This window comes from Acetoanaerobium pronyense (assembly GCF_017874355.1).
Taxonomy (GTDB): Bacteria; Bacillota; Clostridia; order Peptostreptococcales; family Filifactoraceae; genus Acetoanaerobium; species Acetoanaerobium pronyense.
In genome coordinates this window covers 1-57,671 of sequence record NZ_JAGGLI010000015.1, presented here as the reverse complement: position 1 = coordinate 57,671, position 57,671 = coordinate 1, and the positions used below count along the sequence as shown (strand labels likewise).

General features: G+C 33.9%; 55 protein-coding genes and 1 riboswitch (1 of these 56 running past the window's edge). Of the genes, 51 read left to right on the top strand and 4 right to left on the bottom strand.

The annotated features are described in order from the left end of the window. From fliW to J2Z35_RS07755, 24 genes are all read left to right on the top strand, one after another. Nucleotides 1–37, top strand: partial view of a flagellar assembly protein FliW gene (fliW, locus tag J2Z35_RS07870; protein WP_209660847.1) — the 3' portion only. The gene continues 386 nt to the left of window position 1, outside the view; 37 of the gene's 423 nt are visible here — the last part of the coding sequence; the start codon falls outside the window, past its left edge; it ends in the stop codon at nucleotides 35–37. Continuing rightward, nucleotides 38–262 (top strand): carbon storage regulator CsrA, encoded by a 225-nt coding sequence (csrA, locus tag J2Z35_RS07865; RefSeq protein WP_209660846.1) that lies wholly within the window; start codon nucleotides 38–40, stop codon nucleotides 260–262. A gap of 222 nt (nucleotides 263–484) precedes the next feature. Continuing rightward, the gene (locus J2Z35_RS07860; RefSeq protein ID WP_209660845.1) at nucleotides 485–1,297 is read left to right on the top strand and encodes a flagellin N-terminal helical domain-containing protein; all 813 of its coding nucleotides are present in this window, start codon (nucleotides 485–487) and stop codon (nucleotides 1,295–1,297) included. Nucleotides 1,298–1,375: 78 nt separating this feature from the next. Next, nucleotides 1,376–3,295: a tetratricopeptide repeat-containing glycosyltransferase family 2 protein gene (locus J2Z35_RS07855; RefSeq protein ID WP_209660844.1), complete on the top strand. Its 1,920-nt coding sequence runs from the start codon at nucleotides 1,376–1,378 to the stop codon at nucleotides 3,293–3,295. A gap of 62 nt (nucleotides 3,296–3,357) precedes the next feature. Then, nucleotides 3,358–4,698 (top strand): glycosyltransferase, encoded by a 1,341-nt coding sequence (locus tag J2Z35_RS07850; RefSeq protein WP_245330804.1) that lies wholly within the window; start codon nucleotides 3,358–3,360, stop codon nucleotides 4,696–4,698. A 23-nt stretch (nucleotides 4,699–4,721) separates the two neighbouring features. Further along, nucleotides 4,722–5,690 (top strand): NAD-dependent epimerase/dehydratase family protein, encoded by a 969-nt coding sequence (locus J2Z35_RS07845; protein WP_209660843.1) that lies wholly within the window; start codon nucleotides 4,722–4,724, stop codon nucleotides 5,688–5,690. Next, on the top strand, nucleotides 5,683–6,783 hold the full coding sequence (locus tag J2Z35_RS07840) for a DegT/DnrJ/EryC1/StrS family aminotransferase (RefSeq protein WP_209660842.1): 1,101 nt from the start codon (nucleotides 5,683–5,685) through the stop codon (nucleotides 6,781–6,783). The genes J2Z35_RS07845 and J2Z35_RS07840 overlap by 8 nt, the downstream gene beginning before the upstream one ends. Nucleotides 6,784–6,814: 31 nt before the next feature. Then, the gene (locus tag J2Z35_RS07835; RefSeq protein WP_209660841.1) at nucleotides 6,815–7,363 is read left to right on the top strand and encodes an acyltransferase; all 549 of its coding nucleotides are present in this window, start codon (nucleotides 6,815–6,817) and stop codon (nucleotides 7,361–7,363) included. A 187-nt stretch (nucleotides 7,364–7,550) separates the two neighbouring features. Further along, nucleotides 7,551–8,864, top strand: a complete 1,314-nt coding sequence (locus tag J2Z35_RS07830; protein WP_209660840.1) for a nucleotide sugar dehydrogenase — start codon at nucleotides 7,551–7,553, stop codon at nucleotides 8,862–8,864. 13 nt (nucleotides 8,865–8,877) lie between these two features. Further along, nucleotides 8,878–9,954, top strand: a complete 1,077-nt coding sequence (locus J2Z35_RS07825; RefSeq protein ID WP_209660839.1) for a Gfo/Idh/MocA family protein — start codon at nucleotides 8,878–8,880, stop codon at nucleotides 9,952–9,954. Beyond that, nucleotides 9,951–10,511 carry an N-acetyltransferase gene (locus J2Z35_RS07820; RefSeq protein WP_209660838.1) on the top strand — a complete coding sequence of 187 codons (561 nt, stop codon included), beginning with the start codon at nucleotides 9,951–9,953 and terminating at the stop codon, nucleotides 10,509–10,511. Before J2Z35_RS07825 ends, J2Z35_RS07820 begins: the two co-directional genes overlap by 4 nt. A 16-nt stretch (nucleotides 10,512–10,527) precedes the next feature. Beyond that, entirely contained in the window at nucleotides 10,528–11,661 is a 1,134-nt protein-coding gene (locus J2Z35_RS07815) for a DegT/DnrJ/EryC1/StrS family aminotransferase (RefSeq protein ID WP_209660837.1), read from the top strand. Between the two features lie 262 nt (nucleotides 11,662–11,923). Further along, complete coding sequence (locus J2Z35_RS07810; protein ID WP_209660836.1) at nucleotides 11,924–12,283, top strand: flagellar protein FlaG; 360 nt, start codon at nucleotides 11,924–11,926, stop codon at nucleotides 12,281–12,283. Between the two features lie 19 nt (nucleotides 12,284–12,302). Further along, nucleotides 12,303–14,201 (top strand): flagellar filament capping protein FliD, encoded by a 1,899-nt coding sequence (gene fliD / locus J2Z35_RS07805; protein WP_209660835.1) that lies wholly within the window; start codon nucleotides 12,303–12,305, stop codon nucleotides 14,199–14,201. 26 nt (nucleotides 14,202–14,227) lie between these two features. Further along, nucleotides 14,228–14,608 carry a flagellar export chaperone FliS gene (fliS, locus tag J2Z35_RS07800; protein WP_209660834.1) on the top strand — a complete coding sequence of 127 codons (381 nt, stop codon included), beginning with the start codon at nucleotides 14,228–14,230 and terminating at the stop codon, nucleotides 14,606–14,608. Between the two features lie 6 nt (nucleotides 14,609–14,614). Beyond that, nucleotides 14,615–15,112, top strand: coding sequence for a flagellar export chaperone FlgN (gene flgN / locus J2Z35_RS07795; RefSeq protein ID WP_209660833.1), 498 nt, complete (start codon nucleotides 14,615–14,617; stop codon nucleotides 15,110–15,112). 21 nt (nucleotides 15,113–15,133) lie between these two features. Continuing rightward, nucleotides 15,134–15,487 (top strand): hypothetical protein, encoded by a 354-nt coding sequence (locus J2Z35_RS07790; protein WP_209660832.1) that lies wholly within the window; start codon nucleotides 15,134–15,136, stop codon nucleotides 15,485–15,487. 19 nt (nucleotides 15,488–15,506) lie between these two features. Further along, nucleotides 15,507–15,707 carry a hypothetical protein gene (locus J2Z35_RS07785; protein ID WP_209660831.1) on the top strand — a complete coding sequence of 67 codons (201 nt, stop codon included), beginning with the start codon at nucleotides 15,507–15,509 and terminating at the stop codon, nucleotides 15,705–15,707. A 17-nt stretch (nucleotides 15,708–15,724) separates the two neighbouring features. Beyond that, nucleotides 15,725–16,105 (top strand): hypothetical protein, encoded by a 381-nt coding sequence (locus J2Z35_RS07780; protein ID WP_209660830.1) that lies wholly within the window; start codon nucleotides 15,725–15,727, stop codon nucleotides 16,103–16,105. 221 nt (nucleotides 16,106–16,326) lie between these two features. Continuing rightward, nucleotides 16,327–16,986, top strand: coding sequence for a response regulator (locus J2Z35_RS07775; RefSeq protein ID WP_209660829.1), 660 nt, complete (start codon nucleotides 16,327–16,329; stop codon nucleotides 16,984–16,986). A 264-nt stretch (nucleotides 16,987–17,250) separates the two neighbouring features. Continuing rightward, nucleotides 17,251–17,664: a hypothetical protein gene (locus tag J2Z35_RS07770; protein ID WP_209660828.1), complete on the top strand. Its 414-nt coding sequence runs from the start codon at nucleotides 17,251–17,253 to the stop codon at nucleotides 17,662–17,664. An 11-nt stretch (nucleotides 17,665–17,675) separates the two neighbouring features. Then, nucleotides 17,676–19,607, top strand: a complete 1,932-nt coding sequence (locus J2Z35_RS07765) for a GGDEF domain-containing protein (protein WP_209660827.1) — start codon at nucleotides 17,676–17,678, stop codon at nucleotides 19,605–19,607. A gap of 180 nt (nucleotides 19,608–19,787) precedes the next feature. Continuing rightward, entirely contained in the window at nucleotides 19,788–21,197 is a 1,410-nt protein-coding gene (locus tag J2Z35_RS07760; protein WP_209660826.1) for an aldehyde dehydrogenase family protein, read from the top strand. Between the two features lie 441 nt (nucleotides 21,198–21,638). After that, nucleotides 21,639–22,847, top strand: coding sequence for a M20 family metallopeptidase (locus J2Z35_RS07755; RefSeq protein WP_209660825.1), 1,209 nt, complete (start codon nucleotides 21,639–21,641; stop codon nucleotides 22,845–22,847). Nucleotides 22,848–22,986: 139 nt separating this feature from the next. On the opposite strand, the gene J2Z35_RS07750 is transcribed toward J2Z35_RS07755, so the two are convergent. Continuing rightward, entirely contained in the window at nucleotides 22,987–23,763 is a 777-nt protein-coding gene (locus J2Z35_RS07750) for a rhomboid family intramembrane serine protease (RefSeq protein WP_245330803.1), read from the bottom strand. A 418-nt stretch (nucleotides 23,764–24,181) separates the two neighbouring features. Here J2Z35_RS07750 and J2Z35_RS07745 point away from each other — a divergent pair, with 418 nt between their 5' ends. The 13 genes from J2Z35_RS07745 (at nucleotide 24,182) to J2Z35_RS07685 (ending at nucleotide 37,994) form a co-directional block, all read left to right on the top strand. Beyond that, the gene (locus J2Z35_RS07745; RefSeq protein WP_209660824.1) at nucleotides 24,182–24,511 is read left to right on the top strand and encodes a hypothetical protein; all 330 of its coding nucleotides are present in this window, start codon (nucleotides 24,182–24,184) and stop codon (nucleotides 24,509–24,511) included. After that, nucleotides 24,501–25,538, top strand: a complete 1,038-nt coding sequence (locus tag J2Z35_RS07740; protein ID WP_209660823.1) for a V-type ATPase subunit — start codon at nucleotides 24,501–24,503, stop codon at nucleotides 25,536–25,538. Before J2Z35_RS07745 ends, J2Z35_RS07740 begins: the two co-directional genes overlap by 11 nt. 14 nt (nucleotides 25,539–25,552) lie before the next feature. Continuing rightward, nucleotides 25,553–27,514 (top strand): V-type ATP synthase subunit I, encoded by a 1,962-nt coding sequence (locus tag J2Z35_RS07735; RefSeq protein WP_209660822.1) that lies wholly within the window; start codon nucleotides 25,553–25,555, stop codon nucleotides 27,512–27,514. Nucleotides 27,515–27,577: 63 nt separating this feature from the next. After that, a complete protein-coding gene (locus tag J2Z35_RS07730) occupies nucleotides 27,578–28,003 on the top strand; it encodes an ATP synthase subunit C (protein ID WP_209660821.1) in 426 nt (141 codons plus the stop codon). Nucleotides 28,004–28,031: 28 nt separating this feature from the next. Further along, nucleotides 28,032–28,337, top strand: coding sequence for a V-type ATP synthase subunit F (locus tag J2Z35_RS07725; RefSeq protein ID WP_209660820.1), 306 nt, complete (start codon nucleotides 28,032–28,034; stop codon nucleotides 28,335–28,337). Between the two features lie 9 nt (nucleotides 28,338–28,346). Further along, nucleotides 28,347–28,970, top strand: a complete 624-nt coding sequence (locus tag J2Z35_RS07720) for a V-type ATP synthase subunit E (RefSeq protein WP_209660819.1) — start codon at nucleotides 28,347–28,349, stop codon at nucleotides 28,968–28,970. Further along, on the top strand, nucleotides 28,970–30,760 hold the full coding sequence (locus J2Z35_RS07715) for a V-type ATP synthase subunit A (RefSeq protein ID WP_209660818.1): 1,791 nt from the start codon (nucleotides 28,970–28,972) through the stop codon (nucleotides 30,758–30,760). Before J2Z35_RS07720 ends, J2Z35_RS07715 begins: the two co-directional genes overlap by 1 nt. Continuing rightward, nucleotides 30,757–32,130 carry a V-type ATP synthase subunit B gene (locus J2Z35_RS07710; protein WP_209660817.1) on the top strand — a complete coding sequence of 458 codons (1,374 nt, stop codon included), beginning with the start codon at nucleotides 30,757–30,759 and terminating at the stop codon, nucleotides 32,128–32,130. Before J2Z35_RS07715 ends, J2Z35_RS07710 begins: the two co-directional genes overlap by 4 nt. Before the next feature lie 6 nt (nucleotides 32,131–32,136). Then, nucleotides 32,137–32,745, top strand: a complete 609-nt coding sequence (locus J2Z35_RS07705) for a V-type ATP synthase subunit D (protein WP_209660816.1) — start codon at nucleotides 32,137–32,139, stop codon at nucleotides 32,743–32,745. A gap of 103 nt (nucleotides 32,746–32,848) precedes the next feature. Beyond that, on the top strand, nucleotides 32,849–33,385 hold the full coding sequence (gene hpf, locus J2Z35_RS07700) for a ribosome hibernation-promoting factor, HPF/YfiA family (RefSeq protein WP_209660815.1): 537 nt from the start codon (nucleotides 32,849–32,851) through the stop codon (nucleotides 33,383–33,385). Between the two features lie 274 nt (nucleotides 33,386–33,659). After that, complete coding sequence (gene secA / locus J2Z35_RS07695; RefSeq protein ID WP_209660814.1) at nucleotides 33,660–36,353, top strand: preprotein translocase subunit SecA; 2,694 nt, start codon at nucleotides 33,660–33,662, stop codon at nucleotides 36,351–36,353. Continuing rightward, nucleotides 36,353–37,457 (top strand): peptide chain release factor 2 gene (gene prfB, locus J2Z35_RS07690; RefSeq protein ID WP_408627179.1). Its coding sequence is split into 2 segments (ribosomal slippage): nucleotides 36,353–36,415 and nucleotides 36,417–37,457, totalling 1,104 coding nucleotides; the frame shifts between segments, so codons are not numbered across the junction. The genes secA and prfB overlap by 1 nt, the downstream gene beginning before the upstream one ends. A gap of 78 nt (nucleotides 37,458–37,535) precedes the next feature. Next, complete coding sequence (locus tag J2Z35_RS07685; protein WP_209660812.1) at nucleotides 37,536–37,994, top strand: YaaR family protein; 459 nt, start codon at nucleotides 37,536–37,538, stop codon at nucleotides 37,992–37,994. An 87-nt stretch (nucleotides 37,995–38,081) separates the two neighbouring features. Here the strand turns inward: J2Z35_RS07685 and J2Z35_RS07680 are convergent, their stop codons facing one another. Then, nucleotides 38,082–38,945 carry a DegV family protein gene (locus tag J2Z35_RS07680; protein WP_209660811.1) on the bottom strand — a complete coding sequence of 288 codons (864 nt, stop codon included), beginning with the start codon at nucleotides 38,943–38,945 and terminating at the stop codon, nucleotides 38,082–38,084. Between the two features lie 172 nt (nucleotides 38,946–39,117). Here J2Z35_RS07680 and bcp point away from each other — a divergent pair, with 172 nt between their 5' ends. The 5 genes from bcp to J2Z35_RS07655 all read left to right on the top strand — a co-directional run bounded on the left by bcp (nucleotide 39,118) and on the right by J2Z35_RS07655 (nucleotide 43,963). Continuing rightward, complete coding sequence (gene bcp, locus J2Z35_RS07675) at nucleotides 39,118–39,579, top strand: thioredoxin-dependent thiol peroxidase (RefSeq protein ID WP_209660810.1); 462 nt, start codon at nucleotides 39,118–39,120, stop codon at nucleotides 39,577–39,579. Between the two features lie 144 nt (nucleotides 39,580–39,723). Then, nucleotides 39,724–42,237 (top strand): DUF6240 domain-containing protein, encoded by a 2,514-nt coding sequence (locus J2Z35_RS07670; RefSeq protein ID WP_209660809.1) that lies wholly within the window; start codon nucleotides 39,724–39,726, stop codon nucleotides 42,235–42,237. Next, entirely contained in the window at nucleotides 42,238–42,522 is a 285-nt protein-coding gene (locus J2Z35_RS07665; protein WP_209660808.1) for an EscU/YscU/HrcU family type III secretion system export apparatus switch protein, read from the top strand. It begins immediately after the preceding gene. 86 nt (nucleotides 42,523–42,608) lie between these two features. Next, nucleotides 42,609–43,445 (top strand): flagellin N-terminal helical domain-containing protein, encoded by an 837-nt coding sequence (locus J2Z35_RS07660; protein ID WP_209660807.1) that lies wholly within the window; start codon nucleotides 42,609–42,611, stop codon nucleotides 43,443–43,445. 35 nt (nucleotides 43,446–43,480) lie between these two features. After that, a complete protein-coding gene (locus J2Z35_RS07655) occupies nucleotides 43,481–43,963 on the top strand; it encodes a flagellar protein FliS (protein WP_209660806.1) in 483 nt (160 codons plus the stop codon). Nucleotides 43,964–44,092: 129 nt separating this feature from the next. Here J2Z35_RS07655 and J2Z35_RS07650 read toward each other — a convergent pair whose 3' ends face one another. After that, the gene (locus tag J2Z35_RS07650) at nucleotides 44,093–46,153 is read right to left on the bottom strand and encodes a methyl-accepting chemotaxis protein (protein ID WP_209660805.1); all 2,061 of its coding nucleotides are present in this window, start codon (nucleotides 46,151–46,153) and stop codon (nucleotides 44,093–44,095) included. Nucleotides 46,154–46,533: 380 nt separating this feature from the next. On the opposite strand from J2Z35_RS07650, the gene J2Z35_RS07645 reads away from it, so the two are divergent. The 8 genes from J2Z35_RS07645 to tsaD all read left to right on the top strand — a co-directional run bounded on the left by J2Z35_RS07645 (nucleotide 46,534) and on the right by tsaD (nucleotide 54,527). Further along, the gene (locus J2Z35_RS07645) at nucleotides 46,534–48,690 is read left to right on the top strand and encodes a Tex family protein (protein WP_209660804.1); all 2,157 of its coding nucleotides are present in this window, start codon (nucleotides 46,534–46,536) and stop codon (nucleotides 48,688–48,690) included. Between the two features lie 4 nt (nucleotides 48,691–48,694). Then, nucleotides 48,695–49,054, top strand: a complete 360-nt coding sequence (locus J2Z35_RS07640; protein WP_209660803.1) for a hypothetical protein — start codon at nucleotides 48,695–48,697, stop codon at nucleotides 49,052–49,054. Between the two features lie 95 nt (nucleotides 49,055–49,149). Then, nucleotides 49,150–49,266: riboswitch (FMN riboswitch) on the top strand. 113 nt (nucleotides 49,267–49,379) lie between these two features. Further along, nucleotides 49,380–49,982 (top strand): ECF transporter S component, encoded by a 603-nt coding sequence (locus J2Z35_RS07635; protein WP_209660802.1) that lies wholly within the window; start codon nucleotides 49,380–49,382, stop codon nucleotides 49,980–49,982. 385 nt (nucleotides 49,983–50,367) lie between these two features. Then, a complete protein-coding gene (gene tsaE / locus J2Z35_RS07630; RefSeq protein ID WP_209660801.1) occupies nucleotides 50,368–50,838 on the top strand; it encodes a tRNA (adenosine(37)-N6)-threonylcarbamoyltransferase complex ATPase subunit type 1 TsaE in 471 nt (156 codons plus the stop codon). Beyond that, the gene (gene tsaB, locus J2Z35_RS07625; protein ID WP_209660800.1) at nucleotides 50,819–51,505 is read left to right on the top strand and encodes a tRNA (adenosine(37)-N6)-threonylcarbamoyltransferase complex dimerization subunit type 1 TsaB; all 687 of its coding nucleotides are present in this window, start codon (nucleotides 50,819–50,821) and stop codon (nucleotides 51,503–51,505) included. Before tsaE ends, tsaB begins: the two co-directional genes overlap by 20 nt. Next, nucleotides 51,495–51,974, top strand: a complete 480-nt coding sequence (rimI, locus tag J2Z35_RS07620) for a ribosomal protein S18-alanine N-acetyltransferase (RefSeq protein ID WP_330623412.1) — start codon at nucleotides 51,495–51,497, stop codon at nucleotides 51,972–51,974. Before tsaB ends, rimI begins: the two co-directional genes overlap by 11 nt. A gap of 206 nt (nucleotides 51,975–52,180) precedes the next feature. Then, complete coding sequence (iscB, locus tag J2Z35_RS07615; RefSeq protein ID WP_209660799.1) at nucleotides 52,181–53,497, top strand: RNA-guided endonuclease IscB; 1,317 nt, start codon at nucleotides 52,181–52,183, stop codon at nucleotides 53,495–53,497. 13 nt (nucleotides 53,498–53,510) lie between these two features. Further along, on the top strand, nucleotides 53,511–54,527 hold the full coding sequence (gene tsaD, locus J2Z35_RS07610; RefSeq protein WP_209660798.1) for a tRNA (adenosine(37)-N6)-threonylcarbamoyltransferase complex transferase subunit TsaD: 1,017 nt from the start codon (nucleotides 53,511–53,513) through the stop codon (nucleotides 54,525–54,527). 85 nt (nucleotides 54,528–54,612) lie between these two features. Here the strand turns inward: tsaD and J2Z35_RS07605 are convergent, their stop codons facing one another. Further along, nucleotides 54,613–56,544: an ABC-F family ATP-binding cassette domain-containing protein gene (locus tag J2Z35_RS07605; protein WP_209660797.1), complete on the bottom strand. Its 1,932-nt coding sequence runs from the start codon at nucleotides 56,542–56,544 to the stop codon at nucleotides 54,613–54,615. A 297-nt stretch (nucleotides 56,545–56,841) separates the two neighbouring features. On the opposite strand from J2Z35_RS07605, the gene J2Z35_RS07600 reads away from it, so the two are divergent. Further along, nucleotides 56,842–57,477, top strand: a complete 636-nt coding sequence (locus J2Z35_RS07600) for a redox-sensing transcriptional repressor Rex (RefSeq protein WP_209660796.1) — start codon at nucleotides 56,842–56,844, stop codon at nucleotides 57,475–57,477. Nucleotides 57,478–57,671 lie beyond the last annotated feature (194 nt).

Genomic DNA, 57,671 nt, shown 5'->3' with positions numbered 1-57,671 from the left:
CCCTATGAAGCATTACTTCTATAAGGGGGATGAGTAGATGCTAGTCCTAAAGCGAAAATCTGGTGAAAGCATAATGATAGGAGAAGATGTTGAAATAAAAATTGTAGATATAGGGGACGGAACAGTAAAGATAGGAATAGAAGCACCTAAAAGCATAGAGATAATGAGAAAAGAAGTAATAGAGCAGGTAAGTGAAGAAAATAAAGCGGCAAAATCTTCTAAAAAAATCAACAAAGAAACTCTGAAAAACTTATTTAAGTAGGTTGTCAAAGATTATAAACACTGATATTTAAATGTATTTGTAAATAATAATATAAAAATATAGAAAAAAAATAAAAAAACTTTAATTTTAGGTATAAAGTAATTGAAAACACCTTCGATATATATTATGTAAGTTAAGATATCTTGTTCGGCCGAGAGATGTCTTAACTAAAAAACTTAGATGGCAAGGATGCCAATCACAAAATTCAAGGAGGAAAATGATATGATTATAAACAATAATATGATGGCTATGAACTCTCACAGAGCGATGGGAATCAACTCTGGAGGAATGGGAAGATCGATAGAGAAACTTTCTTCAGGACAAAGAATAAATAGAGCTGGAGATGACGCAGCTGGACTATCTATCTCTGAAAAAATGAGAGGACAAATTAGAGGACTAAACATGGCTTCTAAAAATGCTCAAGATGGTATATCTCTAATTCAAACAGCAGAGGGTGCATTAGACGAAGTACATGCTATGCTACAAAGAATGAGAGAACTTTCTGTTCAGGCGGCTAATGATACTAATGTTGGAATTGATAGAACTTCTATAAAAGATGAATTAACTCAGCTTTCTGCAGAAATAGATGAAATTTCAAAAAGAACAGAATTTAATACACAAAAACTAATAAGTGGTTCATTTACAAATAAAACATTCCATATAGGAGCTAATATATCACAAGCTATAACTGTTTCAATAGGAAATATGTCTGCAGCATCTTTAGGAGTAAATGCTTTAGCTGTTTCAACAGCTACTTTAGCAGGAACTGCAATATCTACAGTAAATCAAGCTATTACAGATGTTTCTGCTCAAAGATCTAAATTAGGTGCCATTCAAAATAGACTTGAGCATACTATTAAAAATCTAGGTAATTCAGCTGAAAATCTACAAGCTGCAGAATCAAGACTAAGAGATACTGACATGGCTAAAGAAATGAGTTCATTTACAAAGAGCAACATACTTGCACAAGCTTCACAAGCTATGCTTGCTCAAGCAAATCAGCTACCTCAGCAAGTTCTTCAATTACTAAGATAGTCATTATATACTATAAAGAAAATCGGCATTTATGCCGATTTTTTTTATAGTATATAATTTTAAAAAGCAGGTGAAGCTATGGAATATATGTTAAGTATTTGTATGATGGTAAAAAATGAAGAACTTCATTTAGAAAGATGTCTTGAATCATTAAAGCCAATACTTGAAAGAAATGATGTAGAACTTATTATTGTAGATACTGGTTCTGAAGATAAAACTGTAGAAATAGCTAAAAAATATACGGGAAAAGTATATTTCAAGAAGTGGTTTAACGATTTTTCAGGAATGAGAAATGTTACGATATCATATGCAAAGGGAGAGTGGATTTTCATTCTAGATGCAGATGAAGCTCTAGAAAACATAATGAAATTAATAGAATTTTTAGAGAACACAAATAAATACCAAGCTAATACCTTATTTATAAAAGCTAAGAATTACTCCAATATAAAAAACTTAGACTCATATTCTATCATGACAACTCCTAGAATATTTAGAAATGATGGAGAATTTAGGTATGAAGGAATAGTTCATAATCAACCAATATTTAAAAAACCAGTAGAATATTTAGATGTTATTATTGGACATTATGGATATATAATAATGGACAAAGAAATAATGGATAGAAAATTTGAGAGAACTAAAGCTTTATTAATTAAGGAACTAGATAAAAATCCTGAAAATATCTATTATCTTTTTCAGTTATCAACTTCATATAATATGTATGGCGACATTGAAGAAGCCTATATAGTTTCAAAAAAAGCCTATAATTTATTAATGAAATCTAAAAAAGAAATTCAATTTCGAGATTTTTCTATATTTAGCGTACATTTATTAAATTGTTTATCTTTAAAAAAATATGATGAAGTTATTGCTGCAGCTTTAAAAGCTATAAGCATTAGAAAGGATTATATAGATGCATATTTTTACATGATATATGCGAATCAAGGATTAGGAGATTTGGAAAGTGTGAAAAAATATTCTGAAAAATATTTGTCTCTGGTTAAAAGATTTGACGAACTTCCAATTTCAAGAGATGATTCTATTGCAATTTATAGTAATGATAAAGCAACAATAAAAAAAATAAGGTTTTTTTTGGCAAAATACTATATTAATAAAAATAGCTATGAAATTGCCTTAAAACACCTAGAAGAAATTGGATTGGATAACACGAATAAAAGATTATATATTATAATCTTTTTAAAACTAGAAAAGATTCAAGAGTTAAGAAAATTATATGATGATATAGAAGAAGATAGCTTGAAAATCAATTTAATTGAATTAATTGAAGAGGAAATAAAAAAGCTAGATAAGGATAAAAAAAATAAAATAAGAGAACTATTTTCGGATGTTGAAGAAGATTATTCGATTTACTGTAAGTATGAGTTACTTGGTGAAAATCAATTTGAGGAGAAAATGAAATTAGCAAATCAAATGTATAGAGGGATGGATTATTTGAAGCCAAACATATACTATGGGGAAATATTCTCTTTTATATGTGAAAACAAAAAATTAGAGCTTAATTTATTTAATAAATATAATAAAACAAGTATATTTTATTATATAAATCATTTCTATAATGTAAAATATAATGAGCTATATTTAAAAGTATTTGAATGGGTTAAAAATATAGAGTTTGAAAAATTATCATTAAAAAATGAGTTTACTTTAAAAAATATTTTAGAAACTTTGGTTCTTAGGTTAAGTTCTGAATTTAAGAACACGGGAATAGATAAAAAGATAGAAGAAAATATAGATATATTCCACAAATATCTAGAAGTTGGATTAAAATTAGTTCCGAAAATGTATTTTACTGAAGGTATAAGCATAAAATATGATTATATAGCAGATCAAGAGTCTAAGTTCATGGTTCTTATGTATCTATATAACGAAAACTTAAATAAAGAAAATTTTAAGTCAGCATTTAAATACTATAAGTTAGCAGCAGAAGCTTATCCTGAAATGGCAGATTTTTTATCGCGATATTTAGAGATAGAATAGTTATTTAATCGAGAGGATGGATTTTTATAGTGGAAGAGTCAATAAAATTACGAATAAAAAAATTGATTGAAGAAAATAAGACGTTTGAGGCTAGATTATTAATTAATGAACATTTTAAAATCGAAGAGATTGATATAGAAATTTTTTCAATGCTAGGTATAATTGAAATTTTGGAAGGGAATTTTTCAAGCGCTAAAAGAATCTTTAAAGAGGGATTAGACAAAGAACCTCAGAATTATGACCTTCTCTATAACATTCATTATTTGTTTAACAATTTTTTGGCACATACATCTGAAAAAAATAGATATTATATTTGGAGTAAACTGTTCGATGTTAATTTAGAAGTAGAAAATCCATTTATAATTCAAGAGAGACAAGCATTTGATATTAAAAAGAGTAATGTCTTACATGGGACTATAGAAATTGCAAATCAAATGAATACTGTGACTAGAGGATTATCAAATATGGGAATTAACGCTAAATCTCTGAATTATTATCCTTCATATTTAAAATATAAAACTGACTATGAAATTGATTTATATAAAGGAAATGATCCTAAAGTAGCAAATGTTATAAGTAAGAAATTAGCTTCGAGATTTATTAATGAAAATGATATATTCCATTTTCATTTTGGAACAAGCTTGACTTTGGATTATTCAGATTTACCTTTACTAAAAGAGTTGCAAAAAAAAGTTGTAATGCAGTATTGGGGTTCAGATATAAGATTATATTCTAAGGCCGTAAAGATGAATCCATATATAAAAGTAAAAGATATGAATGAAGATAGGATTAAAAGAAAGCTAGAATTAGTTTCAAAATATATTCCCGATTGTATAGTAGATTATGAACTAGCAGAATATGCAAAGGAATTTCATGAAAATATTCATTATACAAAGGTAGCAATAAATTTAGATGAATATAATTATAGCTATTGTAATGAATCTTCTGAACGCAAAATTACGATAGTCCATGCTCCAACATCACCTGAACATAAAGGGACAGACTTTATTTTGAGAGCTATAAGTGAACTAAGTATTAATTTTGACATAGACTTTGAATTGGTTGAAGGAAAGTCTAATGAAGAAGCTAAGAAAATATATATGAAAGCAGATTTAGTTATAGATCAAATATTGGCAGGATCATACGGTGTTTTTGCAGTTGAAGCTATGGCTATGGGAAAACCAGTGATTTGCTGGATTAGTGATTTCATGAAAGAACAATATCCCGAGGATTTGCCTATCATATCGGCAAATCCTGATACTATAAAGAATACATTAGAAAAGCTTTTGAAAAATAGAGATTCATTAAAAGAAATTGGGAATGATGGAAGAAAATATGTGGAAAAATATCACGATGTGAATTGTATATCAAAAAATATGATAGAAATATATAATAAAATATAATTTTAGAAGGGGTTTGAAATATTATGATATCAAATAAAAAGATTTTATTAACAGGCGGAGCTGGGTTTATCGGGAGTAAATTATGTGGGGTGCTATGTAATAATAATGAAATTTTACTTTATGACAATTTAAATAGAAACTCAATAAAAAGTACGAATTTATTAAATCATAAGAACGTAAAATTGATTCAAGGGGACATATTAGATTATGAAAGTGTGAAAAGTGCGATTAAAGAATTTCAGCCAAATATTGTCATTCATTTAGCGGCTGTAGCTGGGATAGACACAGTTATAAAAAGTCCAGTTAATACTATGAAAGTCAATATGATAGGAACATACAATCTTTTAGAAGCATTAAAAGATAATATGAATAGTCTGGAGAGAGTTATAGATTTTTCAACATCTGAAGTATTCGGTTCGTATGCATATAAGGTTAATGAAATGAACACAACCAATTTAGCTCCTGTGGGAGAGGCCAGATGGACGTATTCAGTATCAAAACTTGCAGCTGAACATTTATCCCATAGTTATTATAAAGAATATGGAATGCCCGTAATTACTGTTCGTCCTTTTAATATTTATGGACCAGGGCAGGTTGGAGAAGGTGCGATACATCAATTTGTTGTAAGGGCAATATCAGATGAGCAAATACAAATTCATGGAGAGGGTGACCAAATTCGCTCTTGGTGTTATGTTGATGATTTCATGCAGGGAATTATGCTTTGTTTAGAAAAAGAAGAAGCGATTGGACAATCATTTAATATTGGGAATCCGAGAGCGACTGTAACTATAGCTATGCTCGCAGAAACTATAAAGAGAATTTCCAATTCTAATTCAGAAATAAAATACGTAAGTAAAAATTATGTTGATGTTGAGTTAAGAATACCTAGCATAGAAAAAGCGAAAGAGTTATTAGGTTTTAAACCTAGCTATGATTTGATAGAAGGATTGACAAAAACTATTGAATGGTATAGAGGTGTGAACAATGATTAAGCTTTCTATGCCAGATATGGGGCAAGAAGAGTTGGAACAGATTAAAGAGGTTTTAGATTCTGGGTACTTGATTCAGGGAGATAAAGTTGATGAATTTGAAAACTTAGTTAAAGATTATTTAAGTGCTAAACATGTTATTGCAGTCAGTAGTGGAACAGCAGCACTTCACTTAGCCCTACTTGCGTTGGATATAAAAGCAGGAGATGAGGTTATTGTACCTGATTTTACTTTTCCGGCCACGGCTAATGTGATTGAAATATTAGGAGCTACTCCAATATTTGTAGATATAGATTTAGAGAGTTTTTGTATAGACCCCAAAAAAATTGAAGAAAAAATTTCATCTAGAACAAAAGCTGTTATGCCAGTTCAGGAATTTGGACAGTCATCGGATATGAATAAGATATTAGAGTTAGCAAAGCATTATAATTTAAAAGTTATAGAGGATGCAGCATGTGCATTTGGATCAGAATATAAAAATTATAAAGTAGGAACAATAGGAGAAATAGGTTGCTTTAGTCTACACCCTAGAAAAGCTATAACAACAGGCGAGGGTGGTTTATTATCCACTAATAATAATGAGTATGCAGAAAAAATAAAAATACTTAGAAATCATGGGATAAAATATATAAATGGAAAAGCAAATTTTGTTATGCCAGGATTGAACTACAGACTTACTAATATTCAAGGAGCTATTGGAATAGCACAAATGGATAAGTTAGAAACTATAAATAATAGAAGGAAAGATATTGCCGAATCATATTATAATCTATTGAAATCTAATTCTAAAATAACATTACCTAAAGAAATGAATTATGGCAAACATATATGGCAAACTTATCATATATTAATTGATAAGAAGTACAATAGAGATGAAGTAATAATAAAATTAAAGAAAAAAGGTATTGAAACTAATTTTGGAGCAAATTCTGTTCATATGCAACCCTATTATAAAGATAAATATAATTTGGATAGCAATATATTAAATAACTCGGTTTATTCATTCAATCAAGGATTAGCACTTCCATTACACCCGAATTTAAATAAAGATGAAGTTAAGTATATTGCAAATTCTTTATGTGAAATCCTAGCTTAGAACTAGTATTAATTGAATAGGAGCTATTATAATGAATAAAGAGTTGTTTGAATATATAAATAAATCGCGAATATATATGAAAGATCAATACAATAGAGTTCTACCTACAAATGAATTACTATATGATCGATGGGATAAAGCTAAGTTGTTGGGTAGCGGTGAAAATACGAGCATATACGATTCTAGTGTTATAATGGGTGATGTTGAGATTGGGAAGAATGTTTGGATAGGTCCATTTACTTTAATCGATGGTGCTCATGCAAAACTAATAATAGGGGATTTCTGTCATATTTCTTCGGGGGTTCAGATTGTTACCCATGACACGGTGAAGTATGTTTTATCGTCTGGAAAAGTGCCCATAGAATCTGGCAATGTAAGTATTGGAAAAAATACTTACATTGGGGGAATGGCAATAATAACAAAAAATGTAAGGATTGGAAACCATTGTATTATAGGAGCGAATAGCTTGGTAAACAAAGATATTCCGGATTTCTCAATCGCATATGGAACACCAGCTAAAATAGTGGGAAAAGTTAGTTTTAATCGAGAAGGAAAGATTGAATTAATTTATTCAACCTAGAAATAAGAGATATAGAGGCTTATTACCCAATAAATATATTTAAAGTGGACATAAAAGTGGAATAAAAAGAGCTATAATATAAACTTAGTTTCATATTATTTAATTTTCATGAATTGCATAAACTCGGTGGAATAGAAAGATTAATTGCAATTATAGATAACTTTAATAGTTAGAATGGAGGGACAGAGTGAAGCAAAAATTATTATCAAAGATTCATCAGAAGGATATAAAAGTAGGTGTAGTTGGCTTAGGTTACGTAGGTCTTCCACTGGCAGTTGAAAAGGCTAAAGCAGGCTTTAGAACAATTGGATTTGATATACAAAAGGAAAAAGTAGACATGGTTAATGCTGGGGAAAATTATATCGGTGATGTTGTTAATGAAGATTTAAAGGATATAGTTAAATCAAAATTTTTATCTGCTACATCGGATTTTTCTTTTATAAAAGACGTAGATTTTATCGCGATATGTGTTCCAACACCTCTCGATGCTCATCAGCAACCAGATATAAGTTATGTAGAATCTTCAGCTAAAGAAATATCAAAATATTTAAAAAAAGGAAGTATAGTAGTATTAGAATCAACTACATACCCAGGAACTACAGAGGACGTTCTTAAACCTATACTAGAAGAAGGTTCTGGACTTGAGTGTGGAATAGATTTTTATCTGGGTTTTTCTCCTGAGCGTGTAGATCCAGGCAATTTAATATATAAAACTAAAAATACACCAAAAGTTGTTGGAGCCATTGGTGAAGATGCTACAGAAGTTATTGGGGAAATGTATAGGGCAGTTTTGGAGAGTGAAGTACATTTGGTTTCTTCACCAGCGGTAGCTGAGATGGAAAAAATTCTAGAAAACACATACAGAAATGTTAATATTGGACTTATTAATGAGCTTGCAATTTTATGCAATAAGATGGGGATTAATATTTGGGAAGTAGTAGATGCTGCGAAATCAAAGCCTTATGGATTTCAGGCTTTTTATCCAGGTCCAGGTCTTGGTGGACACTGCATACCTCTTGATCCATACTATTTATCATGGAAGGCCAGAGAGTTTGGGTTTCATACTTCAATGATAGAATCTTCAATGATGATAAATGACAAAATGCCTGAGTACTGTGCAGAAAGAGCTAGTAAGATTTTAAATAGATTTAAAAAGGCAATGAATGGGTCGAGAATATTGATTTTAGGAGTAGCGTACAAGCAAGACATTGATGATTTTAGAGAAAGTCCAGCTATAAGAGTAATTGAAGAGCTTGAAAAAGAAGGTGCTGAAGTTATTTACTACGACCCATTTGTATCTGAATATAATGAACATGGGGCTATAAAAAAGGGCGAAGATGAGCTTACTGAAGATCTTATTAAAAATGCAGATCTTGTTATTGTAACTACTGCTCATACAAACGTTGACTATAGCTTTGTTCAAAAGCATGCGAAAGCAATATTCGATACAAAAAACGCAATGAAACACGTTCAAGAGCGTGAAAATATAGAACTGTTATAAGGGGGATTTTGTTATGAAATATGCGATTATTGGATGCGGAAGGATTTCTCCTAATCATATAGCAGCTGCTCTTGACAATGATCTTGATATTGTCGCTCTTTGTGATACTAAGGAGCCAAAGATGGATAAGGCTATTGAAAGACATGAACTGCCAACATCTACTGAGAAATATTTAGATTATAAGGAAATGCTTAAAAATGAAAAGCCTGAGCTTGTAGCCATATGCACTGAAAGCGGGAAACATGGTCAAATTGCATTAGACTGCATTGATGCAGGTTCTAATTTAATAATAGAAAAACCTATAGCCCTATCTCTTGAAGAAGCGGATATGATTATAGAAAAAGCTAAAGAGAAAAATATAAAGGTTAGTGCTTGTCATCAAAATAGATTTAACAAATCGGTTCAAAAAATCAGAGAAGCTGTTGAAGCTAATCGCTTTGGAAGACTTATGCATGGAGCAGCACATATAAGGTGGAGCAGAGGACAGGATTACTATATACAGGCACCATGGAGAGGCACATGGGAGCAAGATGGCGGAGCCCTTATGAACCAGTGTATCCATAACATAGACCTACTTAGATGGATGATGGGTGATGAGATAACTGAAGTTGTAGGTATGACAGATAATCTGATTCACGGATATATAGATGCTGAGGATTTGGGGCTTGCACTTGTAAAGTTCAAAAATGGAAGTTATGGAATTATTGAAGGAACTACTAATATATATCCTAAAAACCTAGAAGAAACTTTATATATATTTGGAGAACAAGGGACAGTAAAAGCTGGAGGAAAATCTGTAAATCTAATAGAAGAGTGGCAGTTTGCTGACAATATAGATAATCCAGAGGAAGTTAAAGAAAAATACCATGAAAATCCCCCCAATGTTTATGGATTTGGCCATACTCCGCTTTATGCAGATGTGATTGATGCAATCAAAAACGATAGAGAGCCTTATGTAAATGCTGTTGATGGGAGAAATGCACTTGAACTTGTACTTGCAATTTATAAGTCGGCAGCTGAAGGAAAAAGTATAAAGCTTCCACTTGATAAATGCAGTACATTAGATTTTAAAGGCAGGTTTAACAGATGAGCTACTTCGTCCATGAAAGCAGTTATATAGATGATAATGTCTCAATAGGTGATGGGACAAAGATATGGCATTTTTGTCATGTCCACAAAGGTGCCCAGATTGGTGAAAAGTGTTCTTTGGGTCAAAACGTAAATGTTTCAAATAATGTAAAGATTGGTAATGGGGTTAAGATTCAAAACAATGTATCTATTTATGAAGGTGTAGAACTTGAAGATTATGTATTTTGTGGGCCATCTATGGTATTTACAAATGATTTAACTCCAAGAAGTAAATATCCGAAGGGAACTGAAGGATATAAGAGGACTTTAGTTAAGTACGGAGCATCTATTGGTGCAAATGCAACTATTGTATGTGGTAATACTATCGGAGAATGGTCCATGATTGCTTCGGGAGCTGTAATAACTAAAGATGTTCTAGCCTACGCATTAATGGCGGGTGTTCCTGCTAAACAAATTGGGTGGGTGTGTGAGTGTGGGGTGCCATTAAAAGAGAATTATAATTGCACAGAATGTGATAGAGAGTATAAACTAGAAAATGGCAACTTGAAAGAGAAGTAAATGGGGAGTGATGACTATGGAGTTTAGGGATTTAAAGTCACAATATAATAAATATAAAACTGAAATTGATTCGGCAATTCATAAAGTTTTAGCTGATGCTAATTTTATTGGTGGAGAAGAAGTAGCTATTTTAGAAAAAAGGTTGTCAGAATATGTTGGTGTAAAACATTGTATAAGTTGTGCCAATGGAACGGAGGCAATGACGCTACTTATGATGGCTTGGGGAATAAAAGAAGGAGACGCTGTATTTGTTCCTGATTTTACATTTTTTTCAACAGGAGAAGTTGTATCGTTTGTAGGCGCTACACCAATTTTTGTAGATGTAGATAAAGATACATTTAATATTGATACTATTAAGCTTGAAAGAGCTATAGTTAAAGTTTTAAATGAAAGGAAGCTAACTCCAAAGATTATCATTCCTGTAGACTTATTCGGACTTCCTGCTGATTATATAGAAATTGAGAAAATAGCTAAGAAATATAACCTAAAAGTTCTTGAGGATGCGGCTCAAGGTTTTGGGGGAAGCATTAATGGTAAGAAAGCATGTAGCTTTGGAGATGCTGCAACCACATCATTTTTTCCAGCTAAGCCGTTAGGCTGTTATGGTGATGGCGGAGCTATTTTCACAAATGATGATAAGCTTGCAGAGCTTCTAAACTCCCTAAAAGTGCACGGTAAGGGAGATAATAAATACGATAATGTAAGAATAGGAGTTAACTCTAGACTTGATTCTATTCAAGCAGCGATTCTTAATGTAAAGCTTACAGCTTTTATTAATCATGAACTTGATGATGTAAATAGAGTATATAAGGAGTATACCGAAAAGCTTAAAGATGTTGTAGAAACTCCTGTAATACCTGAGGGCTATATATCGAGCTTTGCTCAGTATACAATTAAGCTAAATAACAAGCAAGAAAGAGATACACTCCAATCTAAGTTAAAAGGAGAAGGTATTCCAAGCATGGTTTATTATGTAAAGCCTATGCATAAGCAAGGTGCATTTTCTGAGAATAAATACGAGGACAAAGATTTTGAAGTCACTAATAAGCTATGCGATACAGTTCTTTCTTTGCCGATGCATCCTTATCTTAATGCAGAAGAAATTTCACTTATAATAGAAATGATAAAACACGTTTTCAAAACTATCTGAAATAGTGATTGATAGAAAGGATATACTAAAATATGTTTTAAAATCTAGACAATACTATATTGACTTCAAAATAGTAAAAACTTGAGATTAATACCTTAGTCTTTATTATTTTCAAGTCAATAAGAACTAGAGAGACTTATTATAAATGTTAATTATTTACTATATAAACCAAAATCTTAACTAAAAAAAAACTCCTATACAGAAAATCCAGTATATTGCCGATAAATATTTTAGAAATAATGTTGATTTGGAGGGAACAAGGATGTTAAAGGTAGATAATGTATCATTGGCAGGAGGCCAAAGCAGTATACCAAGCTCTAATCAGAACGCACGAAGCGAAAGAAAAGAAAATGTAAGCAAAGAAGCAGTTAAAAGGCAGGACAATGTTTCTGCACCTACAGAAAAGCAACTAATAGAGGCTGTAGAAAGCGGGAATAAAGAGCTTAAACATCTAGAAACAAACTTAAGATTTAGCATACATGAAAAAACAAAGCAAATTACTGTGAAAATAATTGATACTGCAACAGATGAAGTGATAAAGGAAATACCGTCTGAAAAAATACTTGATATGGTAGCTGCAATGATGGAAAAAGCAGGGCTATTAGTAGATAAAAGAGGGTAATTCAAAAGGAGTGTAGGAAATGATAAATCCAATTAGATTTGGCGGAATGGCATCAGGTATGGACACTGAAGGCATAGTAAAGCAACTTATGGCTTCTGAAAGACTAAAAGTGGATAGATTCTCTCAACAAAAGATTTGGAAAACTTGGCAACAAGAGCAGTACAGTGGGCTTAATAAAATGATGGCAAACTTTATTTTGGATAGTAGAAAAAGTCTAGAGCTATCAAGAACGACGGCTACAGGTTCTATAGTTGGAGGCAGTATTAATAGTGCATCTTGGGTTAATAAGGCTAGCTCATCTAATGAAAGTAGATTTTCTGCATCGGCTACTGCATCTGCAGCCCAAGGAAATTACTCTTTAGAAATAAATAAGCTTGCGGATGGTATAAAAGCTTCAACTAATGGAACTATAGAAAATAATCAGATTGGACAAGATTTAAATATAAGTGTTAATGGAACTAATGTTGAATTAATTTCTACGGATACAATAGCAGATATAGCTAGAAAAATAAATAATGTTTCTGGAGTTACGGCAAGATATGACGTTGGATCTCAGAAATTTTTCTTAGCATCTACGCAAACTGGGAGTGAATCAAAACTTGAAATAGCTGGACCGGATGCTAATCAGTTATTAGGTATCTTAGATTTAAAAATTACTTCCGGAAATACTAACTTTGTTGGAACTGGCATAGAAAATAACACTCTTTCGGCAATTCCTGGGTTAACTTTTGATGGTGATGGAAAATTTGGTTTAACGGTAAATGGTAATGAGATAATCTTAAATGATACAGATACAATAGCAGATTTAGCTACTAAAATGAATAATATCTCAGGTGTTACAGCGACATATGATGAAGCATCAAAGAAGTTTTTCATAGAATCTAGCAATGGAAATCTTAATATAGAAGGTGCAAATGCAGGAGTCTTATTAGGATTAGATGGATTAAATTTAAAGGAATCTCCCCTTGTTGCGGGTACAGAATATAAAGGAACAAATGCAGAAATTGTTTTTGATGGGGCGACTATAGAGTATCAAACTAACAACATAAGTATCATAGGCATTAATATAAGCTTGAAAAGTGCGGCTCCTGGAGTAGTTGAAAACATAAATGTGTCTACTGACGTAGATGGTGCATTCGATAAGATAAAAAACTTTGTAGATGAATATAATAAAATAATTGACGTGTTTAATGCAAAAACTGGAGAAAAAGTATACAGAGATTTCCCTCCACTTACAGATGAGCAAAGAAGTGCTATGTCTGAAACAGATATTAAGCTTTGGGAAGATAAAGCAAAATCTGGACTTTTAAGAGATGATCAAATACTTAGAGGTACAATGCAAGATATAAGAAGAGACTTATATGAGCCTGTTACAAATGCAGGAGCAATATATGAACTTGGAATCACTACTGGAAGCTGGAGAGATAATGGGAAGCTTGTAATAGATGAACAAAAGCTTAAAGATGCATTAAGAAATGATCCTGAAAAAGTTATGAATACATTGTTTAAGACATCTAATATTTCGGAAGTTACTATTAATTCTGATGACTCAGATGAAGTTAAAGAGCAAAAAAGAGCTCAAATGGCTGCTAGAAAAGCCGATACTGGGGCGTTTGTTAGAGTATTCGACAATATGATAACTGGCATGAAATCTATAATAGATAGATCTGGTCCTGGAAGTGAGGGAACACTTTTAAGATCTGTAAGATCTAATATTATGGTAGACTATGTAACTAAAGGGTCAAAAAGCCTTCTGGATAGAGATATGTCTGAAATAGAAAAAAGAATTTCTAGAGAAAATGATAGGCTGAGAAGTATAGAGCAAGGACATTGGAAAAGATTTACTGCTATGGAAAAAGCCATGTCTCAGATGAACAACCAAAGTTCATGGTTAACTCAACAATTTGCGGGAAATTAGATTGAATAATTTAGGAGGTAATTGGATTGGCAGTTAACAATCCCTATACAAAATATAAGGAACAATCAGTAAGCACAGCTACACCTGAAGAACTTACCTTAATGCTATACAACGGGTGCATTAAGTTTATGAACTTAGCAAAGATATTTATGGATGAAAAGAACTTAGAAAAAGTAAATATCAATATTCAAAAAGCTCAAGATATAATAAATGAACTTAATTTAACTTTAAATATGGATATTGAAATATCTACAAATCTAAGACAACTATATGATTATGTTAATAGTAGATTAGTAGATGCAAATATAAATAAGGATAAAGTAGCCTTAGATGATGCGAAAACTATAGTTTCAGAGATGAGAGATACTTGGAAAGAGGCTATAGTTCTTGCAAGGAAAGGAAAATAGCATGATATGGAGGATAGTAAGAAGTTAATTCAATTTCTTGTTGATACAAGTAGAAAAAAATATTCCCTTTTAAATCAACTCCTCGAGATTACTAAATTACAAGGAGTTGATATAAATTCAAACAGCTTAAATTCTCTGTTAGATCATATCAAGCAGAAACAAGAGATAATGAATGAAATAGATAAGATGGATAGGCAGTTTTACAATTCTTTTGTAGAGTTAAAAAAAATCCTTAATATCAAATCTTTAGAAGATATTAATTCTATAGAATTTAGTGAAGTTTACGAACTCAAGTCCATGGTTTCAACAGTAATGAATAAACTAAGCGAGATTGAACAACTTGACCAGAAGAACATAAAAGGACTTAGTTCAGAGATTGAAACCTTAAAAGAAGAAATGAAACAATTTAAGGTTCAAACAAAGGTAGCTAAAAGTTATGGTGGTCCAAATTCAAATCCATATGGGAAGAATAATCAGGGTTTTTATATAGACGGAAAAAAATAAATGAAGCTTAGGTGATTATATATGAACAATGAAGAATTGGAAGTTTTACAAACTGCAAATGAGTATATTAATAATGTCCAAAGAGCTATCCCTGAGATAATAGAAAATTATAGAAATGGACAAGAAGTACAAGCAAGTGAAAAGATGATTTTACTTATTGAAGGTCTTCAGTGGCTAGATGAGGTTATAAGACTAACACAAGATCATACATCTATTGATAGAGAAGATAGTATATCATTATACCAAGAGATACTAGAAGCTATGGAGAATGGAGATATAATATTGCTATCGGATTTAATGGAATATGAACTCATTCCTATATTGAGTTTATGGAAAGAACAGTTTGAAGAGACTGTAAAAAACAATTTAAATTAAATGTTTAGGAGGGGAAATTGTGTTAGTAAAAGAAGTATTATCAAGAAGAGATGAGTTAAAAAACTACCTATATGCCCTGAAAAGATCTATAAAGCACTGTGAACTATATATGGATGATGAAGATATGGAAAATGATTTGAAAAACCTTTCAAAAGAAATACAAACCGAGTTTGATGAAGTAGATAAGGCTCTAAAAGCCTTTGAAGAGCTTGAAATGTAAGTGGATAGGAGAATTGCATGAAACTTTATCTTAAGGGACAAAGAGAAAAACAAATTGAAGAAGATGAAAGTACTCCAAGACTTGTAGTAGCAGGTTCAGAAGAGGACAATGAGCAATACAAGATGGTTAGAGACTATGTATATGACCACCAAGGGGCAAGTGCAGCCGAAGTATCTCTAGCTACTGGAGTGGCTACTTCTGTAATACTTAGATATCTTAAGGAAGGAAAAATACACCTAGCAGAAAATCAAAAGACACTTTTAAGTACTTGCAAAATGTGTAGTGTAGTAATAGATAGAGGGACTGTTTGTAAAGCATGTAGGGAAAAAAGGGATCAAAAAACCAAATCAGGTTTTGCTAAAGTCTCTTCAGATCATAGACGTAGAAGCCGCAGATAAAATCTATAAATCAAAAAGCTATAGTAAATGGATTCTATTTTATCCTTATACTATAGCTTTTTTAGTATTTTGAGATATTGCTTTTATGGAACTTGTATTTATTTCAAATTACTCAGTATTTTATAGAAACAAAAAAGATTATATAGTAAAATATAAACAATGGGCTTTGCAAGACTAAATTAATTCCAAAATTTAATAGCGATTAATTTGGGGGGATTTTAATGGATAAAATATCTATATTAGTAATAGATGACGAAGCTATAATAAGAAGTATTTTGACAAAGGGCTTAGGGGAATATGAGGATTTGGAAATAGTTAAATCATTTAACTGCGGAAGAAAAGCTATTGATTTTCTGGAAAAAAATAATTCAATTAATATAGACGTTATTTTACTTGATTTGATTATGCCTGAAGAGAATGGAATAGAAATACTAAAAAAAATAAAAAGCATATATCCCAATATAAAGATAATAATGCTAACTAGTACTATAAAATCAAAATACATAATGGACTCTTTAGATAACAATGTAGATGGATATATATATAAAGATATTGATTTTGATAGCTTAGCTTCTAAAATACGACTTGTAAAGAGCGGTATTTTTTACTCTGATGACATTATAAATGAAGATATTGAAAAATATAAAGTATATAGCTTAAAAAAGAAAAAGCTACTTGAGTCTTTTCGAACGTTAACTAATAGAGAACTAGAAATAATAGACCTTATAACAAAAGGGAAGAGCAATATGGATATTGCAAATGAGCTTTTTTTAAGCGAGCGTACAGTAAAAAACCATGTATATAATATCTTGAAAAAATTAGAACTTCAGGATAGAACTCAAGTGGCTATAACTAATCTTAGATATAATATTACTAATTGATAAGTTGAATAGAAGCAGATAGCTTTTTCTGAGGTTAGATTATTGAGGACTTAAGTTATTGGTAGAATTTTTATAACTTAAGATATTATAACTTAAGATGTATAAATTTCAAAATTCAAACTATAAATAGTCTTGTATATATAAAGCCTCCGTATTGATATAAAATATAATCAATCTGGGGGCTTTTTAGTTTTGAACAAAATGTAGATAATTTTATAATTTATGGGTATAATATACTAAATTTGTGTGACGGATGTGAACCCTATGAAAAGAAGATACATATATATCGCAATGTTAGTTTTACTAAGTCTAGGAATTATTTTTATAAATATTAAAAGCAGTAGTGAGAAGGCAAATAGTCAAATCTCTAAAGCTATTAGCGATATAATCAATATGGAAAATCAGAAACAAAGCATTATATCCTCAGATGACGAAGCCAAGCTTATAGAGTTTATAGAAAAGCTAAAGGAAAAAGGGTATACAGACATAAAGATATCTGAATATATGCCAGAGGAAGAAAATATAGTATATCTTCTTGCCCAAGCTAAAAACAGTGCTGATGAAGAGATTGAAAAAGGAATATTTTATATTACGGTTACGCTAACAGAGCAAAAGGAAGTCCAAGACCTCATAGTATCAAGCGTTGTTAATATCAGAAAAAATAAAGATAATTTCTAGTGAGGAGAACTATGAAAAATATCATAGAAACCATCAAAAACAATATTTTATTTGGAATGATCATATCTATCATAATTGTTATTGTAGTAACTGTTCAGGTCTTTGATTTTATGCTCACAAATCAACAAGATGATGAGATAGATAAGCTCTCATCATTCATCACATATTCTATCAACAACTCTGTTGGAGCTGAGGATTTGATTCAAAGTTATTTGATTCAAATTTTAGAATCGACAACATACCAAATAGAAGCTGAAATTGGAAATCGTGATTTATCGAATTTTACCCTAGAGGATTTAGAGGACATAAAGGAAAGGTATAAGCTTTCTGGAGTGGCTCTTTTTAAAAAAGAAGATGAAGATATTATAATTGAAAAATCAACCTCAGAGCATGAAGTGGGACTATCCACAAAAACCTGGGGTTTTTGGCATGAAGCATTTTCCCAGCTTTTGGATGACGAGGAAGTAAGTATAGGAAGAGGAATATCTATTGGAAAATTTTGGGCCGGTCCAAGATCTCTTGCATATGGACAAGACGGATATTACATATTCACTTATTATAAGATTGAAAATCAGCCATATCTTTTAAATATATATGTTGATGATATGAATGCTTTTGGGCTTGTGAAGAAAAATGACCCAAACAAACTAGTAAAGCAGATGATACAAGAGACAGACTTTATAGATGAGATTGCAGTAATCAATGTAGATGCTTGGAATAATAGATTTCTCCAAGAAAATAGGTCAAAGCTCCAAGACTTTACTGTTGAGTATGGCAGATACACTTCTTTTACAGCGGAAGATACTTATTATCTCAATAAGGTAAATCAACTGATAGATGAGTCGAAAATAAAAAAAGAAGTGGTTTATGAAGGACAGAAATATACAAAAATCTATAAAAAGTTAAAGGATGACCAAGTAGCTATTTTTTTAGTAAACAATATAAATAAAGCCCTTGTAAAAAGGCAGATAATTTGGATAATCCTTTCTGGGCTAATCTTGATTTGCGTATTGGGGTTCAGTATGGTTTTTATATACACCAAAAAATATACAGATTTATTAAAAATAGAGAGAAATAGGCTGAAAATAGCTGAAGAATATAGGCATACGGTGCAAATACTTCCAAGCATAGTTTTAAGGATTAAGAAAAATAAGAATGAGTTTATTGTGAAGCATTGTGAAGGTAAGGGGTTATCAGAGCTAGGGATAAATAGGTACAAGGCTCAAAATAGTTTGCTTGAAGATGTTTTACCAAAATCTTATTATGAGATAGTGACTCAAGGAATAAATCATGCATTAGAAGGTCAAGAACACAGCTTTGAGTATGCATACAAAGGAAAGGTATATGAAAATAAAGTACAGCCTATAATTGATAAAGATGAAATAGATGAAATAATTATATTTGCAAATGATATTACAAGGCTTAGAAAATCTGAAAATAGAGCGAAATATTTAGCATATCATGACAGTCTAACGGGTCTACCAAATAGATTATATCTTAAAGAAAAGGTAGAGAGTCTCATTGAGGACAAATCAAATAAGTTTATTGTTTGCTTTATAGATTTGGATGGGTTCAAATATATTAATGATACATCAGGGCATGATATAGGGGATGAGCTCCTTATACAAGTGTCTAGGAGAATCAGTCAATTAGCAAATGAAAATGATTTTCTGGCAAGGATAGGTGGAGATGAGTTTGCTTTTATTTTTATGGATATAGAAAATGAATCTGAAATAAAAGAAAAAGTAAAAAAATTGACTAATCTTATTGGAATGCCCTATACCATAGTAGGCAGAGAGTACAAAGTAACTTCGAGCATAGGGATTAGTAGATTCCCAGAAGATGCAGATTCTTATATAGAGTTAATCAAAAAAGCAGACTTAGCGATGTATAAAGTGAAAGATAACGGAAAAGACGGTTTTAATATATTTAGTGAAAAGTAGTTAGAAGACTTTATTTAAAGGAATGCCTCATCTTTGCAGAGCCCTTTGTGTAGACATATATTTTTACAATTTTAATAGAAAATCGTTATATTTTTAAGATAATGAGTATATATCATATAGTGGTTAATTTAAGAATCTAAAAATATATTTGAAGATATCTAGATATAAGGAGGTTTTTTAGTGAATAATAATCAACTATATATAAACGGTCAGTGGGTAAATAGTATTTCTAAGGATAAAATAGAGGTAGAAAACCCTGCAACAGAAAAAATATTTGAGCATGTTCCAGCGGCAAACGAGGAAGATGTAAATAGTGCTGTAAAAGCTGCTAAATCAGCATTTGATAGCTGGTCAAAGCTTTCTTTAGATGAAAGACTTAGTTACCTAAATAAGGCTTTTGAAATTTTTGAGGGCTATCAAGATGATTTAGTTGAAATCGAAATAAAGGAACTAGGTTCACCAAGATCTTGGGCAAAAAACGCTCATGTAAAGGGACCTATCAAAAGATTTGAAAACTATCTAAAAATAGCAAAGGATTTTTCATTTAAGGATGACCTTCCAAAGGCAACTGTTGTAAAAGAACCAATAGGAGTTATTGGATGCCTCACTCCTTGGAATTATCCTCTTAATCAAGTGATTCAAAAGGTGATTCCTGCACTTATATGCGGAAATACAGTAGTGCTCAAGCCATCTCAAATCACTCCACTATCCGCATATTTTTTAGCAGAAGCTTTTCATAAAGCAGAGCTTCCATCTGGAGTATTTAACTTAGTGACTGGAAGAGGAGCAGAAGTAGGAAACGTACTTGCATCTCATAAAGATGTGGATATGATTTCCTTTACAGGGTCTACATCTGGCGGGATAGAGGTAGGTAAGCTAGCCCTTGAAACAGTAAAGAAACTTGCTCTAGAGCTTGGAGGCAAATCACCAAATCTTGTACTAAAAGGCTCAAACTATGAAGAGGCAGTAAAGACCAGCCTTAACTCGACATTCAACAATACAGGTCAGACATGCTCTGCCCTTACAAGGCTGATTGTTCCAAAGGAAGACTTGCAGGAGATAGAAAATATAATAGTAGAAAAATCAAAAGGGTTTATAGTTGGAGACCCTGATGAAGAAGAGACAAAAGTAGGACCTCTATCTAACAAAAAGCAATTTGATAAGGTGAAATACTTTGTTGAAAAAGGAATTGAAGAAGGGGCTAAGCTACTTGTTGGAGAAGTTCCGCAGAAAAAAGACAAAGGATATTTTGCAAATCCAGTAGTATTTTCAAACGTTTCAAACAAGATGGAAATAGCCCAAGAGGAGATATTTGGACCTGTACTTTGCGTGATTCCATATGAAGGAATAGAAGAAGGAATCGAAATAGCAAATGACACTATATATGGCTTATCAGGAGCTGTATTTGGACCACAAGAGGAAGCAGAAAATGCTGCTAAAAGAATCAAAACTGGAGAAATCAAAATAAATAATGGAAAATGGGACCCTCTTGCTCCATTTGGAGGATATAAGCAATCTGGAATAGGTAGAGAAGGTGGATTCTACGGACTAGAGGAGTTTGTAGAGATTAAGACATTATTTAATAAGTAGAATAAATATAAAAATAGAGCCTTTAGAATTAATTTTCTAAAAGCTCTTTTTATTTGAAATAAAGGATTTCTCAGGCTGACCTGGTCTTTTGCCCCACACTCGCCTGCTGGAGATTTCGCTTGGGATCGCCGCACTACTGACTCTCTCGATTTTATAATCGGCAGGGCTTACATCTAAGATGCGCCATGCTCACCATATCATTTTTGTATGGCTTACGTGGGTCCTTTTGCCCGCATCTGGCTTGGACTTTCAACCACAGACCCTGAGAATTCCAAAGTAAAGTGTAACAGAATTTTCTTTTGTTGTCTATTATTATTCCCTATAATTTATATTGTTGAGCGTTTTCAGATTATTCCGATATTAAAGGGATAATATGGGTTTTCTATGATATAATTATGAAAAAGCTAGGCAGAATATTTATTGTCAGAGGGAGGGGCTAAAATGAAGACTTTATGGGACAATTTTTCTCAGGATGAGCTTATAAAGCTTACTATGGATATGATAGAGATAGGAAGCTATCCGGGGATATATCAGCAAGAAACCAAGGTGGCAAAATACATCCAAAGTGTACTTGAAAATGAAGGAATAGAGTGTAGGCTTAAGGAAGTAAAGGATGAACGATACAATCTTATAGCTACGATAAAGGGAAAAGGAAATAATGGGAATAAAAACCTTCTTTTTACAGGACATACAGATACAGTGCCTCCCTATGATATGGAAGATGCTCTTTATCCTAAGATAATTGATGATAAGCTCTATGGCAGAGGGGCAGTAGATATGAAAGGTCCCCTTGCGTGTATGATAGGAGCTATGATAGCAATCAAAAGATTAGGAATTACAATATCTGGGGATCTTGTACTTGCAGCTGTAATAGATGAAGAACATGGAAGCCTTGGTACTATAGATCTTGTGGAAGAAGGAATAAATGTTCATGGAGCTATAGTTGGGGAGCCTACAGAGCTTCAAATATGTACAGCTCACAGAGGACTAGAGTGGTTTGAATTTGTAATCAAAGGGAAACCTGTACACAGTGGAATGATGAATGAAGGGATAAATGCCATATCAAAAGCTGGGGAGCTAATCCACTATATTAATGAAAAACTCGTACCTCTTGTAGATAAAAGGGTACATCCAGTCACAGGACCATCTACTATCAATTTTGGAGCTATAAGAGGAGGGACTCAGCCTTCGACAGTGGCTGGAGAGTGTATACTATCCATTGACAGAAGATGGATACCTGGGGAGAAGTATGAAGATGTGGTTATGGAGTTTGAAAAGATAATAAAGGAAATGAATGAAAAAGACCCTGAGTTTGTGTGCTGCCTTAGGGTAATGAAAGAAAGTATTATGGAAAAAGGATATATACACGAGTCTATGGAGATTGAACCAGAGCATAAGCTTGTAAAAATAAGCCAGCAAAGTCTAAGTCTCGTACTTGGCAAAAGCCTTCCTCTTTCATATTTTCCTGCATGGACTGATGGGGGAATAATAAATACCTACGGAAAGATACCTACCATAGTATGGGGACCTGGCTCTTTAAAGAGCGCCCATTCTCCAAAGGAACATATAAGCATTGAAGACCTTGTAAATGGTTATAGAGCCTACCTTACGATGGCAATGAACTGGTTTGATTCTCCAGAAAATATATAATTAATTTACAAATTAAAGTAAAAGTAGTGACTTGACATATTAACTAAGTAGAAGATTGCTACTAGGGTAGAAGTCTTACTTTATTAGAAAAATAGCTATCAGCATCTAAACTGATAGCTATTTTTCTGGAAAATCTAAATCAATAAAATTCGTTATAGTATCTTCTTTTTTTCCTGTACCTTTTTCCAATATAGGCTCCATATACAAAACCTCCGATATGCGCCCACCAGGCGATACCTGCTCCATAAGGGTCATCAAACAAGGATATGACTCCGCTTGAAATCTGGGACAAAAACCATACCCCAATAAAAAGAAAGGCAGGTACGTTTATAAATATAGGGATTATTAGTATAAAGAAAAGAGTTTTAATTTTTGCAAGGGGAAAAAGTATTACATAGATTCCCATGACTCCAGCTATAGCACCTGATGCACCTACCACGACCACAGGGGAGGTTAGATTTAGTACATAATGGGCAAGAGCCGCAAAAAAGCCACTTAAAAAATAGATAACAAGAAATCTAAAATGCCCAAGTCTATCTTCTACATTGTCTCCGAATAGCCACAGAGCCCACATATTACTTAGTATATGTCCTAATCCGCCATGAAGGAACATACTGCTGAAGACGGTTGCTATATTGAATCCGATAAATCCTAGGTTAAAGTCCAAAATAGAGTTTGTAAGGTCTCCTGGGGTGAATCCAAAGGCATATACAAAATTCATGGCAACATCTCTAGGCAAAAACATTTCAAATACAAATATTCCTATATTAATAAGAATCAAAATTACTGTGATATATGGAGTGGTGCTCCTTGGATTTAAATCCCTTAAAGGTATAATAATTCTCAACTCCTTTGAATCTTCTAGTTGAAGATTTTTTATATAATTACCCCCATCTAAAGTTAGGTAAACCTTCATAAGAATGGATATATAATTGTCTATAATTATTGAAAATTCAATAATAAAAGACTTATTGATACTTAAATATATTTATCCTCTGAGATTGTTAACAACATGTTAAATTGTCCACACAAAGATTGGCTTATCCACTTTATGCACAGAGTTATCCACATTATCCACGGAGATTTATCCCCAATTACCCACAATATCCCCAGATGAAGCTGGGGATATATTTTGAAAATCAAAGCTATATTGAGCTTCGGAGATATAGTCAATATGTATGAACTTACAAAGCTTAATTTAAGGAAAAAGAAGGATTTTTGAGATTTAGGATTTCAAGAAAGTAGGAGTATAATCGAGTAGTGCTGGGATATAAGTTGATAATTATGGGTAATAGGGATATTAATAATAATTTCAAATTAAGGAGGGGGAGTCCTTGGAAGAAATCATTAAAACCATACTTGATATTGAAAAAGACGCTTTAGAAAAAGAAAAACAAGGGGAAATAGATCTAGAGCAGATGGAATCTAGACGGGTTGTTCTTTTGAAAAAGCTTAAGGAACAGATTGAAAATGAAAAAAATGAAAAAATAAAAAGCTACAGAGAGCGGCTTGAACTAGAAAAAGAAGAGGAATTTTCGAAAATAAAAAAGGAAGCAGAATTTAGAAAATCTTCTTTTGAAAAAAGATATGAAGAAATAAAGGCCAAGATAGTGGAAGATGCTTTTGAAGTAGTCTTAAGAAGCATGGAGGGATATGATGGGTAGCGTGGCAAGATTTGGAGGCCTTAATACGAAGCTACAGGCTATCTATGGAAAAATGCTAAGCCAAGATGACTACGAAAACCTTATAGCCTTAGATTCTGTAGTAGAGGTTGCTAGATACCTAAAGGAAAATACCTACTATAGTGATGTGCTGGATGAAGTCATTGTTGAGGATGTCCACAGGGGAGACCTTGAGCATATATTAAAAACCAAGCTTATTAAGGTGATGGAGAGTCTAATACATTTTACAAGCGGACCCTACAAGGATTTTATGAAGGCTATGTTTGCAAGGTATGAAGTTGAGGATTTAAAGCTTATATTAAGGGCTATAACCAAAGGCGATGACCCTAGAAAGATTGAAAATTTATTTCTTCATTCTGTTGATTACTCCTACCTCAATTATGACTTGCTTACAAAATCCAAAACATTAAACAATCTCAGAGATAATCTCAAAGGAAGTATATATCAGGACGCATTTAGAAATCTTACTGAAGAAGACCTTAGCATGAGAGAGTTTCATCTTGAGATGAATCTAGATGCAATATATTTTGGAAATCTTATTAAAAAAACAAAAGCTCTTTCAGGAGAAGATGAAGCTATATTAGATGAGCTTATTGGAGTCAACATAGACCTTGTAAATCTTCAGTGGGTTTATAGAGCCAAGAAATATTATGGCCTGATACCTGAAGAGATACTAAACTATACCCTTTCTGGAGGAAAAAACTTTGGGTTTTCAAAGCTCAAAACAATCGTGTACAACGATGATCCCAGAAGTGAAATAGAAGCATCACTTCCAAAAAAATATAGGGAGCTTCTTACTGAAGAGGATATATATCTTGAACGAAAAATATATCAGTTTTTATATGAGAGGTTTAAAGAGTTTGATAAAAATAGCAGATTAAACATCTCAAAGCTTGTTGCTGTGATTCATTTTATGGAATATGAGATAAGGGATATTATATCAATTACTGAGGCAATAAGATATGAAGTGGAAGATATAAAGGAATTTTTAATCAGAAGTTTTGACTAAAAGAAGGTGAAAATATGGCTGTAGAAAAAATGGAGATGATGAATCTAGTAGCTCCCATAGAAAATATCCATGAGATTCTAGAAGGGGTAGTCCTCACTGAAAAGGTTCATATCCAGAAGGGACAAAACTCAGGAGACTCTAACTTCACCCTTTCTGTACTTGAGGATGCTCTAAGCACTTTACGGGATATGGGAAGTCTTGTAAGGTACAAGGCCAGCAAGAAAAGCTTGGCGGCTCAAAGAAAGGACCTTCAAGAGATTACAGATACATTTGATATAATTCCTGACAAGTCAAAATCAGGGTATGGAGAGTGTAGCCTTGAAAGGGCTGTAGATATACTTTGTGAAATGAAATCAAAGGTTGACCCTATAAAAGAAGCACTTGATGAAACCTTTGAAGAGATAAGAAGGCATAGAGATTTTCTGGAAAGTATTAAATACCTTCTAGGGATGGATATAGATGTTTCGGAATTTTCCAAAATGAAGCATTTTAATTATCATATTGGGACTCTTACAAAGGAAAGAAGGATAAAATTAAGGAACAACTACGAAAATATATCTGCAGTTGTCCTTCATATTGGAAGCTCTGAGGATGGAGAAGCCTATCTTATATTTGCGCCATCTGATCTTGACAATGAATCTGTAAAGATTTTAAAATCACTGAACTTCAAGGAAATAAAGCTACCTGTGGAGTTCAAGGGAACACCTGATGAGGTATATAAAGAGGTAGTTGAAAAGATAAAAACCTTTAACAAAATCAAGGAAGAGCTTGAAGAAAAGCTAAGCCTTCTAAAGGAAGATTATAAACATCATATAGACAATATAAACAGGCGACTTGATATAGAGGAACAGATAGAAAGTCTTAAGGATAACCTTGCTGTATCAAGAAACTTCTTTTATTTTTCGGGATGGATTCCAAAGAGTGACAGAAAAAAAATAAAGGCTCAGATTGAGAAGCTTTGCCCTATGGCTATCCTTTCCTTTGAGGAAAGTGAGGATATAAGGAAGGAAATCATACCTCCTACAAAGCTAAAAAACTCATGGCTTCTTCGTCCCTTTGAAATGCTTGTAAATCTTTATGGAGTTCCTAACTATAAGGAAATAGATCCAACGTTTTTTCTAGGGCTCACCTATCTTATCCTCTTTGGTGCTATGTTTGGAGACGTAGGTCAGGGCTCTGTAATCATGCTAGGTGGGTGGCTTCTAAAAGAAAAAAGTACTATGAAGGTCCAAGGAGAGCTGATGATGAGAGTTGGAATTAGCTCCGTGATATTTGGATTTCTTTATGGAAGTCTCTTTGGATTTGAGACAGTGCTACCGGCTCTTCTTATAAGACCGATTGAAAATATAGATACTGTCTTACTGTCATCAGTAATCTTTGGAGTCATACTCCTTCTTATGAGCTTTGGGCTTTCTATTAAAAATGCAGTGGCTAGAAGGGATATAGAGGAAGGGTTATTTGGCAGAAACGGTCTTGCTGGTCTTTTGTTTTATATAGTTCTTCTTATTACAGTAGTTCAGCTTGCTCTATCTAGGATAGTAATACCTATATATATACTTTTTCTAATCGGTGCATTTATGCTTTCTATGATACTTTTTAGAAATCCTATAGCAAGTGCAGTATTAAAAAAGACTCCAAGCTATCATGGCGGTAAAAAAGAATACTATATAGAAGGAAGCTTTGACCTTATTGAAACCCTTCTTAGTCTTCTTTCAAACACGATATCATTTATAAGAATAGGGGCATTTGCCCTCAATCACGTAGGACTTTTTCTAGCATTTGAGACTATGGCCCATCTTTCTGGCAATCCTGCGGCAAGTGTATTCATTATAATACTTGGAAATGTGATTATCATAGCACTTGAGGGTCTTATTGTATTTATACAGGGACTTAGGCTTGAGTATTATGAGATGTTCAGCAAATATTACAAGGGTGATGGTGTAAAATACGAGCCACTAAAAATTACTAAAACCTAAGAAGATTGGATTAAGATATAAATAGATTTAAGTATAATATTTAAAAAAGAAGGGATGAAATATATGAAGATAATACTTGCTATGATGGTATTTGTTGTACTTTCTACTATAGGATTGGGATTGAAAATATGGATAAATAATGAAAATAAAACTCAGTCAGGACTGAAAAAGCTTTTTATAGGAAATCTAGTGGGATTTACTCCTCTTGTAGCAATGGCACTACTTATTATAGTTCCAGACCTTGTCTTTGCAGCTACTACTGAGGGACTTTCATCAAGTGCAGGACTAGGATTTATTGCAGCTGCTCTTTCTACTGGTATGGCGGCGATTGGAGCGGGATATGCAGTTGGAGTAGTAGGCTCTGCGGCTCTTGGAGCTGTATCTGAGGATGAGAAGATACTTGGAAAGACCCTTATATTTGTAGGGCTTGCTGAGGGGATAGCAATATACGGTCTTATAATTTCGATACTTATACTGGGAAGATTATAGAAGGTTTTTTAAATGGGGAGATGAAGTTATGAAATCTTTTCTTATAAGTGATAATAGAGATACCTTTGTGGCTATGAGACTTGCAGGAATAGAAGGTGTAATAGTTCACGAAAGGGAAGAAATACTAATTGAGCTTGAGAAAGCCATGAAGAATAAAGAAATAGGAATAATAATAATAACAGAGCTAATACTTGAGAAGGTCCATGATGAGATAATGGATATAAAGCTAAAGAAAAAACATCCTCTTATTGTGGAGATTCCTGATAGACATGGTCAAAGAAGAGATAAGGACTATATTACAAAGTATATAAATGATTCCCTTGGTCTTAAGTGAGGTGAAAAGATGGTAACCTTAGAGGAAAAAATAAGCTTATTCAAAAAGATGGTGGATGATAAGGTTCAAAAAGAGATAAATGAAAAGCTATATCAGAAAGAAACTGAGATAAATATGGAGGTTGAAAAGGAGAAAGCAGAACTTTCTTTAAAGGCTGACAGAGAAAAGAAGATAGTGATTGATAGACTTAAAAAAGAAAAATCCGAGGCAGTTTCTTCGATGATTCAAAAGGAAAAAAGGAATTTTTTAAGACTCAATGAAGAGATTCTAGAAGATATTATAACTAAGGTAGAAGACAAGATTAAGGATTTTATGGATGAGGGGGACTATGCTGAGTATCTAAAAAGAGTCCTTCGCTCCTCTATAGGAAGTTTTGATAAAGAGTCCCAGCTTATAGTCTATATTCCGCCAGTAGGGTTTTCTAAAGGGAAAAAAGCCTTGGAGGAGGAGCTTAGAGGTCTTGGATTTCAAAATTTCATATTTAAAGAGGGACAGATTGCAGATATAGGAGGTTTTATTCTTGAAAACCGTGAAAAAGGAATAAGGGTAAACCGGACATTTGCAGAGGCACTTCATATAAAAAGAGATGAAATAGGGCAGATACTAAGTGACTACATCAGGAGGGGTGAATAATGGAGAAAAAGCTTAAGGGCGTTACGGTGTCCATTAATGGCCCTGTTGTAAAAGGTTCATCTATGGAAGGCTTTAAGGCAAGGGAAATGGTCATGGTAGGAAAGAAAAAGCTACTTGCAGAGGTGATTTCTCTTGAAAAGGATATGGCAACTATTCAGGTATATGAAGAAACAGAAGGACTGAAGATTTCAGAAGAAATAATATCTACAGGTTCTCCTCTTTCTCTTACACTTGGACCAGGAATGATAGGAAACGTGTTTGATGGTATACAAAGGCCCCTTGAGGATATCAAGAAGATTTCTGGAGATTTTATAGGAGAAGGAATAGGACTGATGTCTCTTGATAGAGAAAAGCTTTGGGAAGTAAAGATACTTATCAAAGAAGGAGATTATGTAGAAGAAGGTCAGTTTTATGCTGAAATACAGGAGACTAACTTGATAGTCCATAGGCTTATGGTGCCAAAGGGAATATCAGGAAAAATCAAGATAGCAAAGGAGTCAGGCAACTATAGGCTTGAAGATGTTGTTGCAATAATTGATACTTTTGGAGAGGACTATAACCTAAAGCTATATCAGGTATGGCCAGTTAGAGAACCTAGACCTGTTAGAGAAAGGATGGCTATAGACAGGCTTTTAATCACAGGCCAAAGAGTCCTTGATATATTTTTTCCTATAGCAAAGGGAGGTACTGCTGCTCTTCCCGGAGGATTTGGTACTGGCAAGACTATGACTCAGCATCAGCTTGCCAAGTGGTCTGATGCAGATATCATCATATATATAGGCTGCGGAGAGAGGGGAAATGAAATCACTGAGGTCCTTGAAGATTTTCCCAAGCTAATCGACCCAAGAAGCCAAAGACCTCTAATGGAGCGAACAATACTAATTGCAAATACCTCTAATATGCCAGTTGCTGCAAGGGAAGCCAGTGTATACACAGGAATCACAATGGCTGAGTACTATAGAGATATGGGATACCACGTAGCTATAATGGCAGACTCTACATCAAGGTGGGCAGAAGCTCTCAGAGAGATATCTGGAAGACTTGAAGAGATGCCGGCAGAGGAAGGTTATCCAGCCTATCTTCCTTCAAGACTTGCTCAGTTTTATGAAAGGGCAGGATATGTAAAGACACTTTCTGAAAGAGAAGGCTCAGTTACTATAATAGGAGCAGTCTCGCCCCCAGGTGGAGATTTTTCGGAGCCTGTGACGGAAAATAGCAAGAGATTTGCAAATGCTTTTTTAGCCCTTGACAGAAAGCTTGCATATGCCAGACATTACCCAGCAGTGAGCTATCTAAATAGTTATAGTGGTTATGTAAAGCAGCTTAAGCACTGGTATTATGAAAATGTAAGCGAAGACGTACTAGAGCTAAGGGAAGAGATGCTTTATATACTCCATGAAGAGGAAAAGCTAAACTCCATAATCCAGCTTGTAGGTGAGGATGTACTTCCAGATGAGCAAAGGATAATTCTTGAGATATCTAGGGTCATAAAAAGAGGATTTCTCCAGCAAAATGCAAATCACAAAGAGGACACTTTTGTTCCTATCAACAAGCAGTATGAGATGTTAAAGGTGATTCATCATCTTTATATGAAGGCGCATGAAGCTGTAAAATTAGGACTTCCCCTTTCTGAGGTTAGAAGTTCTGATATATTTGAAGAGGTAATCAAGATGAAATATACTGTTCCAAATGATGATCTTTCTAAGATAGACGATTTATATGCGAAGATAGATTCATATTACAGCTCCTTAAAGCAGCGTTATGATATGAAAAGGGAGGGAGTTAATTGAATACAAAAGAATATCTAAGACTAGACTCTGTATCTGGCTCCCTTATTGCACTTTCTGGAGCAGAAGATGTGGCATATGGAGAGATAATAGAGATAATGGTCGAAGGTGGTCAAAAAAGAAGAGGCAAGGTAGTTCTTGTAGATGAGGATAAGGTGATTGCTCAGGTATTTCAAGGAACTCAGGGAATATCAACAATTAACTCATCGGTAAGATTTACAGGAAAGCCACTTGAAATCCCACTATCAAAAGATATACTTGGAAGAACCTTTAATGGAATGGGACTTCCTATAGACGGAGGACCTCCAGTATATAGCAGAAACAAATACAATGTAAATGGCAGACCTATGAATCCTGTATCCAGAAGATATCCTAGAAATTATCTAGAAACTGGAATATCTGCAATAGATAGCCTCATGACACTTATAAGGGGACAAAAGCTCCCAATATTTTCAGGAAATGGACTACCTCACAACGAGCTTGCTGCTCAAATAGTAAGGCAGGCAAGGATAAAAGGTGAGGAAGATAATTTTGCAATAGTTTTTGCTGCCATGGGAGTGAAGCATGATGATGCAGACTTTTTTAGAAGAAGCTTTGAGTCATCTGGGGTTCTTGAAAAAGTAGTAATGTATATTAACATAGCGGATGAGCCTGTGGTTGAAAGAATCACTACTCCAAGGTGTGCACTTACAGCAGCCGAGTATCTTGCATATGAAGAGGGAATGCATATCCTTGTTATAATGACTGACATGACTAGCTATGGGGAGGCTCTTCGTGAAATATCATCTGCAAGGGAGGAAATACCGAGCAGAAAGGGTTACCCTGGATATCTATATAGTGACCTTGCTCAGCTTTATGAAAGAGCAGGAATGATGAAAAACAGAGAAGGGTCTGTAACCCTCCTTCCAATACTCACTATGCCAAATGATGATATCACCCATCCGATGCCAGATCTTTCTGGATATATCACAGAGGGTCAGATAGTGCTCTCAAGAGAGCTTCACCAAAAGAATATTTATCCTCCTGTGAATATCCTGCCATCCCTTTCTAGACTGATGAAGGATGGTATAGGAGATGGATTTACAAGAGAGGACCATGACGAAGTCGCATCTCAGCTTTTTTCATCCTATTCAAGGGTTCAGGAGGTAAGAAGTCTTGCCCAGATTATAGGAGAGGAAGACCTTTCTGAAACAGACCAGAGCTTTATGGAGTTTGGAAGGGCATTTGAAAAAAGATTTTTAGGTCAAGGACAAGATGAACAAAGGTCTATAGAGGATACACTAAATATAGGTTGGGAGATATTAAAGATACTTCCAAAGGATGAACTAGAGAGAATATCCCCAGAGTTTTTAGATAAATATTATGGGAGCTGATGAGTCATGCAGGACCTTACTCCAACTAGAGCAAATCTAATCAAGTCAAAGGAAGCCCTTGAGTTTTCAAGAAAAGGGTATTATCTACTTGATAAAAAACGCACTGTTCTTATAAAAGAGATGATGAAGCTCACAGAACAGGCCAAGGAAATTCAAAGTAAGATAGGAGAGTATTTCAAAAAAGGATATAACGCTCTTCAGGTGGTTAATATGACCATAGGAATAGAAAATGTCCAAGAGATTGCCATGTCTATCCCTATTGATGAAGATGTGGATATACTTCATAGAAGTGTCATGGGACTTGAAGTGCCTATGACAGATTATGAAGAAAAGGGTAAAAGTCCTTCATATAGCTTTTATAGGACGAATCCTGCTATGGATATTGCAGTTGAGGACTTTAATAAAATAAAATACCTTGTATATGAACTAGCAGAAATAGAAAATAGCGTATACAAGATTGCAATGGAAATTAAAAAAACCGTAAAAAGGACGAATGCCTTAGACAAGATTATGATTCCAAAATATGAAGAAGATGTAAAGAGAATACAGGAGGTTTTGGAAGAAAAAGAGAGGGAAGATTTTTTTAGACTTAAAAAAGTGAAAAATAAGTTTTAAGTCCTTCATTTTGTGGTAAATAGTATGTAACTAGCAAAATACTCCAACTTATTATAGATATGGCATTGCTAGTTAGAACAAGCAATTGAAGGGAGAGGCTTTTATGAGAGTTATCCTAAGCGGAAAACAAATTGACGTAACAGATGCAATGAGGACTTCGGTCGACACCAAACTCTCAAGATTGGATAAGTACTTTAGCGATGAGGCAATAGCAAGAGTGACTGCGAGTGTGGTTAGAAATCTCCACAAGATTGAGGTGACTATTCCTGTAGGAAACACTGTAATGAGAGCAGAGGCTACAGATACAGATTTATATAATGCTACAGATATGGTTGTTGATAAGATTGGAAGACAAATTAGAAAGCACAAAACCAAGCTTATGGACAAAGGACATGAAACCATAAGATTTGAAAATGTAGAATCCTATATAAGACTTTCTGAAGAAGAAAACGAAAATGGAAAGATAGTAAAAAGAAAGAAATTTGGATTCAAGCCAATGTCAGAAGAAGAGGCGATACTTCAGATGGAGATGCTGGGACACAACTTTTTCGTATTTACTCACTCTGAGACTGAAGATGTAGCTGTTTTATATAAAAGAAAAGATGGAAACTACGGTATACTTGAAGCCGATGAATTTTAAAATTAAAACTTCATGTTAATATAAAAAATTGGGGATATGATAGATTTTTATCATTTCCCCAATTTTTTTGAGCTAAAATAAACTTCTAAATATTAATAAATTAAATTTAAAAATCATTGTAAATCTAAGGATTATAGGGGTTTCACTAACTTTTTCCATATATTACAAATTAGTTAATTATGGATTTTGGATACCTTAATTAATGCAAAAAAATACATAATTATGGTAAAATAGAGGGTATGATTGAAAAAAGAATAAGAAATGAGGTATTAAATTGGGATTCTTAGAAAACTTTCTCGCTAAGAGAGAAATATCGAAGCTACAGAATACTGTTAACACTATAAATTCATTTGAAGACAAAATATCAAAGCTTTCTGATAGCGAACTTGCAGGAAAGACTCAGGAATTTAAATCAAGGCTTGCAAAAGGTGAGACCCTTGATGATATACTGCCTGAAGCTTTTGCAGTTACAAGAGAGGCATCAAACAGAGTGCTCGGAATGAGACACTATGATGTCCAGCTTATGGGTGGGATGGTGCTTCACCAAGGAAGAATAGCAGAGATGAGAACAGGTGAAGGAAAGACGCTTGTGGCGACTCTTCCTGTATACCTAAACGCACTTACAGGACAAGGAGTTCACGTAGTTACAGTGAATGACTACCTTGCAAAAAGAGATATGGAGTGGATGGGAAAACTATACAACTTCCTAGGACTTACTACGGGAGTGATACTTCATGGCATAAATCAAGATCAAAGAAGAGCTGCATATAATGCGGATATAACATATGGAACAAACAACGAGTTTGGATTTGATTATCTTAGAGACAATATGGTTATTTACAAGAGCCAGATGGTTCAAAGACCACTGAACTTTGCTATAGTGGATGAGGTTGACTCCATCCTTGTGGATGAGGCGAGAACACCACTTATAATTTCTGGACAAGGGGACAAATCTACTGCCCTTTACACAATGGCGGATACCTTTATAAGAACTATTAAAAAAGAAGTAGACTACACCATAGATGAAAAAGGAAACTCAGCTTCTCTTACAGAAGAAGGGGTAGAAAAGGCTGAAAAATTCTTTGGAGTTGAAAACATAACTGACGTTTCAAATATGGAGACATACCATCATGTTAATCAGGCTCTAAGAGCTCATGCCATGATGAAAAGAGATGTCGACTATGTAGTTAAAGATGGAGAAATAGTAATAGTTGATGAGTTTACAGGAAGACTAATGTTTGGACGTAGATACTCAGAAGGACTTCATCAGGCTATAGAAGCAAAAGAAGGGCTTGAGGTACAAAGAGAATCAAAGACCCTTGCAACTATAACTTTTCAGAACTACTTTAGAATGTACAAGAAGCTTTGCGGTATGACAGGTACAGCTAAGACTGAGGAAGAGGAGTTCCGCTCTATATACAGAATGGATGTTGTCCAAATACCTACTAACAAACCTATAGTAAGAAAAGATATGGACGATGCTGTATATAAAAATGAAGTTGCTAAATACATGGCCGCAGTTGAAGAAATAGTTGAAAGACATAAAACTGGTCAGCCTGTCCTTGTGGGTACTATCTCAATAGAAAGATCAGAACTTCTTTCTGAGATGCTAAAGAAAAAAGGTGTAAAGCATGAAGTACTTAACGCCAAGAACCATGAAAAAGAGGCAGAAATAGTTGCTCAGGCTGGTAGATATGAGTCTGTAACTATAGCTACTAATATGGCAGGTAGAGGTACAGATATAATCCTAGGAGGAAATCCAGAGTTTCTTACAAATAAAGAGATGAAAAAGCTGGGCTATGAAGACCATACTATATCTATAGCCAGCGGATTCGGGCCTGTAGATGATGAAGAAATACTAAAAGCAAGAGAGCTTTATCACAAAATACATGAAGAGAAAAAGCTTGAGCTAAAGGATGAACAGAAAAAGGTAAGAGAAGTTGGAGGTCTTTGCATCATAGGTACTGAAAGACATGAGTCAAGACGTATAGACAATCAGCTTAGAGGTCGTGCCGGAAGACAAGGGGACCCTGGGGTTACTAGATTCTTTATATCTCTTGAAGATGAGCTTATGAGACTATTTGGTAGTGAGAGAATCATAGGTATGATAGATAAGCTTGGCATGGAAGACGATGTGCCAATAGAGCACAAGATGCTTTCAAAATCAATTGAAGGTGCTCAAAAGAAGGTAGAGGGCAAGAACTTCTCCATCAGAAAGCACGTACTTCAATATGACGACGTAATGAACAAGCAAAGAGAGATAATGTACAAAGAAAGAAGAAATGTCCTTGAAGGTGAGGACATGAAATCTGAGATTATGGACATGCTTGACAAGGCTATGGATAGAATTCTTAGCTTTTATATTCCAGAAGGCAGCTACCCAGAGTCATGGGATATAGAAGCTCTTATGGATAGAGTAAACAAGCTGATACATCCAAAAGAGCCGATAGAGCTTGGAAATATAGAAGACCTTACAAAAGAGGACTTAAAAGAAAAGCTTATTAACGAAGCCAATAAGATATATGCAGAAAAAGAAGAAATGATTACTTCTGAGAGAATGAGAGAGATTGAAAGAGTCATCCTACTTCAGATAGTTGATTCCAAATGGATGGATCATATAGATGCTATGGATCAGTTAAGACAAGGTATAGGTCTTAGAGCTATAGGACAGGAAGACCCTGTAAGAGCCTACCAAATAGAAGGATTTGACATGTTTGACGAGATGATTGCATCTATTCAAGAAGAGACTGTGCAGTATCTGTTTGGTTTCCAAATAAGAATAGAGGCTCAGCCAATAGAGAGAAAACAGATGATAAACATGGACAAGCTTCAGGAAAAAGGCGGTTCTCGTGAGGAAGAAGAAAAACCGAAGCAGAATAAAAGTAATAAAGTAGTAGGAAGAAATGATCTTTGCCCTTGCGGAAGCGGAAAGAAGTACAAAAAATGTTGCGGAAAGGATCTGGTATAATGCTGAATATCCAAGAGCATAGAGAAAAAATAGACCAGATGAGAGAGGCAATAAAAGAATTGAGGGTTTCTCTTTGACATAGATGGCCTTCTTTTAGCAAAGTCAGAGATAGACAAGGAAATGACAGAGCAGGGTTTTTGGGACGATGTAGACAAAGCCCAAGGGGTAATGCAGAAAAGCAAGGCTCTTGATGACAAGATAGGTAGCTTTAAGTCCATGGAGGATGAGTTCGAAGAGGTTGAAATCCTCTTTGAGCTTTCCCAAGAAGATCAGAGCATGGAAAAAGAGCTAAAATCTAAAATAGAAGAAGTCTATAAAAAAATAGAAGACATGAAGATAGCAACTCTCCTTGATGGACCATATGATATAAATAACGCAATACTTTCTATACATGCAGGTTCTGGAGGTCTTGATGCTCAAGACTGGGCAAAGATGCTCCTTAGAATGTATGATAGGTTTGCAGAAAATATGGGTTTTAAGGTGATTGAGCTAGATCTCATATCTGACCCAGAAGCTGGGATTAAGAGTGTGACCCTCAAGATTGAAGGATTCAATGCCTATGGATACCTAAAGTCAGAAAAAGGGGTTCACAGGATAGTTAGAATATCACCTTTTGATACATCAGGAAAAAGACATACCTCTTTTGCCTCTGTCGATGTAATTCCAGAACTTGACGATAGTGTAGAAATAGATATCAATCCTACTGATTTGAAGATAGATACCTATAGAGCATCAGGCGCTGGAGGACAGCATGTAAATAAGACTGAATCAGCAATCAGAATCACTCATCTCCCAACAGGAATAGTAGTGCAGTGCCAGAACCAGAGGTCTCAGCATTCTAATAAAGAAACTGCTATGAAGATGCTTATGGCAAAGCTAATAGAGCTAAAAGAGCTTGAGCATAAGGACAAGATTGAAGATATCCAGGGAGAATACTCTCAGATATCATGGGGAAGTCAGATAAGGTCGTATGTGTTTCAGCCTTATACCATGGTCAAAGACCATAGAACAAATGAGGAGATAGGAAATATCCAGTCTGTTATGGATGGAAACCTAATGCCTTTTATGAATGCATATCTTCAACATATCAAAAATCAAGGATAAAGTTTTACTAAAGATTGCCGATATAAGAATATGAAGATAAACTTATAAAATTACTTAAATTCTTATATGGAGGAAGTCATGCAGGGAATTAATCCTTTAGGCCCAAAAGGTATACAAGTGAGTCCAAGTCTGGATATCCAAACTAAAAAAAACGTAAAAGACCTCTCTCGTACAGCCTTTATGGAAAAGTTTGAGAAGATAAAGTCCGAAAATGTAAGAGAAGAGCTAGAAGAAATCTTTGGGAAGATTACTGATCAAGCTGATAAAATTGGGGAAAAAATGTACCTGAAGGATATACTTGAATACAAGAAGCTTGTAAAAGAGTTCCTTGGAGTTGCAACCCAAAATGCCCATCAGTTTGAGAACCAAAACTTTCTTGATAGAAGAGGAAGACATAGAGTCTACTCTATCGTAAAAACAGTGGATAGAGAGCTAGATACTCTAACAAGGGAGTTTATATCAGGTCAGATTGACCATATGGGAGTTCTAAAAAAGATTGACGATATTAGAGGTTTACTTGTAGATATTATGATGTAAAAGGTATATAAAATATAAAATCAAAACTCCGGACTCGATTGAAACCGGAGTTTTTTTCATGGGAAATTATATTTAGGAATTCATAAGTTATCTCATATCTTCATTTGTATAGTATGCAATCCCGATAGCCCCAGGACCCACATGAAGGCCGATTACAGGGCCAATATCGTGAATCTTTACATTTTCTATTCCAAGGATATCCTTTATTTGATTAGCCACAGCCTTAGCCTCATCAGTACAGTTGATATGATGAACCACTATATCCCCAAGACCTCCAAAATTTTTCATATCCTCCACTACCTTGTCTATGATAGATGAGATAGCTCTTTTTTTAGTTCTTACTTTTTTAAAGATACTAGTTACCCCATCTTCTACAGTAAGGATAGGAATGATTTTTAGCAGGTTTCCAAGCATTGCATTAGCTTTTCCTATACGCCCACCTTTTTCAAGGTAAACAAGGTTATGAGGAATAAATAAAAATCTGCTTCTTTTTATATTATCTAAAACTATTTTTGATATCTGGGCAATAGTCTTTCCTTCAATAGAAGCCGCCGCACCTATTAAAGCCTTAAACCCAAGCTCCATACAGTTTGACTTAGAATCTATAATATCTATATTGGCATTTGGATATTTTTCAAGAACCATATCTTTTGCCATATGTGCAGTGCTAAATGTACCACTCATCTTTGAGGATAGAAATACACAAAGAGCATCATCCCCATTTTTCACTATATTTTCCATTGAGGTTTGAATATCATCTATAGCTGGTTGAGAGGATTTTGGAATCCCCTTTTCACTCATAAGCTTATAAAAATGTTCATTTGTAATCTCAGTCTCTTTAAATACCTCCCCGTCAAACTCCACAGATAGAGAAACAAGGGAGATATCTAGTTCTTTTAGAATATTTTCTCCTATATAACTTGTACTGTCTGTGATTATCTTTACGCTCATAGTCTTCCTCCGATTCTGCTTTTGCCGTAGTCTTATATAAATTTATTTAATTATATCATAAAATTTAAGAAAACAACTCTAACATAAGGAAAGTATAGGTGTGCTTAGTTTCAAGAATAATAGGGTAAAAACCATAAGTAGTTATTAAATTTTTGAATACTGAGGTGATGAAATGTCTATAGAAGTGGGCAAAAAAGCTCCTGATTTTAAATTATTTGACACACAGGAAAGAGAAGTGAAATTAGAAGATTTTAGAGGAAGTAAGTTAGTACTGTTTTTCTATCCCAAAGCCAATACATCTGGCTGAGCAAACGAAGTTACTGCCTTTAGGGATGCTGAAGGAGAGATAAGTTCTTTGGGAGCTAAAATAATAGGGGTAAGTAAAGACTCTATAAAAAAACAAAAGAACTTTAAAGAAAAATACGAACTGCCTTTTGAACTTTTAAGCGATGAAGATGAGAAGATATGTAATGCTTATGGTGTGATAAAGGAAAAGTCCATGTACGGAAAGAAATATATGGGAATAGAACGAACTACATTTATAATCGATGAAGAAGGGATTATTAAGAAGATATTTGAAAAAGTAAAGGTCGCAGGGCATGAAAAACAGGTTATAGAGGCTTTAAAGGAATAAAAATTGAAGAATCAAAAGTTTAAATTAAAGATTCAAGGCTTATGTAATAGGCTTTGAATCTTTTTATTTAAGAATATGTATATCCTTTCCGATATTAATATAGTGAAGATTTGACACTTTGTTAATATGATGAGGGTGAAGATTATGATAAACACATATTCAAATAAAGGAAAGATTACAGGAAATGAAATAAGAAGTTCATATATGACAGGGCCTTCAAACCTAAAAGTAGAAGGAAAAATACTTTCTAAAGATGGAAAAAGCCTTAGAATAAAAACAAAAGGCAATGATGTATTAGATATAATAGTTAAAAAAGATATTGATGTAAAAAAAGGACAAACTCTTCTTATTTCAAGACGTGAAATAGAATCTATGAAAGTTGTAACTAAAGAAGATGAGAAAAAAGAAGAAAAAGATATAAATGAGTCAGAAGAAAAACTCAAGGAAATTGGACTAAAACCAACAAAAGAAAATATGAAATCCCTAAAAGCCATAAAAAACTACGATATTGCTCCAACAAAAGAAAACATAGAAAAGGTTTCAGCTGCCATATCTTCTCTTGAAAAAATGAAAGACTCATTAAGTCCTGATATCGCAGCAGCACTAGTGGATAAGGGATATGATATAGACTCGATGTCTATATTTGAGATTGAATCCAAAATCAAGGAGCTTCAAAATATAGAGCCTAGAGAAAAAGGGATAATTCAATCCATCTTTGGAAAAGAACTAAGTGAAGAAGATGCAAAAAAAATAGCCAAAGAAATATATGGAATGGAAATGGGAAAGGACATAATCGACGTAATCAAATCTTTGCATAAGCTGGATATTGAAATTACTAGAGAAAATATAGATAAGATCCATGATTTGTTTTCAAAATTGCACAATATAAAAGACATAGATTTTAAAGATATAATTGAATCCATAAAAAAAGAAGAGCTAACTATAGATGGACTTTATAGATTAAAAAACCAGATAACTGAATCACCATTAAATGTGGCTCAAACAGCAGATTATGGAGCTCAGCCATTTAGAAGTCTTACAGATAAAGACCTTGAGCTTATGGAAAAAGAAATTGTAAGGTTTATGGGTTCGATGGATATAGAAGAAAAGCATATAGATATAGCAAAGTCTATGCTAAAGAAAAATATGGAAATAAATAAAGCATTAGTTGAGCAAACAGCTATGGCAAGAGAAGCGTTAAAAGAGCTACAAAAGCTTCTTGACAAAGAGACTGCGGCTCTTCTTATGAAAGAAGGGGAAGATATTCTCAAAAAGGATATATTTGAGCTTCTTAAAATTGTAAAAGAAATAAAATCAAAAAAAGAAAGTTTTTTAGCTAAGGGCCTTGCAAAAGCGGATATAGAGATGGGAAAAGAGCTACTTAATCTAGTGAAATCAATAAAGAAAAATACTCTTATATCAGCAGATGAAAAGCTAGGAAGCTTATTAACTCAAAGAGGGAATAATAGTTTAGTGAAGGCTCTATTTGGAGAAAGTATGGTAAAGATACTTCCCAAGCAAGAAATACAAAGCCTGAGGGCATCATACGTATTGGGTGCAGTAAGGCAGATTAACCATATGGAAATTAATCACCTTAGAGAATCTGTAACCTTAGAGCTAATTGGGCGAAGAGCGGGGATAATTCCTATTCAAAATATAGATACAAGCCCTCAATCTATAAATAGAGAGCTAATGACAAAAGATGAAATAAGCTTATCTATAGAGAAAAAAAATGAAGCAGTAAGTCATTATGATTATCTAAGATCTACAGCTAGGATATATCATATAAAGAGTATGATTTCAACTGGAATAGATCCTATGAAAACTCCTATAGCAGAATTAAAAACCTATATTCAAAAATTTGAAGCAAAGTATAGTAGCTATGAGTTTTCATCTGTAAAATCTTCAGATATAGAGCAAGCTAGCGTTGATATGGCAAAGCTCTCCTTAGGCCTTTCTTTAAAAACAGGGATGAGAGCTCTTGATATAGCTCAGGGAAAAGCAGTTTTTACAGAAAACATAGATAGGATGATTGAGCAATCTAGAGAAAGAGACTTTGGAGAACTTTATAAAAAGTTAGAAGGGCTTGTAAGGCTTATGAGTGAAGGTCCAAAAGGAAACAAAGAAGAACAACAAGCATATATCAATCAGATATATTCGAATCTTAAAGAAGCAGAAGAACTTGTGAAAAGCTCTAAAAGAGAAGATAAGGATATTTTCCAACGATATATGAAAGAATTGAATGAAAATATCAAAGAGACCCATAGACTCAAAGAAAACTCAAGCATGATACAGATACCTTTTTATATGAATGGTGAAGGTAGCAATGCAAATGTATATGTTAAGTCGAAAGGGAAAGGAAAAAAAGGCATAGACCCAGAAGATATGAGCATACTGATGGATATAAATACTAAAACTTTAGGGAAATTAGGATTTTATATTAAGGTAGAAGGAAAAGAAATAAAGCTCAAAATATCAGGAGATAGCCCATATCTTAAGGATATGAAAACAGATGCAGAGTCCCTTGGAAACCTTCTAGAAGTATCTGGCTATAATCTTAAATCCATGGATATCTCATCTAAAGGAGAGGACTTAAAGGTTGAATTTGTGGAAGAGACTTCGGAAGAGATAAAGACTGGTCTGGATGTGAAAATATAGATGAAAGATAATGATATAAGGGATAAAAAAGCAATTGCAATAGAGTACTCAGAAGATATTGGAGTACCTAGAGTTACGGCAAAAGGTGAAGGATATGTTGCTGAGAAGATAATTGAAAAAGCTCAGGAACATGGAGTGGAGATGTATTATGACGAGGAGCTACTTAAATCACTGATGGCTATTGCAGTTGGTGAAGAAATACCAAAAGAGCTGTATGAAATAGTTGCAAAAGTTCTTTTATTTGTAGAAAAAATAGATGGAGTATACAAATACTCAAACAGATAGGCAAAACCGAACGTAAATAAAAGTAAAGAAAAGCTCTAAGCTGACGATAAATATAGGGTAAAGCTTAAATATAGGAGGGTTACTTAATGAGAATAAATACTAATATAGCAGCACTTAATTCCCATAGAATGCTTCAAGGAAATTCCTTAGCATCAGCTCGAAACTTGGAAAAGCTTTCATCGGGAAAAAGAATCAATAGAGCATCTGATGATGCAGCAGGACTTGCAATATCTGAAAAAATGAATGCACAAATCTTAGGATTAAAAATGGCTTCAAAGAACTCTATGGATGGAGTATCTCTAATACAAACAGCAGAAGGTGCACTTAATGAAGTCCACTCTATGCTTCAAAGAATGAGAGAACTAGCGGTTCAAGCGGCAAATGATACAAATCAATCTGAGGATAGAGAAGCTCTACAGGGAGAGATAGATCAGCTAATTGAAGAAATTGATAGAATAGGTACTAATACAGAATTTAATGGAATAGGACTTTTCAATGGAACTACGGTTTCAGGTACATTTATAGGTCAAAAAATAAAAATACAAAATGGAGCAAACTCAAATCAAATGGTTGAAATTGAGCTAAATAAAATTGATAGCACAGAGCTTGTATTAAGTGGAATAGGTGTTTCAAGTAATATAGACTCCAACCTTGCAATAGGAAGATTAGATGATGCTATATCTAAAATATCTGAACAAAGAGCTAAACTGGGAGCTTATCAAAATAGACTTGAGAAAACAATTGCAAATCTTGATAATACTGCAGAAAACCTTACAGCTGCCAGATCGAGAATCCAAGACACAGATATGGCATTAGAAATGTCAGAGTTTACGAAGTTTAATATACTTCAGCAGGCTGGTACATCGATGCTTGCTCAGGCAAATCAGCAGCCACAGATGATGCTACAATTATTAAATAGTTAATTTTTTAGGAAAACCTATTAGGAGGGAACCTATAAATGTCATATAAAGACGATTTGGCAATAAAAATAGCTACCTATAGCGGCGAGCAGATGGTGGCGCTTGCATATGAAGCTCTTATAGAAAACCTAGAAGAAGGTTCGAAATTAATGAAAGAGGGAAATAAAGAAGAACTTTCTAAAGTTCTTGACCATAATAGAGAAATCCTTGCCCACCTCACTGCTACTATGGGAGAAGAAGAGGATGAAATATCGTTTACCACAAAGCAGATATATCTTTATGTAAATAGGCTTATGACTGAAGGATTCAACAAGATAAGGCCAGAGCTTTTTGAAGAGGGAGCAAAGGTACTAACGCCTCTTAAAGATGGCTGGCATGAGCTTTCTATGGAGCTTGAAAAAATCGAAAATGAGAAGGACGTAAAATCTTCCGGAAATGCTAAAAAGGTATATGCAGGAGCTACTTATGGAAAGCAGGATATAAATATATATTCTGATTCTCAAAACTGGGATAAAGGTTAAATAAGAATTTTATTTATTAATGAAGTCACAAATTATTTTACACTAATCCTGTTAATGAAATAATCTAAGAATACTTTATTCAAAATAAAATGCGTATACAAGGATAGCCTCTTGTATACGCATTATTTTTTAGACTTTAAAGAATTTTAGTGATTCCCTCATTTTTCCAGTTAGATCCTTTAAGTCTATTGCTGATGCAGATAATTCTTGGGTCATAGAGGTTGTCTGTTCAGATGATGCTAATATCTCCTCAGCTGATGCAGCTACATTTTCAGACATTTCACCAACTCTGGATATTTCATTCAGTATTAAATCTTTATCCTGATTTATGGACTTAGATATTTCTGTGGTATTTTTTATTAATGGGTTTATTTGATCCACTGACTGTATTATTTCTTTAAAGCTCTTCATGGAAGTATTAATATTTTTACTTTGTTCTTCCATGGTATTGCTAACAGTTTTTGTCGAGTTTACCATATCCTCAGTATCTTTTGACACTAAAACAATGATATTATTAATTTCTTCGGAAGCTTTTCCGCTCCTTTCAGCTAATTTTCTAATCTCATCTGCCACCACAGCAAAACCTTTACCAGATTCTCCAGCTCGAGCAGCCTCAATTGCGGCATTAAGTGCCAAAAGATTAGTCTGGTCGGATATTGAATTTATTAAACTTGTTATTTCGTTTACTTGTGATATATTATCTTCCACAGAACTAACTTTGTTTATAAGGGATTCAAAATTAAGAGACATACTTTTGAATGAGCTTATAAGTTCATTCATTTTTTCATCACTTTCTTTTGCTAAAGAGCCTATATTTTCTGCAGAAGAGCCTACATGAATCATAGAGCCGTTCATTTCTTCTATTTTATTGCCAAATTGAAGCACTTTATTAGAGATTTCTCTCAGGTTTTCAAACTGAGAAGATGCATTTGTCGCTACATCAGATATAGCTAGTGCGACACTTTCAGCTGAAGCGCTCATTTGCTTTGAAGATTCGGCTAGATTTTGTGAATGTTTATCAATTTTCTTAGAGTTATCAATAAATCCAGTTATAATCTTTTTTAGTTCTAGTTGCATTTTGTCTAATGCTCTACCTATTCCTCCAAATTCATCTCTTCTAATTCTATCTTTTTCATCAAGCATATAGTTAAGGTTTCCTTCAGAAATATGGTAAGAAAAATCAGTGTATCTTTTAGCGATTTTCCCTAGTCGATTTGAAAAGAATATGTTGGCGACTGAAACCAAAACAATGGACGATAAACCTACTATTAAAAACAAAATCATCAGATTAGATAGGTTAGCATATACATCTGCATAATTAGCTTTTATTAAAATTATCCAACCTGTTTCTGGAATTTGATTATAAAACAGAAGGTATTTTTCATCATTTTCCTTATAAGAAAGAACTTCAAATTGAGTATCTTCTAATATTTCAGTAGAAAAATTTGAAAAAGCTTCATTTTCATCATCTTGAATTTTTAGGGACATTATTTCTTCATTTCTTGCTCCAGCTAAATATACTCCGCTACTTTCTATTAGGTAAGCATTTCCTCTATACTCTAAATCTATATTCTCTATTGTAGATCTAATACTTGTGATATCAATATCAACTGTAACTACTCCAATAAAATTTTCCAAAGAATTATAAATCGGATAAGATACTGTAATCATAGGAGTAGATGTAACTGGATCTTCATATGCTTCAGTCCATCCACCATCTTTATTAGAACCTACTACATACCATTCACTTTCCCAAATATTAAAATCATTTACAGTATACTCGTCACTAAATATTATTTCTCCAGAAGAATCTCTATAGACATATGGAGCATATTTTTCCATATTTTCAACTGCGTAAGGTTCAAACCAAAGTCCCATTCCCGTAGTCTCTGGATACATTTCTGTATAATTAATAAGTAGCTGCTCATAATCTTCTTCACTTAAGTTATCAAATGAAGATTTTATAGTCTTTGCTAAACTTTGAGCTATAATTTTTTCCTTTTGGAGAATTGAATCTATATGAGTAGCCGATTCATTTATTTTTGAACTCATTTCCGATTCGATTTGTGTTTCAATAACATCTGATGAGTATTTATACCCGATTATTGATACGGCCAAGATACTTACAACTAAAAACGGAATCACAAAAGCTAAAATTCCTATGGATATACTTTTAAACCCTTTTGCCAAGATATTTCCCCACCTTTACAGTTATATTATTATACTTGTTCTTACTTTGGTATTAAAAAGATTAGATTAAGTTATCACTTGAGATTAAAAGAGAAAGTAAGTACGACTTTTTCATTCTAACATAAGAAAAAGAGCATTCCAACCTAAGAAAGTGAGCATCCTGAACATAAAACAATGAGCATTATAATATACAGAAATGAGCATTTCAAAGAGCTAAATATTATGAATATGTAAAAAAATTGCATTGATATTGAGTTGTTTTGATGTTTTAAGGTTTCAAATGAGAATGGTTTATAAAATTTCCAAAGTATAGATTGTAGGAAAAATAAAGTCCCCTTTATGCTATAATTAGGTATAAATATTAAAACTAGAGGTGATTTATGGATTTATTAAAAATGCTTCAGGAGGAATTTTCATTAAAGGCTTATCAGGTTGAAAATACTATTGCTTTAATAGATGAAGGAAAGACAATTCCCTTTATTGCCAGGTATAGAAAAGAGCAAACAGGTGAAATGTCAGATACTGTGCTTAGGCAATTTGACGAAAGGTTAAAGTATCTAAAAAACCTCTCTGAAAGAAAAGAGCAGGTAGAGAGGATTATAGAGGAGCAGGGAAAGCTTACAGAGCTTATAGTTAACTCCCTTAAAAAAGCATCTACCCTCCAAGAGGTAGAAGATATATATCAGCCATTCAAACAAAAAAAGAGAACAAGGGCAACTGTTGCAAGAGAAAAGGGTCTTGAAGGGCTTAGTGATATCCTTTTAGAAGGAAAAGAATCTTTGGATAAAAGGGCATCAGAATATATAGATATAGAAAAAGGTGTAGAAAATGAAGAAGATGCTATAGCTGGAGCTATGGATATTGCCGCTGAGATTATTGCAGATGACTTTGACCTAAAAAAACTCCTTAGAGATATAGTGTTTAGAGAGTCTATACTTGAAACCTCTGTAAAAAAAGGAAGCGAAGAGAAAGAAGACTTTCTGACATACAAGATGTATCACGATTATAAAGAGGTGTGTAGTAAGATGCCATCTCATAGGATACTCGCAGTGAACAGAGGAGAAAAAGACGATATACTTAAAGTAAAGCTAGAGCACCCTATGGACAAAGTATTATCCCTTTCAGGAAAAAAATATATTAAGTCTGAGATTCATAAAAGCCATATGAGCCTCGTAATTGAAGATAGCTTAAAAAGGCTCCTTATACCATCCCTAGAGAGAGAGCTAAGATCTTTAGTTACTGAAAAAGCTGAGGAAAGAGCTATACAGGTATTTGGAGAAAATCTGGGAAATCTCCTTATGCAAAGCCCTATAGCTGGAAAAACTGTACTTGGATGGGACCCTGCATATAGGACGGGATGTAAGATAGCTGTAGTTGATGATACCGGAAAAGTCGTAGATACTACAACTGTATATCCCACTGCACCTCAAAACAAGGTTGAAGAAACTAAAAAAACTATACTTTCCCTTATAAATAAATATGATGTGGATATAATAGCAATTGGAAATGGAACGGCTTCGAGAGAATCGGAAACCATAGTTGCAGATATAGTAAAGGAAGCTTCGAAAAAAGTGAGCTTTGTAATAGTAAGTGAGGCTGGGGCATCTGTATATTCTGCATCTGAGCTTGGGGAAGAAGAGCTTCCTGATTTAAATGTATCTCTTAGGGGAGCAGCATCTATAGCAAGAAGACTACAGGACCCTCTTTCAGAGCTTGTAAAAATAGATCCAAAGAGCATAGGGGTAGGACAGTATCAGCACGATGTAAATCAAAAAAGACTTGCAGAGGTACTTAGTGGAATTGTAGAAGATAGTGTAAATAAGGTAGGGGTTGATTTAAACACTGCTTCTTTTGCAATACTTCAGTATGTTGCAGGTATTAATAAAACAATAGCTAAAAATATAATCAAATATAGGGATGAAAACGGAAAATTCAAATCAAGAAAAGAAATTCTAAAGGTGCCTAGACTTGGGCCAGCAGCATACGAGCAATGTGCCGGCTTTTTGAGAATCAAAGAATCAGGAGAGTTTTTGGATAGTACAGGAATACATCCAGAATCCTATAAAAATACAAAAATGCTCTTAGAAATACTTAAGGTCACACCAGAGGAAATAAAGGAGACAAAGGGGCAAATCATCTCCCAAAAATCTAATGGTCTAGACCTTACGGAAATATCTAAAAAGATTGATATAGGGCTTCCTACTTTGAAGGATATAATTAAAGAGCTTTTAAAACCAGGTAGAGATATAAGAGAGGAAGAGGGCGGTCTAGCTCCTATCCTTAGGTCCGACATACTAAAGCTAGAAGACCTAAAAGAAGGTATGATACTTAAAGGCACTGTAAGAAATGTAGTGGATTTTGGAGCCTTTGTGGATATAGGAATAAAAAATGACGGTCTTGTTCATATTTCTCAGCTTTCTGATAAGTTTGTAAAGAACCCTATGGAGGTAGTATCAGTAGGAGATATAGTTGAAGTGAGGGTAATAGGTATAGACTTAAATAGAGGAAAGGTTTCTCTTTCAATGAAAAAAGGATAGAAAAATGAATGATTTTAGTAGATACTGTGAGCTTATATATGAAAATCTTGAAAATATAAGAAAAAAATCCGAAAAATTATTTAAGGATAATGAAATTAGCAAAGGAGCTTACTCTACTCTCTTGAGCGGTATTGATAAAGGATTTTATTTGCTTGAAAGACATTGTATAAGAGAAGAGAATATAACAAATCATAAAAAAATAATACATGAGGCTTCTAACATATACTCCATAATAAGGGGAGCGATTTTTGTTTTAAAATTAAAAAATCGTGATAATCCAATTATATGTAGTGAGGTAGAGAAACTAGATAAGAGCATAGGCGCTCTGTGGGATATGTTAATTATAAGCAGGGATGAAGAATAAAAGTATGTGATTTTTAATACAATATTTTAATGAATTTTGCTAGTTAACATTGACTATCAAATGAATAAGTATTATAATTAAAGAGTAAAAAGAATATTGTTCTTCAGGGCAGGGTGAAATTCCCGACCGGCGGTTATAGTCCGCGAACCTTAATTGGTTGAGCTTGTGAGATTCAAGCACCGACAGTAAAGTCTGGATGGGAGAAGAGAGATAGTTTTGTAGCCAAATGCCTGGAGATATTTTCTCTAGGCATTTTTTAATTTTTTCTACATAACTCATATCTTCTCTATAATAAAATTATATTATTATAGGAGGAATTTATAAAATGGAAAGAGCAATTGCAAAACCAAGATTTACAACTTCAAATATGGTAAAGATATCTATACTGGGAGTGCTTTCATTTATTATAATGAACTTTAGCTTCCCACTACCACTTACCCCAGCATTTTTAAAGCTTGACCTTTCGGATATGCCATCTATAATTGGTGGATTTGCTATGGGTCCTGTAGCAGGGATTACTATTCAGCTAATAAAAAACATTCTTCATTTTATTACTAGAACAAGCACTGGTGGAATTGGAGAGATATCAAACTTTATAGTAGGTGGATCATTCGTACTTATATCAAGCGGTATATATCATATTAACAAAACTAAGAGAAATGCAGTAATTGGAAGTATAGCTGCTACAATAGGTATGGCAATAGTTGGAGCACTATCAAACTACTTTATAATTATCCCTTTTTACTCAAAGCTAATGCCAATTGATGTAATTATATCTATGGGAACTGCTGTAAATGCATTGATTACAGATAAGTTTACTCTTGTGCTTTATGGAGTAATACCTTTCAACTTAATCAAGGGGATTATATTATCTCTAGCTACAGCTTCGATATACAAAAAGGTTGCACCACTTCTAAAGACTAGATAATGATAGATAGTGAAAAAGGCTTTAATAAATAAAAATTTTATATAAGCGCCCTAGAGATGAACTGATTCATTAAAGGGTAAATTTTACAAATAAATGCTTGAGTCTCCTATTATTGGAGACTTTTTTATTTATAAATACAAAAAAGTTTATTTAATCCTTTAGTAATTCTATTTTGTTGATATACAGAGTATTAGTGAAAGTTTTCATGCTTTAAAAAAAGAAAGATTTTATATGCAGAAATTTCCTGTATTTGGTATAATAAGAGTTTGTAAAAGATAATTTAACTCTATGATGACTGCTTAAGCTTTATGAAACTTAGCTTAAGGGTTTACTTTAATTTAATGAAGAATATAAAAGTATATTTTAGAAAGAGCAGGAATTAGATATGATATATTTGAAAAATGAGGAAATTACATATAAATTTGGTAAAAAGCTTGGGAATCTTCTTGGAGCAAATGATGTAGTCACACTAAATGGAGATCTTGGGGCTGGAAAAACGACGATGACAAAAGCTATAGCAAAGTCTCTTGGGATAGAGGACTCTATTACAAGTCCTACTTTTACTATAGTTCAGGAATATGAAGATGGAAGACTTCCTCTTTATCATTTTGATGTATATAGAATTGCTGACCCTGAGGAGATGTACTATATTGGGTTTGATGAGTACCTTGCTAAGGGTGGAGTCGTGATTATAGAGTGGGCTCAGATAATAAGGGATGTTCTTCCTAATGAGAGACTTGATATAGAGCTTCATTACAGTGAGGATGGAGGAAGAGTGGCTATACTTACTGCCTATGGAGAGCGATATGAAAACATAATTGAGGAGCTGATAAAAGATGAAGATTTTAGGAATTGATACTTCCTCGGCGTCTCTATCTCTAGGGGTAATAGATGACAATGTATTGAAAGGAGAGTTTACCCTTAATCATAAGCTGACTCACTCAGAAAACCTTATGCCCCTTATGGATAATCTTCTAAAAAGTCTTGATCTTACTCCAAAGGATATAGACCTTATAGGAGTTTCTATAGGGCCAGGTTCGTTTACGGGAATTAGAATTGGAGTGTCTGCTGCAAATGCTATGGCTATGGGACTGTCCATAGATGTAGTAGGAATATCCTCACTTGAGGCTATGGCATATGGGGTGAAATATTATGATGGTGCTATATTTGCAACCCTAGATGCACAAAGAGAAAGGGTTTACAGAGGAATATATACATTTCAAAATGGAGAGTTAAAATGTCTTAAAGAGCCTGATGTAGTGGAGCTTGAAGACCTTAAAAAAGAAGCCGAATCTTATGATAGGCCTATGATACTTGGGGACGCTTCTTTGATGGACGAAGATGTCCTAAATTACTTTAAATGCCCAAGAGCTGATGAGATGATAATCAAGGCATCTTCAGTGTGTCACTTAGCAAAAAAATATCATAAAGAAGGAAAAGCGGGCTTTGCAGACCCGGTATATCTTAGAAAATCCCAAGCGGAAATACAATTTGAAGCGAGGAACAAAACCAGTGAATTATAAAGCTGTAAAAATGAAAAAAGAGCATATAGATGGAATATATAGGATAGAAGAGCTATCCTTTCCAGACCCTTGGAGCAAAAAATCATTTACTGAAGAACTAAAAAACGAAAGGGCACACTATCTTGTAATAGAAAACGAAGAAGGAATAGTCGTGGCATTTGGAGGGTTTTGGGACATAGTAGGTGAAGCTCATATCAACAATATAGCTGTCCATCCTGATTTTAGGGGAAAAGGACTTGGAAATATCATTGTAGAGGCTCTTATTGAGGAAGCCAAAGATTTCAAGCTAACTGATATGACCCTTGAAGTAAGAGCTTCAAATCAAACTGCCCAAAATCTATATAAAAAATATGGATTTAAGATTGCAGGTTTAAGAAGGGAATATTATCTAGATAATAGGGAAGATGCGGTTATAATGTGGAAGCATATAGAGGTCATAAACCACATGCCTAAAGGCATGGGCTTGTAAAGGCCTATTATGACCAGCCTAAGTTCTTAGAGAACTACGATATTTCTGTCATGATACCCTAGAATGCTTCCTTAGTTCTAGGTTCTATCGAGTAGTATTAAACAATTCTAATTGGTAGGAATAGTGTGCTACTTGCAAAAAGCGGTTATATCATTGGCGAAGGGACTGTTACCGTTAGTTTACTAACGAGAAAGGAGAAATCCATTATGGTGTTTGTATTAGATACAGACAAAAATCCTCTGGATCCTTGCCATCCAGCAAGAGCCAGAAAATTACTGAAAACAGGCAAGGCTAAAATTTTTAAAAAGTATCCGTTTACTATTATTTTAAATAAGCGGATCGAAGAGATAAATAAGCATCAGTATAGGCTTAAAATTGATTATGGCTCAAGATGTACTGGACTTGCAATACTAAAAAATAGTAAAGAAGTTATATGGCTAGGACAAATAGAGCACAGGACCAATATTAAAGAAAAACTAGACACTAAAAGAGGCCACAGGAGATTTAGGCGTAACAAATTAAGGTATAGAAAGCCTAGATTTAGCAACAGAAAGCGTAAAGAAGGCTGGATTCCACCATCTTTGCAAAGCAGGGCTAACAATATCTATGTATGGGTAAATAAACTTAAAAAATTAATACCCATTACTCATATCTCATATGAAAATGTTAAATTTGACACTCAGTTAATGCAAAATGCTGAAATAAGTGGCATAGAGTATCAGCAAGGGACTTTGCAAGGGTATGAAATTAGGGAGTATCTGCTAGAAAAGTTTGGCAGAAAGTGTTCTTACTGCGGAAAGCAAAATATTCCTTTAGAAGTTGAACACATTATCCCTAAATCAAGAGGTGGAAGTAACAGGGTAGATAATCTTTGCATATCTTGCCGTACTTGTAATCAAAAAAAAGGAAATCAAACTGCAGAAGAATTTGGGGATCCAAACATTCAAAAGCAAGTTAAGAAATCCTTAAAAGATTGTGCAATACTTAATGCTACTAGGTGGAAAGTCTACGAATTATTATCTAATACTGGACTTGAAGTAGAATGCGGCACAGGAGCAAGAACTAAGATGAATAGAATTAATTTAAAGCTGCCTAAGGACCATCACTATGACGCAATTTGCATAGGAAAGTCTACTCCTGATGAAATCATATTTAAAACAGATAATGTTCTATATATCAAGGCACTTGGAAGGGGCAATTACAGTAGAACTACATTGAATAAATATGGATTCCCTAAGGCATATCTACCAAGACAAAAATATTTCTTTGGTTTTCAAAGTGGAGATATGGTTAAAGCAGTAGTTCCAAAAGGAAAACATAAAGGAATATGGTATGGAAGCATAGCCTGTAGAAGTACAGGAAGCTTTAACATTAACTTGATTAAAGGAAGAATACAAGGAATTAATCACAAGTACTGTCAAATAGTGCAAAGATTTGATGGATACAAATATATTATAGAAAGGAGAGAAATGGAGTTATCGCATTCCTCCCAACCCCTAGAAGGGTGGGCTTCCTGCGACTAAGTTCTGTGAACTAATGAAGGATTTGATAAGTCTTGCAATAGAGACTAGTTGTGATGAGACTTCTGCTGCGGTCCTTAAAAACGGCAGAGAGGTTCTTTCTAATATAATAATGAGTCAAATAGACATACATAAAAAGTTTGGGGGAGTCGTTCCTGAAGTGGCATCGAGAAACCATGTGAAGGATATAAATCCGGTGATTATAGAGGCTCTTGAAAAAGCTAGCATAGGGTTTAATGACCTTGATTTCGTATCTGTAACCTATGGTCCTGGACTAGTGGGAGCCCTTCTTATAGGTCTGTCATCTGCCAAGGCTCTTGCATACGCTCTTGATATACCTCTTGTTGGAGTCCACCATATCGAAGGACATATTGCAGGAAATTATATAGCCCATAAAGACCTAGAGCCCCCTTTTATATGCCTTGTGGTTTCTGGGGGGCATACCCACCTTGTAAAGGTAGAGGATTACGGAAAATACGAAATACTGGGTAAGACGAGGGATGATGCTGCAGGAGAAGCTTATGATAAGGTAGCAAGGTCCCTTGGCCTTGGATATCCAGGAGGTCCTCTTATAGACAAGCTTGCAAAGGAAGGGGATAAAAGTGCTATTAAGTTTCCAAGGACATATCTTGATGATAGCTATGATTTTTCTTTTTCCGGTCTAAAATCGGCTGTCCTTAATTATCTAAACTCCATGAAGATGAAGGAAGAGGAGATTAACAGGGCTGATGTTGCTGCATCTTTTCAGGAAGCTGTTATTGAAGTTCTTTCAAATAAGGCTATAAGGGCAGCAAAGGAATTTTCCATGACAAAAATTGCAATAGCTGGAGGGGTTTCTGCAAATAGTGCCCTTAGAGAAAGATTAACTATTATGGCAAAAGAAAACAACCTTGAATTTTACTATCCTCCTATGGAGCTTTGCACGGACAATGCAGCTATGATAGGTAGTGCAGGATATTATGAATATATAAGGGGGTACAAATCAGACCTCAATCTAAATGCTAAGCCATCTCTTAGACTTGGCCAAAAATAAAACTAAAATCCTAAAGTATTCAAAGTGAGCTCAAGCAGTCTGCTCTTATTTGAATAGTTTAGGATTTTTTGTATTAACTATGAAATTAATTTACTTCCTCTAAAAGCTTTTCCCAGAGCTCAAGTAAATCTCCAAGCTCATTATTTAAGGCTGTTTTTAAATCCGTTATTTCCATTGATTTTTCTGGATTTGAATAAACCTCTTCTTTACATAGCTCGTGGTCAAGGTCTGTAATTTGCTGCTCTATAGCATGAATCCTATTTTCTGTGTCTGTAAGCTGTTTTTTAAGCTTTCTTTCTTCCTTTTCCTTTTCCTTGTCTTTTTTCCTTTGAACCTTAAGCTGAGTCTTGGTAGAGGAGTCTTCGGTCTGATTTTCAAATTCCTTTGCAGCTTTTTCCATTGCCTTTTTTTCCATATAGTAATCATAGTTCCCAAAATACTCTTTTATTTCTTGATTTTCAAGTACAAGTATTTTATCTGGAACCTTATTTAGGAAATATCTATCGTGAGATATTACAAAAACTGTTCCTTCATAGGCGCAAAGGGCATCTTCAAGTACTTCTTTAGATTCTATATCAAGATGGTTGGTAGGCTCATCAAGAAACAGAAAATTTGAATCTGAAAGCATTAGCTTAAGTAGAGATATTCTGGCCTTTTCTCCACCACTTAATGTACCTACAAGCTTGAACACATCATCTCCGAAAAATAAGAATGCTCCAAGCATGGACCTAAGGTCAGCCTCTTTAATGTGGGGATAGGTAGACCATACCTCATCAAGTATGTTGACCTCATGATTTAAATCATCTCTATCTTGGTCGAAATATACAGGGAGTACGTTGGTTCCAAAAGTAATCTCACCCTCGAAATTCTTGTCCTCTCCAAGAAGAATATTAAAAAGAGTAGACTTTCCAGCTCCATTTGGTCCTATTAAAGCTATTTTTTCTTCCCTATATATGTCAAGATTGACTTCTGAAAAAAGTGTTCGTTCTCCATAGGATTTAGAAACACTCCTTATTTTCATTACATCTTTGCCGCTTTTTATTTTAGTATTAAAGGTTATCTTAGCCTTTTTCTTTAGGTAATTAGGCTTTTCAACCTTTTCCATTTTATCAAGAAGTTTTTCTCTGCTTCGTGCCCTTTTGACCTGTTTTTCCCTTCCAAAGGCTTTTAATTTGTCTATTACCTCTTGTTGCCTTTTGATTTGAGATTGATTTTCTTCATAGGTTTTGAGAGCAATTTCTTCGTCCACTAGCCTTTGCTTTACATAAAAAGAATAGTTTCCGTTATATATTTTTAGTTCCCTTGAAAAAAGCTCATAGGTCTTGTTTGTAAGCTCGTCTAAAAAATATCTGTCATGGGAGATTACAAATATAGTTCCCCTATATTGCTTTAAAAAGCTTTCAAGCCACTGGACGGAATCTGTATCAAGATGGTTGGTAGGCTCATCAAGAAGCAGTATATCAGGCTTCTTTAGCAGGAGCTTTCCTAGCATCAACCGAGTTTTTTCTCCTCCTGAAAGCATTCTTACCTCTTTAGAAAAATCCTCTTCTTTAAATCCAAGCCCGATAAGAATGCCTTTTGCTTCGGAGTTGTAGGCATACCCATTTATTTTGGTAAACTCCTCTGTCTTTAAGGAATATTGCTTCATGAGTCTATCGAGTAAAGTGAAATCCTCTTTTGCTCCAGCATCAGAGATCTCATGTTCTAAGATTCTAATTTCTTTTTCAAGGACCATTACTCCCTCAAATACAGTAAGGACCTCCTCTAAAAGTGTATTAGTAGTTGCAATTTCTGTATTTTGAGCAAGGTATCCAATTGTAAGGTCTTTTCCAAAATAGATTTCTCCATTGTCATAATCAAGCTCACCTGTTATTATTTTAAATAGAGTGGTTTTTCCAGCTCCGTTTGAGCCTACAAGTCCTATACGCTCTCCCTCGTTGATACTAAAGGATATATTTTCTAAAATAGTATCAATCCCGAAGGTTTTCTTTATGTTATTCATTGCTAAAGCAATCATTTATGAAGCACCGCCTAATTCTATAATTAAAAATTCACTAGTTGTTAAATAATATGTTAACTACACCATTTTACAGGGTAATTATATATTCATCAACACCTTATTATAAAGACATGGACTATGAAACTACGTAAACATATAAATTAGTTGATATTTATTATTAATTATAATATCGTATGTAGTATAAAAAATTCTTATGCACTATATAGTATCTATGGGAGATGTTCAATTGACAAAGCATTATAGTATCGTTATAATTATAACAAATAAATGGAAGTACGAGATGGAGGAAGTACAATGTCTAAAAAAGTTTCTATGGCAGTAATTAGAAGACTGCCAAAATACCACAGATATCTAGCTGATCTTCTAGATAAGGAAATCTACAGAATTTCATCTAAAGAGTTAAGTGAAATAATTGGATTCACAGCTTCTCAAATAAGACAGGATCTTAATAATTTTGGAGGTTTTGGACAACAAGGATACGGATATAATGTAGAAGAGCTTTACAATGAGCTTTCAAAAATACTAGGACTAGACAAAAGCTACAACACGATAATCATGGGAGCTGGAAATCTAGGACAGGCAATAGCGAATTATGGAGGCTTTAGAAAATCGGGATTCAAGGTAAAGGCTCTCTTTGATGTGAATCCTAGAATGATAGGGCTTAAGATGAGAGATCTTGAAGTACTAGATGCAGAGGATGTAGAAAAATATATTAAAGAAGAAGATATTGAGATTGCTGTAATATGTACTCCAAAGGACAGAGCTCAAGAAACAGCAGATAAATTAATTGCTGCAGGAATCAAAGGAATATGGAATTTTGCTCCGACTGATATCACTGTACCAAGTGATGTAAAGGTTGAAGAGGTAAATCTTTCAGAAAGTTTATATGTTCTTTCGTATATGCTTAATGAAGGAAACTTAAATAAATAAAAATTAGTCAATGAAACCTCATCTCAAATCAAAGTATAATACTTTGTAATAGGATGAGGTTTTGTTTTATCAATAAAAAAGGGGCTGTCGGGAAAAGGCGTTTTTTGAACGATGAACCCTAAAAATTAAAAATCCTAGATTATTAAAGACATTCAGAAATGTAAATGTTTTAAAATAATCTAGGATTTTTAATA

Coding starts and splice junctions, on each gene's coding strand:
- J2Z35_RS07660 (WP_209660807.1), top strand. CDS start 42,609: ATGAGAATAAATACTAATATAGCAGCACTTAATTCCCATAGAATGCTT.
- J2Z35_RS07725 (WP_209660820.1), top strand. CDS start 28,032: ATGAAATCTTTTCTTATAAGTGATAATAGAGATACCTTTGTGGCTATG.
- fliD (WP_209660835.1), top strand. CDS start 12,303: ATGATAAATCCAATTAGATTTGGCGGAATGGCATCAGGTATGGACACT.
- J2Z35_RS07765 (WP_209660827.1), top strand. CDS start 17,676: ATGAAAAATATCATAGAAACCATCAAAAACAATATTTTATTTGGAATG.
- iscB (WP_209660799.1), top strand. CDS start 52,181: ATGGTGTTTGTATTAGATACAGACAAAAATCCTCTGGATCCTTGCCAT.
- J2Z35_RS07645 (WP_209660804.1), top strand. CDS start 46,534: ATGGATTTATTAAAAATGCTTCAGGAGGAATTTTCATTAAAGGCTTAT.
- tsaD (WP_209660798.1), top strand. CDS start 53,511: ATGAAGGATTTGATAAGTCTTGCAATAGAGACTAGTTGTGATGAGACT.
- hpf (WP_209660815.1), top strand. CDS start 32,849: ATGAGAGTTATCCTAAGCGGAAAACAAATTGACGTAACAGATGCAATG.
- tsaE (WP_209660801.1), top strand. CDS start 50,368: ATGATATATTTGAAAAATGAGGAAATTACATATAAATTTGGTAAAAAG.
- J2Z35_RS07825 (WP_209660839.1), top strand. CDS start 8,878: ATGAAATATGCGATTATTGGATGCGGAAGGATTTCTCCTAATCATATA.
- J2Z35_RS07835 (WP_209660841.1), top strand. CDS start 6,815: ATGAATAAAGAGTTGTTTGAATATATAAATAAATCGCGAATATATATG.
- J2Z35_RS07735 (WP_209660822.1), top strand. CDS start 25,553: ATGGCTGTAGAAAAAATGGAGATGATGAATCTAGTAGCTCCCATAGAA.
- J2Z35_RS07770 (WP_209660828.1), top strand. CDS start 17,251: ATGAAAAGAAGATACATATATATCGCAATGTTAGTTTTACTAAGTCTA.
- tsaB (WP_209660800.1), top strand. CDS start 50,819: ATGAAGATTTTAGGAATTGATACTTCCTCGGCGTCTCTATCTCTAGGG.
- J2Z35_RS07670 (WP_209660809.1), top strand. CDS start 39,724: ATGATAAACACATATTCAAATAAAGGAAAGATTACAGGAAATGAAATA.
- J2Z35_RS07840 (WP_209660842.1), top strand. CDS start 5,683: ATGATTAAGCTTTCTATGCCAGATATGGGGCAAGAAGAGTTGGAACAG.
- J2Z35_RS07685 (WP_209660812.1), top strand. CDS start 37,536: ATGCAGGGAATTAATCCTTTAGGCCCAAAAGGTATACAAGTGAGTCCA.
- csrA (WP_209660846.1), top strand. CDS start 38: ATGCTAGTCCTAAAGCGAAAATCTGGTGAAAGCATAATGATAGGAGAA.
- J2Z35_RS07750 (WP_245330803.1), bottom strand. CDS start 23,763: ATGAAGGTTTACCTAACTTTAGATGGGGGTAATTATATAAAAAATCTT.
- J2Z35_RS07680 (WP_209660811.1), bottom strand. CDS start 38,945: ATGAGCGTAAAGATAATCACAGACAGTACAAGTTATATAGGAGAAAAT.
- J2Z35_RS07855 (WP_209660844.1), top strand. CDS start 1,376: ATGGAATATATGTTAAGTATTTGTATGATGGTAAAAAATGAAGAACTT.
- J2Z35_RS07605 (WP_209660797.1), bottom strand. CDS start 56,544: ATGATTGCTTTAGCAATGAATAACATAAAGAAAACCTTCGGGATTGAT.
- J2Z35_RS07815 (WP_209660837.1), top strand. CDS start 10,528: ATGGAGTTTAGGGATTTAAAGTCACAATATAATAAATATAAAACTGAA.
- J2Z35_RS07845 (WP_209660843.1), top strand. CDS start 4,722: ATGATATCAAATAAAAAGATTTTATTAACAGGCGGAGCTGGGTTTATC.
- J2Z35_RS07730 (WP_209660821.1), top strand. CDS start 27,578: ATGAAGATAATACTTGCTATGATGGTATTTGTTGTACTTTCTACTATA.
- J2Z35_RS07780 (WP_209660830.1), top strand. CDS start 15,725: ATGAAACTTTATCTTAAGGGACAAAGAGAAAAACAAATTGAAGAAGAT.
- J2Z35_RS07720 (WP_209660819.1), top strand. CDS start 28,347: ATGGTAACCTTAGAGGAAAAAATAAGCTTATTCAAAAAGATGGTGGAT.
- J2Z35_RS07810 (WP_209660836.1), top strand. CDS start 11,924: ATGTTAAAGGTAGATAATGTATCATTGGCAGGAGGCCAAAGCAGTATA.
- J2Z35_RS07635 (WP_209660802.1), top strand. CDS start 49,380: ATGGAAAGAGCAATTGCAAAACCAAGATTTACAACTTCAAATATGGTA.
- J2Z35_RS07790 (WP_209660832.1), top strand. CDS start 15,134: ATGAACAATGAAGAATTGGAAGTTTTACAAACTGCAAATGAGTATATT.
- J2Z35_RS07705 (WP_209660816.1), top strand. CDS start 32,137: ATGCAGGACCTTACTCCAACTAGAGCAAATCTAATCAAGTCAAAGGAA.
- J2Z35_RS07665 (WP_209660808.1), top strand. CDS start 42,238: ATGAAAGATAATGATATAAGGGATAAAAAAGCAATTGCAATAGAGTAC.
- flgN (WP_209660833.1), top strand. CDS start 14,615: ATGGAGGATAGTAAGAAGTTAATTCAATTTCTTGTTGATACAAGTAGA.
- J2Z35_RS07740 (WP_209660823.1), top strand. CDS start 24,501: ATGATGGGTAGCGTGGCAAGATTTGGAGGCCTTAATACGAAGCTACAG.
- J2Z35_RS07820 (WP_209660838.1), top strand. CDS start 9,951: ATGAGCTACTTCGTCCATGAAAGCAGTTATATAGATGATAATGTCTCA.
- J2Z35_RS07600 (WP_209660796.1), top strand. CDS start 56,842: ATGTCTAAAAAAGTTTCTATGGCAGTAATTAGAAGACTGCCAAAATAC.
- J2Z35_RS07755 (WP_209660825.1), top strand. CDS start 21,639: ATGAAGACTTTATGGGACAATTTTTCTCAGGATGAGCTTATAAAGCTT.
- J2Z35_RS07860 (WP_209660845.1), top strand. CDS start 485: ATGATTATAAACAATAATATGATGGCTATGAACTCTCACAGAGCGATG.
- J2Z35_RS07715 (WP_209660818.1), top strand. CDS start 28,970: ATGGAGAAAAAGCTTAAGGGCGTTACGGTGTCCATTAATGGCCCTGTT.
- J2Z35_RS07655 (WP_209660806.1), top strand. CDS start 43,481: ATGTCATATAAAGACGATTTGGCAATAAAAATAGCTACCTATAGCGGC.
- J2Z35_RS07775 (WP_209660829.1), top strand. CDS start 16,327: ATGGATAAAATATCTATATTAGTAATAGATGACGAAGCTATAATAAGA.
- J2Z35_RS07640 (WP_209660803.1), top strand. CDS start 48,695: ATGAATGATTTTAGTAGATACTGTGAGCTTATATATGAAAATCTTGAA.